This window comes from Sulfurimonas sp. ST-25, assembly GCF_048079205.1.
GTDB lineage: Bacteria > Campylobacterota > Campylobacteria > Campylobacterales > Sulfurimonadaceae > Thiomicrolovo > Thiomicrolovo sulfuroxydans.
In genome coordinates, this window is the sequence record NZ_CP182225.1 from 2414604 (window position 1) to 2471976 (window position 57373).

54 protein-coding genes and 4 tRNA genes (2 of these 58 only partly in view) are annotated in these 57373 nt (G+C 57.5%); 20 read left to right on the forward strand and 38 right to left on the reverse strand.

Annotated elements, in window-relative coordinates; genetic code table 11:
- From ACM66T_RS12500 to ACM66T_RS12535, 8 genes are all read right to left on the reverse strand, one after another.
- On the reverse strand, nt 1-505 hold the 5' portion of the coding sequence (locus ACM66T_RS12500; RefSeq protein ID WP_231019370.1) for a lysophospholipid acyltransferase family protein. The gene continues 212 nt to the left of window position 1, outside the view; the window shows 505 of its 717 coding nt (coding positions 1-505); the start codon lies at nt 503-505; the stop codon falls past the left edge of the window.
- Between the two features lie 72 nt (nt 506-577).
- Nucleotides 578-1081, reverse strand: a complete 504-nt coding sequence (locus ACM66T_RS12505; RefSeq protein WP_231019371.1) for a hypothetical protein — start codon at nt 1079-1081, stop codon at nt 578-580.
- Nucleotides 1082-1093: 12 nt separating this feature from the next.
- Nucleotides 1094-3469 carry a S8 family peptidase gene (locus ACM66T_RS12510; RefSeq protein ID WP_231021245.1) on the reverse strand — a complete coding sequence of 792 codons (2376 nt, stop codon included), beginning with the start codon at nt 3467-3469 and terminating at the stop codon, nt 1094-1096.
- A gap of 332 nt (nt 3470-3801) precedes the next feature.
- On the reverse strand, nt 3802-5022 hold the full coding sequence (locus ACM66T_RS12515; RefSeq protein ID WP_231019372.1) for a cytochrome-c peroxidase: 1221 nt from the start codon (nt 5020-5022) through the stop codon (nt 3802-3804).
- Between the two features lie 340 nt (nt 5023-5362).
- Nucleotides 5363-5451 (reverse strand) — tRNA-Ser (locus ACM66T_RS12520).
- Nucleotides 5452-5474: 23 nt separating this feature from the next.
- Nucleotides 5475-5548: transfer RNA gene (locus ACM66T_RS12525), tRNA-Cys, on the reverse strand.
- A gap of 5 nt (nt 5549-5553) precedes the next feature.
- Nucleotides 5554-5641: transfer RNA gene (locus ACM66T_RS12530), tRNA-Leu, on the reverse strand.
- Nucleotides 5642-5723: 82 nt separating this feature from the next.
- Nucleotides 5724-5798, reverse strand: a tRNA-Gly gene (locus tag ACM66T_RS12535).
- Between the two features lie 126 nt (nt 5799-5924).
- Here ACM66T_RS12535 and ilvD point away from each other — a divergent pair.
- Nucleotides 5925-7613, forward strand: coding sequence for a dihydroxy-acid dehydratase (gene ilvD / locus ACM66T_RS12540; RefSeq protein ID WP_231019373.1), 1689 nt, complete (start codon nt 5925-5927; stop codon nt 7611-7613).
- A gap of 137 nt (nt 7614-7750) precedes the next feature.
- Here ilvD and ACM66T_RS12545 read toward each other — a convergent pair whose 3' ends face one another.
- The 17 genes from ACM66T_RS12545 to ACM66T_RS12625 form a co-directional block, all read right to left on the reverse strand.
- On the reverse strand, nt 7751-9529 hold the full coding sequence (locus ACM66T_RS12545; RefSeq protein WP_349636716.1) for a nucleoside-diphosphate sugar epimerase/dehydratase: 1779 nt from the start codon (nt 9527-9529) through the stop codon (nt 7751-7753).
- Nucleotides 9526-10629, reverse strand: a complete 1104-nt coding sequence (locus tag ACM66T_RS12550) for a DegT/DnrJ/EryC1/StrS family aminotransferase (protein WP_416768627.1) — start codon at nt 10627-10629, stop codon at nt 9526-9528. Before ACM66T_RS12550 ends, ACM66T_RS12545 begins: the two co-directional genes overlap by 4 nt.
- Before the next feature lie 2 nt (nt 10630-10631).
- Complete coding sequence (locus ACM66T_RS12555) at nt 10632-11240, reverse strand: sugar transferase (protein ID WP_231019375.1); 609 nt, start codon at nt 11238-11240, stop codon at nt 10632-10634.
- Entirely contained in the window at nt 11237-13336 is a 2100-nt protein-coding gene (locus ACM66T_RS12560; RefSeq protein ID WP_231019376.1) for an STT3 domain-containing protein, read from the reverse strand. Before ACM66T_RS12560 ends, ACM66T_RS12555 begins: the two co-directional genes overlap by 4 nt.
- Nucleotides 13333-14325 carry a glycosyltransferase family 2 protein gene (locus ACM66T_RS12565; protein WP_231019377.1) on the reverse strand — a complete coding sequence of 331 codons (993 nt, stop codon included), beginning with the start codon at nt 14323-14325 and terminating at the stop codon, nt 13333-13335. The genes ACM66T_RS12560 and ACM66T_RS12565 overlap by 4 nt, the downstream gene beginning before the upstream one ends.
- Before the next feature lie 7 nt (nt 14326-14332).
- Nucleotides 14333-15232, reverse strand: coding sequence for a sulfotransferase (locus ACM66T_RS12570; RefSeq protein WP_231019378.1), 900 nt, complete (start codon nt 15230-15232; stop codon nt 14333-14335).
- Nucleotides 15222-16058: a GNAT family N-acetyltransferase gene (locus ACM66T_RS12575; protein WP_231019379.1), complete on the reverse strand. Its 837-nt coding sequence runs from the start codon at nt 16056-16058 to the stop codon at nt 15222-15224. Before ACM66T_RS12575 ends, ACM66T_RS12570 begins: the two co-directional genes overlap by 11 nt.
- A gap of 48 nt (nt 16059-16106) precedes the next feature.
- Nucleotides 16107-17177: a glycosyltransferase gene (locus ACM66T_RS12580; protein ID WP_231019380.1), complete on the reverse strand. Its 1071-nt coding sequence runs from the start codon at nt 17175-17177 to the stop codon at nt 16107-16109.
- On the reverse strand, nt 17174-18223 hold the full coding sequence (locus tag ACM66T_RS12585; protein ID WP_231019381.1) for a glycosyltransferase: 1050 nt from the start codon (nt 18221-18223) through the stop codon (nt 17174-17176). Before ACM66T_RS12585 ends, ACM66T_RS12580 begins: the two co-directional genes overlap by 4 nt.
- Before the next feature lie 16 nt (nt 18224-18239).
- Nucleotides 18240-18998 carry a glycosyltransferase family 2 protein gene (locus ACM66T_RS12590; RefSeq protein WP_231019382.1) on the reverse strand — a complete coding sequence of 253 codons (759 nt, stop codon included), beginning with the start codon at nt 18996-18998 and terminating at the stop codon, nt 18240-18242.
- Nucleotides 18995-20437 (reverse strand): hypothetical protein, encoded by a 1443-nt coding sequence (locus tag ACM66T_RS12595; RefSeq protein WP_231019384.1) that lies wholly within the window; start codon nt 20435-20437, stop codon nt 18995-18997. The genes ACM66T_RS12590 and ACM66T_RS12595 overlap by 4 nt, the downstream gene beginning before the upstream one ends.
- Nucleotides 20430-21047, reverse strand: a complete 618-nt coding sequence (locus tag ACM66T_RS12600) for an acyltransferase (RefSeq protein ID WP_231019385.1) — start codon at nt 21045-21047, stop codon at nt 20430-20432. The genes ACM66T_RS12595 and ACM66T_RS12600 overlap by 8 nt, the downstream gene beginning before the upstream one ends.
- Nucleotides 21044-22315, reverse strand: coding sequence for a lipopolysaccharide biosynthesis protein (locus ACM66T_RS12605; protein ID WP_231019386.1), 1272 nt, complete (start codon nt 22313-22315; stop codon nt 21044-21046). The genes ACM66T_RS12600 and ACM66T_RS12605 overlap by 4 nt, the downstream gene beginning before the upstream one ends.
- The gene (locus ACM66T_RS12610) at nt 22312-23106 is read right to left on the reverse strand and encodes a hypothetical protein (RefSeq protein WP_231019387.1); all 795 of its coding nucleotides are present in this window, start codon (nt 23104-23106) and stop codon (nt 22312-22314) included. Before ACM66T_RS12610 ends, ACM66T_RS12605 begins: the two co-directional genes overlap by 4 nt.
- Nucleotides 23099-24091, reverse strand: a complete 993-nt coding sequence (locus ACM66T_RS12615; protein ID WP_231019389.1) for a glycosyltransferase family 4 protein — start codon at nt 24089-24091, stop codon at nt 23099-23101. Before ACM66T_RS12615 ends, ACM66T_RS12610 begins: the two co-directional genes overlap by 8 nt.
- Nucleotides 24088-24990 (reverse strand): glycosyltransferase family 2 protein, encoded by a 903-nt coding sequence (locus tag ACM66T_RS12620; protein ID WP_231019390.1) that lies wholly within the window; start codon nt 24988-24990, stop codon nt 24088-24090. The genes ACM66T_RS12615 and ACM66T_RS12620 overlap by 4 nt, the downstream gene beginning before the upstream one ends.
- Nucleotides 24991-25099: 109 nt before the next feature.
- On the reverse strand, nt 25100-25402 hold the full coding sequence (locus ACM66T_RS12625; protein ID WP_231019392.1) for a MarR family EPS-associated transcriptional regulator: 303 nt from the start codon (nt 25400-25402) through the stop codon (nt 25100-25102).
- Nucleotides 25403-25519: 117 nt separating this feature from the next.
- Between ACM66T_RS12625 and asnB the strand changes: the two genes are divergently transcribed.
- Nucleotides 25520-27313: an asparagine synthase (glutamine-hydrolyzing) gene (asnB, locus tag ACM66T_RS12630; RefSeq protein ID WP_231019393.1), complete on the forward strand. Its 1794-nt coding sequence runs from the start codon at nt 25520-25522 to the stop codon at nt 27311-27313.
- 1 nt (nt 27314) lies between these two features.
- Here the strand turns inward: asnB and ACM66T_RS12635 are convergent, their stop codons facing one another.
- From ACM66T_RS12635 to ACM66T_RS12655, 5 genes are all read right to left on the reverse strand, one after another.
- On the reverse strand, nt 27315-28160 hold the full coding sequence (locus tag ACM66T_RS12635) for a hypothetical protein (RefSeq protein ID WP_231019394.1): 846 nt from the start codon (nt 28158-28160) through the stop codon (nt 27315-27317).
- Nucleotides 28157-29116, reverse strand: coding sequence for a hypothetical protein (locus tag ACM66T_RS12640; RefSeq protein WP_231019395.1), 960 nt, complete (start codon nt 29114-29116; stop codon nt 28157-28159). Before ACM66T_RS12640 ends, ACM66T_RS12635 begins: the two co-directional genes overlap by 4 nt.
- A 93-nt stretch (nt 29117-29209) precedes the next feature.
- Nucleotides 29210-29620 carry a CBS domain-containing protein gene (locus ACM66T_RS12645; protein WP_231019396.1) on the reverse strand — a complete coding sequence of 137 codons (411 nt, stop codon included), beginning with the start codon at nt 29618-29620 and terminating at the stop codon, nt 29210-29212.
- Nucleotides 29617-29970 (reverse strand): transcriptional regulator, encoded by a 354-nt coding sequence (locus ACM66T_RS12650; RefSeq protein ID WP_231019397.1) that lies wholly within the window; start codon nt 29968-29970, stop codon nt 29617-29619. Before ACM66T_RS12650 ends, ACM66T_RS12645 begins: the two co-directional genes overlap by 4 nt.
- Nucleotides 29967-31487 (reverse strand): DUF1538 domain-containing protein, encoded by a 1521-nt coding sequence (locus ACM66T_RS12655; protein WP_231019398.1) that lies wholly within the window; start codon nt 31485-31487, stop codon nt 29967-29969. The genes ACM66T_RS12650 and ACM66T_RS12655 overlap by 4 nt, the downstream gene beginning before the upstream one ends.
- 100 nt (nt 31488-31587) lie before the next feature.
- Here ACM66T_RS12655 and arsC point away from each other — a divergent pair, with 100 nt between their 5' ends.
- Nucleotides 31588-31944, forward strand: a complete 357-nt coding sequence (gene arsC, locus ACM66T_RS12660) for an arsenate reductase (glutaredoxin) (protein WP_231019399.1) — start codon at nt 31588-31590, stop codon at nt 31942-31944.
- Nucleotides 31945-31980: 36 nt separating this feature from the next.
- Here arsC and ACM66T_RS12665 read toward each other — a convergent pair whose 3' ends face one another.
- Nucleotides 31981-32217: a YdcH family protein gene (locus ACM66T_RS12665; protein ID WP_231019401.1), complete on the reverse strand. Its 237-nt coding sequence runs from the start codon at nt 32215-32217 to the stop codon at nt 31981-31983.
- 61 nt (nt 32218-32278) lie between these two features.
- Nucleotides 32279-32839, reverse strand: coding sequence for a dCTP deaminase (gene dcd / locus ACM66T_RS12670; RefSeq protein ID WP_231019402.1), 561 nt, complete (start codon nt 32837-32839; stop codon nt 32279-32281).
- A 141-nt stretch (nt 32840-32980) separates the two neighbouring features.
- Here dcd and accB point away from each other — a divergent pair, with 141 nt between their 5' ends.
- The 6 genes from accB (at nt 32981) to ACM66T_RS12700 (ending at nt 39090) form a co-directional block, all read left to right on the forward strand.
- On the forward strand, nt 32981-33433 hold the full coding sequence (accB, locus tag ACM66T_RS12675) for an acetyl-CoA carboxylase biotin carboxyl carrier protein (protein ID WP_231019403.1): 453 nt from the start codon (nt 32981-32983) through the stop codon (nt 33431-33433).
- Nucleotides 33433-34773 carry an acetyl-CoA carboxylase biotin carboxylase subunit gene (locus ACM66T_RS12680; protein WP_231019404.1) on the forward strand — a complete coding sequence of 447 codons (1341 nt, stop codon included), beginning with the start codon at nt 33433-33435 and terminating at the stop codon, nt 34771-34773. Before accB ends, ACM66T_RS12680 begins: the two co-directional genes overlap by 1 nt.
- Nucleotides 34774-35139: 366 nt before the next feature.
- Nucleotides 35140-35634 (forward strand): spore coat U domain-containing protein, encoded by a 495-nt coding sequence (locus ACM66T_RS12685; RefSeq protein ID WP_231019405.1) that lies wholly within the window; start codon nt 35140-35142, stop codon nt 35632-35634.
- 21 nt (nt 35635-35655) lie between these two features.
- Nucleotides 35656-36345, forward strand: a complete 690-nt coding sequence (locus ACM66T_RS12690) for a molecular chaperone (RefSeq protein WP_231019406.1) — start codon at nt 35656-35658, stop codon at nt 36343-36345.
- A gap of 64 nt (nt 36346-36409) precedes the next feature.
- On the forward strand, nt 36410-38623 hold the full coding sequence (locus ACM66T_RS12695; RefSeq protein WP_416768628.1) for a fimbria/pilus outer membrane usher protein: 2214 nt from the start codon (nt 36410-36412) through the stop codon (nt 38621-38623).
- A complete protein-coding gene (locus ACM66T_RS12700) occupies nt 38605-39090 on the forward strand; it encodes a spore coat U domain-containing protein (protein ID WP_231019410.1) in 486 nt (161 codons plus the stop codon). Before ACM66T_RS12695 ends, ACM66T_RS12700 begins: the two co-directional genes overlap by 19 nt.
- 2 nt (nt 39091-39092) lie before the next feature.
- Here ACM66T_RS12700 and ACM66T_RS12705 read toward each other — a convergent pair whose 3' ends face one another.
- Nucleotides 39093-39935 (reverse strand): peptidylprolyl isomerase, encoded by an 843-nt coding sequence (locus ACM66T_RS12705; RefSeq protein WP_231019411.1) that lies wholly within the window; start codon nt 39933-39935, stop codon nt 39093-39095.
- Nucleotides 39936-40138: 203 nt separating this feature from the next.
- Here ACM66T_RS12705 and gltX point away from each other — a divergent pair, with 203 nt between their 5' ends.
- Both gltX and ACM66T_RS12715 read left to right on the forward strand, forming a co-directional pair.
- Complete coding sequence (gene gltX / locus ACM66T_RS12710; RefSeq protein ID WP_231019412.1) at nt 40139-41527, forward strand: glutamate--tRNA ligase; 1389 nt, start codon at nt 40139-40141, stop codon at nt 41525-41527.
- A gap of 11 nt (nt 41528-41538) precedes the next feature.
- Complete coding sequence (locus ACM66T_RS12715; protein ID WP_231019413.1) at nt 41539-42819, forward strand: malic enzyme-like NAD(P)-binding protein; 1281 nt, start codon at nt 41539-41541, stop codon at nt 42817-42819.
- A 3-nt stretch (nt 42820-42822) separates the two neighbouring features.
- On the opposite strand, the gene ACM66T_RS12720 is transcribed toward ACM66T_RS12715, so the two are convergent.
- Genes ACM66T_RS12720 through ACM66T_RS12735 form a run of 4 tightly spaced genes read right to left on the reverse strand, consistent with a single transcriptional unit; the run spans nt 42823 to nt 49758 of the window.
- The gene (locus tag ACM66T_RS12720; protein ID WP_231019414.1) at nt 42823-46014 is read right to left on the reverse strand and encodes an NAD-glutamate dehydrogenase domain-containing protein; all 3192 of its coding nucleotides are present in this window, start codon (nt 46012-46014) and stop codon (nt 42823-42825) included.
- A gap of 1 nt (nt 46015) precedes the next feature.
- Complete coding sequence (locus ACM66T_RS12725) at nt 46016-48130, reverse strand: EAL domain-containing protein (RefSeq protein ID WP_231019415.1); 2115 nt, start codon at nt 48128-48130, stop codon at nt 46016-46018.
- A complete protein-coding gene (locus ACM66T_RS12730; protein ID WP_231019416.1) occupies nt 48127-49053 on the reverse strand; it encodes a cytochrome-c peroxidase in 927 nt (308 codons plus the stop codon). The genes ACM66T_RS12725 and ACM66T_RS12730 overlap by 4 nt, the downstream gene beginning before the upstream one ends.
- Before the next feature lie 51 nt (nt 49054-49104).
- Nucleotides 49105-49758: an MqnA/MqnD/SBP family protein gene (locus ACM66T_RS12735; protein ID WP_231019417.1), complete on the reverse strand. Its 654-nt coding sequence runs from the start codon at nt 49756-49758 to the stop codon at nt 49105-49107.
- A 109-nt stretch (nt 49759-49867) separates the two neighbouring features.
- On the opposite strand from ACM66T_RS12735, the gene ACM66T_RS12740 reads away from it, so the two are divergent.
- From ACM66T_RS12740 to ACM66T_RS12780, 9 genes are all read left to right on the forward strand, one after another.
- Nucleotides 49868-50089 (forward strand): MoaD/ThiS family protein, encoded by a 222-nt coding sequence (locus tag ACM66T_RS12740; RefSeq protein WP_231019418.1) that lies wholly within the window; start codon nt 49868-49870, stop codon nt 50087-50089.
- A gap of 3 nt (nt 50090-50092) precedes the next feature.
- The gene (locus ACM66T_RS12745) at nt 50093-50542 is read left to right on the forward strand and encodes a molybdopterin synthase catalytic subunit (RefSeq protein ID WP_231019420.1); all 450 of its coding nucleotides are present in this window, start codon (nt 50093-50095) and stop codon (nt 50540-50542) included.
- Complete coding sequence (gene glp, locus ACM66T_RS12750) at nt 50539-51753, forward strand: gephyrin-like molybdotransferase Glp (RefSeq protein WP_231019422.1); 1215 nt, start codon at nt 50539-50541, stop codon at nt 51751-51753. Before ACM66T_RS12745 ends, glp begins: the two co-directional genes overlap by 4 nt.
- Before the next feature lie 14 nt (nt 51754-51767).
- The gene (rdgB, locus tag ACM66T_RS12755; protein WP_231019423.1) at nt 51768-52370 is read left to right on the forward strand and encodes an RdgB/HAM1 family non-canonical purine NTP pyrophosphatase; all 603 of its coding nucleotides are present in this window, start codon (nt 51768-51770) and stop codon (nt 52368-52370) included.
- A 50-nt stretch (nt 52371-52420) separates the two neighbouring features.
- A complete protein-coding gene (locus ACM66T_RS12760) occupies nt 52421-53389 on the forward strand; it encodes a KpsF/GutQ family sugar-phosphate isomerase (RefSeq protein WP_416768629.1) in 969 nt (322 codons plus the stop codon).
- On the forward strand, nt 53386-54156 hold the full coding sequence (locus tag ACM66T_RS12765; protein ID WP_416768630.1) for a pseudouridine synthase: 771 nt from the start codon (nt 53386-53388) through the stop codon (nt 54154-54156). The genes ACM66T_RS12760 and ACM66T_RS12765 overlap by 4 nt, the downstream gene beginning before the upstream one ends.
- On the forward strand, nt 54153-54551 hold the full coding sequence (locus tag ACM66T_RS12770) for a secondary thiamine-phosphate synthase enzyme YjbQ (RefSeq protein ID WP_416768631.1): 399 nt from the start codon (nt 54153-54155) through the stop codon (nt 54549-54551). Before ACM66T_RS12765 ends, ACM66T_RS12770 begins: the two co-directional genes overlap by 4 nt.
- 2 nt (nt 54552-54553) lie before the next feature.
- The gene (locus ACM66T_RS12775; protein WP_231019427.1) at nt 54554-55744 is read left to right on the forward strand and encodes a replication-associated recombination protein A; all 1191 of its coding nucleotides are present in this window, start codon (nt 54554-54556) and stop codon (nt 55742-55744) included.
- Nucleotides 55745-55838: 94 nt separating this feature from the next.
- Nucleotides 55839-57173 carry an MFS transporter gene (locus ACM66T_RS12780; protein WP_349636717.1) on the forward strand — a complete coding sequence of 445 codons (1335 nt, stop codon included), beginning with the start codon at nt 55839-55841 and terminating at the stop codon, nt 57171-57173.
- A gap of 84 nt (nt 57174-57257) precedes the next feature.
- On the opposite strand, the gene recJ is transcribed toward ACM66T_RS12780, so the two are convergent.
- On the reverse strand, nt 57258-57373 hold the final stretch of the coding sequence (recJ, locus tag ACM66T_RS12785; protein ID WP_231019428.1) for a single-stranded-DNA-specific exonuclease RecJ. Its footprint extends 1483 nt past the window's final position; the window shows 116 of its 1599 coding nt (coding positions 1484-1599); its start codon lies beyond the right edge, outside the window; the stop codon is at nt 57258-57260.

The window sequence follows — 57373 nt, forward strand, 5'->3', positions numbered from 1 at the left end:
GCTGAAACGGCCCGACTCCCTCGCCGCCGAAACGCTCCCCCTCGGGGAACATAAAGAGATTAAGGTCCGGCGCCACCTGGAAAATATGCTTAATCTTTTTAAAAAAGGCTAGCATCCCCTTCCCCGCTTTGAGGTCGACCGCGATACAGCCGCTGTATTCGAAAAATTTCCCGTAGATCTTGTTGTCGAGCAGCGTCTGCTTGGCGATCCACATCCCCGCCTTCTGCTGCGTAGAGAAGAGGGACTCGATGCTGATAATGTCGAGCAGGCTGCGGTGATTGGCGATATAGAGCACCCGGTTCGCTTCGGGGAGCCCGCCGTGCATCACCGGAACGACGTTGAGGTATTCCAGTACGCTGAGCGAATAGTTCTGGCGCTCCTTCGAGAGGGCGTGATAGCGGTCGTGTTCATCCAGCTGCGTGTCTAGATAGACATGGCGGAAGATGGGGATGAACTTCTTCCCGAGCCAGATCATATAGAGGTATTTGCGGAGGTTTTTAAACATGGCGGGTATTATAGCAGGTAATAACACAGAGAATCCCCCACCGGCCGGGGCATAAAACTGTCTCGCTTAATGTCATCGCAGCAGGATCGGTTTGACCCACTCCGGTTCGGCGTAGTCGACTTCGGAGAGGGTGTTCAAATGGTTGGTCTGCCCAATCAGTTCTCCGGCACCGGCGGGGGCGAAGAGGTAGATCCCCGCCGATGCGTTCACGGTCTGCATCAGTGTCAATCCCTGCGCGGCGGCAAAGGCTTCGGGCTTGACATCTTGATGCAGACGGATCAGTACATTCCCCGTCGCGATAAAGCGGTTGCGTTCGCTCCGGCGCTCTGACGTGTAAAAGACCCGGCGGTACTCGGATCCGGAAGAGGCCGTCTTCGCCGCCACCTCGGCCGGGGCGGCCTTCACGACCCGCTTGGCCGATGCACCGGCAGCGCGTAAGAGCGCCATTTCATCCTCTGCGCGGTAAAAAACCATCGAGGATTTTTTCGTCTGCAGCACCTGTTTGGTCATTGCCGGAACCTCGGCCATTGCCGCAGCCGCCAGCAACCACCCCGCCATGATTATCATACGTACCATCATACTCACCCCTTAATGTCCCCGAATCTGCAGCGACCAGCTTTTAAACGTACCGGTTGTTCCGGCCCGGAGGTCTTTGACGGTCAGCGTCCATGTTCCGGCCGCATCCTCGTCGAGACAGCGGACGGTGGAGAAGCGCCAGTTGGCGTAGGAGCCCTCCAGGTAGTAGGCCCCGCCGTATGCCAGATGGCTCTCCGTCCCCGCCGGTGATATCAGCCAAATATCGAGGTCCCCGGGACGGGCATGGTCAATGGTCACCCAGACGTCGACATGTTCCACGCTCAGCGTCTGTGCCTCGGTAATCGTGGACGTCACGCCGGTGGCGTTCGCATCGGGAATCGCCGTATCCGCGATGTCGTTTGTCAGCTTCGGCAGCACGGTTTCCGTGCCGAGCGACGCAAAACCTTCTGCCTTGGCGACGGCAGCCGCGGCATCCAGCAGCCCGAAGCCGTAATTGTGGTTGATATGCCACCCGGCGCCGTTGGTCGTCCAGTCGCCGTCACCCTGATCGTTTTTTCTGGCTGTCGTTGCAAGGATATAGCGTATATCGCGGTAGGTCAGATCCGGGTTCGCACTGAGCATCAAAGCGACGACCCCGCTGACCATGGGTACGGCTGCCGACGTCCCGTTCATATAGTTGGTGTAGTCACCGTTCTCATTACCCGAAACATCAAAATAGACAGGGAGATTCGTCTTGGGGTCGAGACGGTACGTTTCAACGAAGCCGGTCGATTCAAACCCGTAGTCGTACCCGGTGTAATCCGTCGTCACGATCGCCGCTCCGTTCACGGCATCATACTGCTCGCCGAACTCGCCGCCCGGCGCCGCGAGCAGAACATTCGCGCCGAAATTGGCATAGGAGGAGTAACTGCCGTCCTTATCGGTGGCCGTCACGGTCATGACATAGGGGTTGTTCGCGACGCCAGCATTGTTGGCGTTGCCGATATGCAGCGGGGAGTAATCCGAATTGCTGCGGTCGTTCCCCGCGGCCATGACGTAGACGATCCCCTTCCCGCTGCGCCCCTGCTCCGCCCCTGTCTGCAGACCGTCGATCAGCGTCTGGTCGTTATAGAGGAATTCGGAGGGGTCGCCCCAGCTGTTCGAGGAGATGTCTACCGCTTTGGAGAGCGCTTGGATCAGCGTAACGTCCGTCAGCGGCGACTGCGAGAAAACATTGTACCCCGCCAGCTTGACGAACGGGGCCACCCCTTTGACACCGAGGCTGTTCCACCCCGAAGCGGCGACGAGACCCGCACAGGCCGTCCCGTGCGCAGAGAGGTAGGGGTCCGTAGCGAGCTGGTCCGCATCGGGCGACGGGTCGTTCGAGCCGTCGGACCAGCGGTAGCTCTTCGTCAGGTCGAGGTTCGAGACCAGATCGGGGTGGATCGCTTCAATACCTGTATCGACCACGCCCACATAAATATTGCGGCGGCCCGCATAAGACTCCCAGACCGAAGCAACATTGATGTCGTTCGGTTCCGTCGCATCCAGATGCCACTGATATTGGGCGAGAGGATCTTCATAAGCCCCGGTATCGCTGCTCATGGGGTCGGTTCCGGCAAAAAACTCGCCGTAGTCACCCAGCGCATCCCCGTCGCTGTTCGCGGCTGCCGGGTTCGTACCGACCAGCAGCTCAAAATCATCAAAAAGGGCGTCGTTGTCCGTATCGTGGAAAAGATGGGTCGTTCCCGTAAACAATTCCTGGATCGTTGCCGACGCCACGGCATCCGCATAGGACTGCGCATCAATCAAGAGGGTCAGATCCTCCATTGCACCGCCCGTGGTCAGTTTTGCCGGGTTAAACGCGCTGAGCGCTGTCGACGGGGAGGCAAAAAGAAATCCGGAAAGGCGGGCGAGCACCGACTTGATCTCTGTCTCGTCCGTCAGACCCTCCCGGCGGATCCACTCGGCTGCAATGGTGGTGAAGACGTTCACCCGGACATTGTTGTTAAGCAGATCCGATACCGTCACATAGGCATAGAGGCTTCCCTGGACGGCTTTGACCGCGGCTGCGTCGTACTGTCCATCATCGTTGGGGTCGACATCTTCGCCCCCTTCAGCCTTCACAAGTAGCAACTGCGTCGATGCCAGACCGGGGAGCGAGACCGTAAATTTTCCGACTGTCTGCTCCGCGTACGGCACCAGTGTCTGGTTATCATCCATCAGGTCCGTTGCAGCATCGAACGGTGTCGTGACCGTCTGATACTGCTGCTGCCCCGCCAGGTCGCTGATGGTGACCGTTGCCCCGCCGATGGGGCCAAGGGCGATACTGTTTGCGACCGTCGGTCCTGGATCAACCGGGGTTTCCGGCGTCGAGGAGCCGCCGCCGGAACCGCAGCCGTGAAACATTAATGCCAGCCCGAGAAGCGCTGTCCCTCCGCCTCTCATCACCCGATAAAAACATTTCTGCCTCACGTATCCCCTTTTCGCCATATTCTTCAACTCAATTATACAAGCCTCCCGGCAAACACCGTAACGGCAGCATGCCAGAAGTCAGAATGGTTTTCATGATAGTATATTGTTTTATTTATAATAGCTACTTAATGTATGAATTACAAGGAGTTATCATATGGAGAGGGTAGCGCGCCGTTGATCCGGCACCCCTTGTGTCAGGGTACCGACACTGTTTTGGCGCTGCTGCGGCCGTATGGCGCTGATTGTCTCTTCCGACTTGAAGCCTTCGGCATCAAAAGAGACAGGGTGCGCTTACGGCAGCGGGATCAGGGCTGATAGCCGTCGGAGAGGGTCTTCAGGAAGACGACGATCGCATCCTCCTGTTCCCCCGTCAGGTGAAGATCGCCAAGCTCTTTCGTATTGATATTCTCAGGAACTTCCGGCGCCGGCCAACACCCCTGCGCCAAAGCATCCGCTTCGGTGGTCATAGCGTTTTCGCACCGTGGCAGCACGTCGCGCGTGTTGTAGAAGTGGACGATCGATTTCAGGCTTTTGAAGTAACCGTTGTGGGTATAGGCCTTGACGAAAAGCGCGTCGGGCCGCTTGTCGACGTTGCGCAGCGTCGGCACCTTCTGCTTGCCTTCGTTTGCCGCCGCGAACGCCGCGTAATCCAATCGGGTGGCCAGGAACTCTCCGAGACCACGGTCCGTCCATGCGTAGCCCAGCGGGTTGTACTGTGCGTCTTGGGTGTAAAAAGGATTCTCCGGGTTGCGGGGCACACCGAGATTGTCAAAGGTATAATCGGTCAGGAGCGGCGGCGTGCCGTCCGCCCCTGCGTTCAGCACGTGGCAGTTCGCGCATTTGCCTTTGCCCTTGAAAAGATCAAGCCCTTTGCGCTCCTCCTTTGTCAGCTCGGCCATGCCCTGTAGATAGTAATCATATTTCGACGTGAATGCGTTGACCTCATTCGATGCCTCGTAGGCGGCGATGGAGAGCGCAATGGCGTCAAAGGCGATCTCGACGTTCTCCGGCAGACAGGCACTGACTCCCCATACGGACGTGAAAAGATCGGCATAGAAGCCACTGCAGACCCCTGTCACGACATCATCCGGTGTCGCAAGCGCCTGTTCAAGCGGGTTTAAAAAAGGGCCCTGAGCTTGGTCGGCGGCGGGATTACCCAACTTTTCACCCGTCGCGCGGCCGTTCCAGAAATTGCCGCCTGTGAATACCGCCTGTTTCTGCTGCATGACATAATGCAGGATCGGACTCAGAGTCGCATACGCCGCGCTCGGCGGTTTCCGATTGCCGAAACGCCCGGCGACCGACCCCTCGTAAACCGCTCCGGAGGCGTTGATGCCCGAGAGGGGACCGGTGAAGCCCGTTTCGGGCGCGTGACAGCCGGCACAGGAGAGGTTCCCGTTGTATGAGAGGCTTTGATCGAAATAGATCATTTTGCCCAACGCTTCCTCGGGTGTCAGCGCGCCTGCCGTAAGCGACGCACCCAAACCCACCACTGCCAAACAGGCCACCAGCAATTTACTTTGCATAACACACCTCCTTATGGTTTCAGTGTATTATGCTCGCATCAAAATGAAAAAATAATGAAAAAAATCTTTAAATGTTTTTTAACGTTTTATAAAAGCTCTTTAGAACCCATGCAATACGGCAGACTTGGCGGGTTTTTCATCCGTGTTTTCGGTGTGAGAAACATGCGAGCCCGCGTGTCCAGCCAACGCGCTTACGCAAACCGGTTTCCCGAACGCTTCTGTCAAATGTAGGGATTGAACCGTTGCGTTTTCCCGGTCAAACTGCGGAACGTCAACAGCATGTCGCTTTTAACGGATAAATACTCGTAGAAGAATCGTATTCTGAAGGTTAGTGAAGGGGTGGCGGACAGACAGGGATTCGAACCCTGGGAGGTATGACCCTCGCCGGTTTTCAAGACCGGTGCATTCAACCAGCTCTGCCATCTGTCCATAAATAAAAGTCGGAGTTTTGGTGGAGGCGCCACCCGGACTCGAACCGGGGATCAAGGTTTTGCAAACCCATGCCTTACCACTTGGCTATGGCGCCACCGGTGGTGCCCGGAGCCGGGATCGAACCGGCACGATCGCAATGATCGAGGGATTTTAAGTCCCTTGCGTCTACCAATTTCGCCATCCGGGCTCAAGACACCAAAAAAAACCCCAACTCAAACCTCTGCTTTGAAGTCTAAGAAGTTTCAGTTGGGGTGTTTAAAAATAAAAAATGGAGCGGGAAACGAGGTTCGAACTCGCGACCCCAACCTTGGCAAGGTTGTGCTCTACCACTGAGCTATTCCCGCATCTGTTGTTGTGGACCGAAATTATAGGCAAATCCCTTTCTAATGTCAAGGCTTTTTCGAGCTTTTGCCGAAAACTTCGCTATAATCTCGAAAATTTGCATATTATATATAGAGAAGGACCAATCTATGCGCAGCGATACAGTCAAACGCGGCTTCGACCGCACCCCGCACCGGAGTCTTTTCAGAGCGACCGGCCTCAAAGACGAGGATTTTGACAAACCTTTCATCGGGGTTGCCAACAGCCACATCGACATCATCCCGGGCCACTTCTTCCTGCAGGAGTACGGCCGTATCGTCAAAGAAGCGATCCGCGAAGCGGGTGGGGTCCCGTTCGAGTTCAACACGATCGGTGTCGACGACGGGATCGCCATGGGCCACGACGGAATGCTCTACTCCCTGCCCAGCCGCGAACTGATCGCCGACAGCATCGAAACCGTGATGAACGCCCACAAGCTCGACGCACTGATCTGTATCCCCAACTGCGACAAGATCGTTCCGGGGATGATCATGGGTGCCCTGCGCGTCAATGTTCCGACGGTCTTCGTCTCCGGCGGCCCGATGGCGGCCGGCCACAAAAAAGACGGCACGCCGATCGACCTGGCTACAGCCTTCGAAGCCGTCGGCCAGCACGCCGAAGGCAATATGAGCGACGAGGAGCTCTACGAGATCGAATGCGAAGCCTGTCCGTCGGGTGGTTCGTGCTCGGGGATGTTCACCGCAAACTCCATGAACACCCTTTGCGAAGCGATGGGTATCGCCCTGCCGGGCAACGGTACGGTCCTCGCGATGACGCCGGAGCGGATCGAGATGGTCAAGCAGGCGGCCAAGCGTATCGTCGACATGGCCAAGGCGGATGATCCGAAGTACAACCTCCGCAACGTCCTCAACGAAAAAGCGATCCACAACGCCTTCGTCGTCGATATGGCGATGGGTGGTTCAAGCAACACGGTCCTTCATATGCTCGCCATCGCGAAAGAGGCGGAGGTCGATTTCGACATTACCAAGATCAACGAGATCGCAAAGAACGTTTCACACATCGCGAAGATCTCTCCGTCGCTCGGTACCGTCCACATGGAGGACATCGGCCGCGCGGGCGGGGTCAATGCCGTCATGAAAGAGGTCAGCCGCCGCGGCGGACTGCTGCACCTGGACAACCCGACGGTCACGGGGGAAACGATCGGTGAACGCATCGCCGATGCCGAGATCAAAGATACCGGTGTCATCCACACCAACGAAAACGCCTACTCCCCGGTCGGCGGGCTTTCCATCCTCTTCGGCAACCTTGCCGAAGAGGGCGCTGTCGTCAAAACGGCCGGTATCGCGCCGAGCATGCGCCAGTTCAAAGGAACCGCCGTCTGCTTCAACTCCCAGCAGGAGGCGATTGCCGGCATCATCGGCCACAAGGTCAAGCCGGGCAATGTCGTCGTCATCCGCTACGAAGGTCCCAAAGGGGGTCCGGGCATGCAGGAGATGCTGGCGCCGACGTCGCTCATCATGGGGATGGGCCTCGGCGAGAGCGTCGCCCTCATCACCGACGGCCGCTTCTCGGGGGCGACCCGCGGTGCCTCCATCGGTCACGTCAGCCCCGAAGCGGCCGAGGGCGGCCTCATCGGCCTGATCGAGGACGGCGACGAGATCGAACTCGATGTCGATACGCACCTGCTGCAGCTCAACGTCGCCGGGGAAGAGCTCGAACGCCGCCGTCTGCACTTCAAACCGCATAAGAAAGCCATCAACTCCAAGTGGCTCAAGCGCTACAGCCTGCTCGTCTCCAATGCCTCCAACGGCGCGGTTCTGAAGACGGAACTGGACTAAGCCCAGCCCGGCTTGGAATTTAGTTCCTCGCTTGTATTGCCCTTTAGGGCTTACACGACTCAGGATTTAGTCCTTCGCTTGCGTTGCCTTTTAAGGCTTATACGATTCGCAATTTAGTTGCTCACATGTATTGCCCTTTAGGGCTTATGATCAAACTCCGGCACGATCTTTTTCAACGCCGCGACCTTGTCGCTCGCTGCCAGTAGCGCAGCGATATCCTCTTCCAGTGCTTTGATCGGATAGTCCGTTTTGCCGGCAATGAAGATGGAGCTGTACCGGGTCTTCTCCTCCGTCTCGTCGATCAGCAGCTCTTCGTAGAGTTTTTCGCCCGGGCGCAGGCCGCACAGTTCGATCCGGATCTCATCCTCCCTGCCGTAAAGCCGGATCATCTGCCGGGCCAGATCGATGATCTTCACCGGTTCGCCCATGTCAAGGATAAACAGCTCGCCCCCTTTGGCGATGGCAGCCGCCTGCAGCACCAGCTGACACGCCTCGGGGATCAGCATGAAGTAGCGCGTCATCTCCGGGTCGGTTACCGTCACAGGCCCGCCCGCTTCAATCTGCCGCTTGAACTTCGGGATAACGCTGCCGCTGGACCCCAGCACGTTGCCGAAACGCACGGCGACGATCTCCGTACCGCCGCTCTCGACGTTCCCCGCATAGAGCTCCGTTACCCTTTTGGTCGCCCCCATGACATTGGTCGGGCGCACGGCCTTGTCCGTCGAAACAATGACCACCTTCTCAACGCCCGCGGCAATGCTGGCATCGATAACGTTTTTCGTCCCCAGGACGTTATTGCGCACCGCCGCAGCCTTGTTGGCTTCGCACAGTGGGACATGCTTGTAGGCCGCGGCATGGATGACAATGTCGGCTCCGAAGGCCGCCATCTTCTCCTGCAGCATCCAGTCGTCGGTCACGCTGAACATCTCCAGCGCCGCCGTGGGGATCGCTTCGCCGACCGTATAGAGATTGAACTCGCTGTGGTCGATCAGGGCCAGGGCCGATGCGCCGAAACGGTGGCACTGACGGGCGATCTCACTCCCGATACTGCCTCCCGCACCCGTGATAAACACGCGCTTCCCTTTCACAAAACCGGCAATCACTTCCTTGTCCAGATCCTTCGGATGACGGGCGAGGAGGTCTTCGATGGAGAGATCTTCGAGTTTGTCATACTGTCCTCCCAGCAGCCGCACCCGTTTGACTTCATTTACCCCGGCATCGCTCAGACGCTCGTAGAGCGCCTGAAGCTCATCCTGCGCCAGGTTGCTGGTGACAATCGCCGCGGCGATCCCGCGCTCGTTTATCAGGGATTCAAGTGTCTCCTCGCCGTAAACGCGGATATTGCTGATATAGGTCCCGACGGCACTGCGGTTCTCCGCGGACAGCACAACGACCGCGGAAGGGTAGTACGGGATATCCCCCTCCTGCGCACTTTTGATGATCGAAGCCGTTTTGGGGTTGACGCCGAGCAGCAGCACCGGTTGCTGGTGGGAGGAACGCTCCTGCTCCGTCATCAGCCGTTTGGCGACGCGCAGGACGCCGATAGCGAAGAGGGAGAGAAAAAAGTCGATGATAATGACACTGCGGGGGAAGGGGTCGAAGAGTGCCGGGAAAAGCAGGTAAAAGCCCGTGAAAACCGCATAGGCCGCCACATGGGCCTTGACAATGTTCTTCGCCTCCGCGAAGCCGACGAAACGCCAGACGATAAAGTAGATCCGAAAAAGGAAAAACGCAACGATCTTGAAGCCGACCAGATAGAAATAAACCGTGTCAAAGGATGAAAAGAAGCGCAGCGGAATGTCAAAGTTGAAACGCAGGGCGTAGGCGCCGTACAGCGTTGCGAGAGAAAGCAGCATATCCAGCAGCAGAAAAAAAAGGATCCGCTTGCCGGACGTCGGTCGCAGCAGCCCGCTCACACCACAACCTTCCGGATAATGTCGGAGACCCTGACAACATCCTCCTGCGTCATCTGCGTCCCGCTGGGCAGGCAGAGACCGCGAGAGAACAATTGTTCACTTGTCCCATCCTTCACCGCGGCCGCCCCCGAAAACAGGGGCTGAAGGTGCATCGGCTTCCAGAGGGGACGGCTTTCGATATCCTGGGCTTCCAGCGCCGTTCGAACCCGCTCGGGGTCGGTATGGCTCAGGGTCAGCGTCGTCAACCAGCGGTTTCCCTGGGCATCCGGCAGCTCCGGCATAAAGGTGATCTCGTCAATCTCCCCCAACGCTTCTTTGTACCAGCCGAAGATCCGGCGACGCTGTGTGACACGCTCGGAAAGCACCTCCATCTGCGCCACCCCGATAGCGGCCAGTACATTGCTCATACGGTAGTTGTACCCCAGCTCTTTGTGCTCGTACCAAGGGGTCGGCTCTTTCGCCTGCGTCGCATAGAACATCGCCTTTGCAATCGCCTCTCCACTTTTAGCGACGAGCATCCCCCCGCCGGAGGTGGAGAGGATCTTGTTCCCGTTAAACGAGTAGACGCCGAAGTCGCCCCAGGTTCCCGTATGGACGCCGTCCAGAGTCGCCCCGAGACTCTCGGCGGCGTCCTCGATCACGACGATACCGTGCTGCCGGCAGATCGCCATGATCCGCCGCATCTCCGCGCACTGGCCGTAAAGGTGGGTCACGATCAGGGCCTTCGGCATCTTCGGTGCCTGTGCAATCGCCGTCTCGAGCAGCTCGGGGGAGAGGTTCCAGCTCTTTGCCTCCGCATCGATGAAAAGCGGTGTCGCCTGCTGGTAAAGAATGGCAGCAACGGAACCGATGAAGGTGAACGACGACGCCAAAACGATATCGCCCTCCCCGATACCGCTCACCCGCAGCGCCAGGTGCAGCGCCGCCGTCCCGCTGGAAGTGCCTAGCGCGAACGGCGCCTGCGTATAGTCGCAGATTGCCTGCTCGAACCGTGTCACCATCGGCCCGAGCGGCGCAATGTAGTTACTCTCGAACACTTCGGCGATGTAGCGCTGCTCGTTGCCGGTCATGTGGGGAGGTGAGAGGAAAAGACGTGCCACCGCTATCCTTTAAGGGTCATCCAGATGTATGCCAGATCCTTTTGAAGGGACCACTGCTCGACATAGGCACGGTTGATCCGTACTTTGTCGGGCCAAATCACCATATCATTATAGCGTTGCGGATCCGTCTGTTCGGCCAAGAGGGCCTCCTCGTCCCGGTACTTCAGCGTTGCCGGTCCCGTGATCCCGGGACGGATTCCGAGGATCACCCTGTCCTCCCCCTCGAGCCGGTCGGCATAGCCCGCAACGTCGGGACGAGGGCCTACAAAACTCATGTCGCCGATAAGGATGTTGAACAGTTGGGGCAGTTCGTCAAGCTTGAAACGCCGTAACTGCTTCCCCAGCGGTGTAATCCGGACGTCATTGCGCGTCGTCACCGTCGTATCGACACCGCTGACCGTGCGCATCGTCCGGATCTTGAAGACCGTGAAAGGGTGCCCGTGGCGCCCAATGCGCTGCTGCGTAAAAAGCCCCGACCTCCGGGTATCGATGCCCGCCGCCACGATCAGCAGCAGGATCATCCACCACCCCAGCAGCAACCCCGTCCCCGCCAACAGGATGTCAAAGAGGCGTTTGGCAAAGGCGTCCCGGCGGGAAAGTCCCTGTATCATATCTTCAGGCGGTAGATCTTGGCCCATGGGGAGAGAATGACCGGTTCATAGAGATCGGTATCGTAGTTCTCCAGGACCCCCATCTGGATAAAGAGGGACTGGTACATCTCCTCGTCAAGCACCAGGAATTTGTTCGCGCTGCGCATGAAAATGACGGAAAGCGTCCCGTCGAAATGCAGCAGATTGACCTGCTTGCCCACCGGACCGTTCTCGTGCTCTTCAGTCATGACGAAACGGCGCAGCGGAAGGCTCTGCCGGCCGGCCTGCAGTACGCTCTTTTGCAGGTCAAGACGCAAGCCGTTGCCGAGATCGACAACATTGCCGGACTGTTTGGCATACCCCGTCACGTAGTAGAACGGCATCTTGTACGACTGCCCGCTCTGCAGATCCAGGTTAGAGAACACTTTGATCGTGCTGAAGATATCGAGCATCCGCAGCGGCAGGTAGAGATAGATATCACGGGTCGGTTCGGGCAGCGTCACATCCCCGACACGCAGCTGTTCCAGATACGCCTCGGTATCGACCTGGTCGGGCTGCTTGTTCCTAAAAAGGGTATCGGCGGCAACCCTGTAGCCCGAATCGACATAGGTTTCCACCGCCAGGCGCGACAGCGACGCCGCCTCTTTCGGGGAATCCGTCGTCAACACGCGCGAAACGATATAGTTGTCATGGCTGTGTTTTCCCCCGTCGATCAGGGTGTTCATATTGCTGTAATACCAGATGGGATAGCCGTAGTCCCACCAGGTGATGACGTAATCCCGCTCGCCGCCGATGGCTTTCATCTTGTCCAGAAGCGCTACCTCTTCCTTGGTGAAGACAGTCGGTACTTTATAGCCGATGATATGTTTGATGTTCGGGAAGAGCATCAGTCCCGTCAACAACGCCACCGCAGCCCAGGAAGCTTTATGATTGGGAATATAGGAGGCCAGCACATAAAAAAGGTAGACGGCCCCGAGCGCAGCGACGGGAACCGCATAGACGGTAAAACGCAGACCGCCCCAGAGCGAAAAGACGCCGATGCCGATTAGCGGCAACGCGAGCAGAAAAGGTCTGGAGCGCATCACAAGTAGCAGATAGCCGATCAACGCCGCTATCACGCCCGGGACGGAGCCTGAGATCCGGTCCGCCATCACGCTGAAGGGGATCGTCCCCGCCTCCCTTACAGTCTGGCTGACCTTGTAGAAATGAAGGCCACTCTCTTCCGTCCCGCGGATCAGATAGCCCGAGAGCTTGTGCCAGATGATGGCGAATCCATTCCCAGTAATCAGAAAGACCAAGAGGGTAACTCCTGCGGCAATCACAAGATGGCGCAGGGCAAAATTGCCACGTTTCAAACCCAGATGTACACCCACCAACACGAACAGTTTGATCCACAATGTCAATGGCATCAGGGCGATGGAAATCAGTACAATAGAGTGGTAGGTAAACTTCTCATAGCGGTGAAAGAGCACCATGTAACCAATGTAAAGCAACCCCATAGCGTAGATCAATGAAAGCCCCTGATCATACAGGAAACGATAGAGGGCGATCGAGAGCGCCGCCAGCAGCGCATTGGTAAAGGTCTCTTTTTCGATCGTCGCCATCAGGAAGTAGAGGATAAACATTGGCGCCATCGCCGAAAACATGTCCGTATCGTAGTAGCCGACCATCGTCCGGTTATAATAGCTCCAGGCGATCGAACCGATCAAAGCAGCATAGAATCCCAGCGGTGTAGCATTGTAAAGGCGCCCTATTAAGATGATAGGAATGACGACAAGGCTAGAAATAGCGGCCGGCATGTACAAGAGAACAGTATTGAGATCTACCGGCAGCAGTTTGACCGCCATTGTCGTCAAAAACGTGAGTGCCAGACCGGTCCATTCCAATACGCGGGGGTTTTCCCCATGCATTCCTTCGAGTGCCTGCTGGGCACTGCTGGCAAAGTAGTAGCCGTCATTCGTGTTGATCATCACCTGACCCTGCCAGAAGAAAGCAGGGATATCTGACGCCCACTGCAGCCAAATCATGCGGATCGCGATGCTGAATGTATACGCCGCCAGCATCAGCAGTATAACTGCGCCTGTAGAGAAACGCTCTTCGGTCTGGTAGGTGTTCATAGTGTCATTAGCCTTTTCAAGCGGGTTTTTAGAACGCTGCACGTCCCGGCGAGCTCACCGAGACCGTAACTAAAATGTAAAACGAAAAACGCAGCACATTGGTATAACAGAGTCGTATTATACTTTATCTGCCATGCACGCAGTAAAACGATTCCTGTGTACAGTAATAAAACGGTAACCGAAAGATAGAGCGCTTGTGGAAGCAGAGGGGAGAACAACAGGGGCAGCAACAGTACCAGCACAAAAACGAGCGGCACAAAATGCCGTACGCTTAACGACCCGAAAGTACCCGTCAGGTCGGCCGTAAGAAGGTTCCATTTTCCATTGGCGAAGTTGTTCTTCGCCAATGCCATAAAGGTTTCCCGCGCATAATAGGTACACCGAATATCCGGCACAAGAAAAATCCTGCCGCCGCCGCGTTTGATCCGCTTGTTCAGTTCAATATCCTGATTGCGGGTCAAGCGGGTATCATAAAGCCCGTAGCGGTCGAAAACCTCTTTTTTGAAACAGCCGAATGGGACCGTGTCGACCTCCTGCACCGACCGGACACCGGTACGGAACAGTGCATTCCCGACCCCGAAACGATCCCGCAGAACGTTTTTGATGGCCATGGACTTCGCAGTGGCATGCAGAACGTCCGTCTGCCACAATCCCCCGACGTTATCAGCATCGAGTTTTTGGCTCCAGTGTATCAGTTTGGAGAGGTAATCTGCAGGGTAACTGCTGTGGGCATCCGCACGGACAATAAAATCCCCGCTCGCCCTGCCAATACCCAGGTTCATCGCATACGGCGCGGTTCGGTCCCGGTTTTCAAGAAGCGATATCCAGCTATACGTTGCGGCATACCCGGCAACAATCTCCCCGGTCCGGTCGGTACTCATCCCATCGACGACAAAAAGCTCCAGCTGCGCTTTCGGGTAATCCGATGCGACAAAGGAGTCCAGACACGCGGCGATATAGCGCTCTTCATTGTAGGCGGGGATGATCACGGAGACCCTAGGCATGCTCGCCTCCGATAAGTGCTGCGAGCTTCTGCGTATCCGCATTCAGTTCCGCCGCGACACGGCTCACCTCGAAGGGGGCGATGCTTTTGTGCTGCTGCAGCGCTATGCCCAGTTCCGACGCCTTTTCGGCGATCTGCTTCAAAACCGTGTCGGGCTCCTCGCACAGCGCTTCGTAGGCGATCTGGATCGTGTCGTTCCCGGAGTCGCGTTCAATGATCCTGTGTATCTGCATGATCTGGTCCACAACGCGTGCATGCGGACCGGCATACTCCCGCTCCCGACAGATCGCCGGAACAGTTGATACCATTCCCTGCCCGGAGAGCTTCAGCAGGGAGTAGCTGTTGGAGAGGAGGTCTCTTTTCAGGTGAATGAACAGCACCCTGTCAAAGGTCTGACGTAGCAGTTCCATACTGAAAGCGTGCCCGAGGTAGCCGGTGATATAGGGTCTGCCGGAGACGCGCTCCAGCCGCCCTTTCAGCCGTGAAAGGGCTTCAGGGTCCAGGGAAGCCGCATCCTCCATAAGCCCCTGCCCCATCCAGTGGCTCCAGAACTTCAGCCCCTCCGCTTCGCCGCAGATACCGTCGACAAACCCCATCTTTGAACGGTACGCCGTTTCATAGCCGGCACACACGCTCTGCTGCAGCAGCAACCCCACTGCCGGTGTCGCGTACAGGAGGTTGGTCAGATTGGCAAGATGGCTGTTTTCAAAGGCGGCGGTCAATACCTGGTAGGTCAGGGTCGAACCGCTTCTCGGGGGCGCGACGATACAGACGAGCGGCATCGGCTTCCGCTTCAAAAACGGCAGCACTGCGTCATCCAGAAAACCGAAATGGCGGTACTGGTTCTGAAAAACCCGCCCCAGGCGGACCGCCAGCGAATCTCTACCTTTCAAAACTTCTCCTGATCTCCTCATGCTTCAGGAGCACCCCGATTTTTCCGGCCAAAGGGTGCTTCAGACCGGCAAAGAGTTTCCGGAAAGGGTAGAGCAGCGTCACCGCCAGGTGCACTTTCGGGCTGTAGATGATATTAAGCCTGCAGTAGGCCCTACGGAAGTGGAACTTCTGAATGAAGTACTCCTGAATGTTGGTCTCGTGCGAGATACTCCGCGCCCCGTCGTCGATATAGCGCAGCCCCCGTTCGTTCAGATAGTGGCTGTTCATCGTGAAAAAGAGCGCGTCGCTCGGGTAAAGGCGCAGGTACTCCGGGTCGAACTTCGTTGTCTTGTAGAGGCAGGCTCCCTCCTGGATCTTGTTCATGCTGTAGGCGATCATCCGCCCTTCATCGTTCCAGACCCCCCAGAACTCCCACTGCGGATCCACTTTGAGACCGAGAATACTCTGGGCGAAGAGCACCTCGGACTGCGGCTCAATAAAGGTCTCGTACTTTGCAAAGGCCTTGCTGTAGGCAGCATACCCCTGCGACGCCACTGTTTCCGCATCGGTCTGCCTGATCGTGCAGCGCTTCAGCCCCCGCCGCACATTGTGCCGCGTATTGCCGCTCAAAGCCTCAAGCCTGCTTTCGCCGTCTTTGATCACGTGCCAGAAGGCGGTCTCGTGCGCGCAGTCAAAGTCGCTGACCCAGCGGATGAAATAGGCGCCGGTACGCCGGAGCAGATCCCGGGCTTCGGTGTCGGAGAGTTCGACACGGGTATGGGGGGCCGTATCCGGGATCAGCGTCCCCTGGTAGTCGACCCATGGGATCCCGTTAAGCATGATCATGCCCGCCCCTCTTCCGCATCATCTCGGGTGCACTCGGGATCGGTGGTCTTACGCATAAAGTTCCTTTGCTCTTTTCAGTATATTACCCCACTCAAAAACGTTTCGCCGCAGCAGCAGTTTTTTGGCAATATCCGCACTGTGTTCCACACAGAAATCTGCCGCCGACCGGATCTGCGGCAGACGCTTGGCATCAAACACCAGCATCTCCAGCCCTGCGTCCCGAAGAATGGCCGCATTATCGCCCTGATCGCTGCTGATAAAGATGCGATTGTAATATAAAAAAGTATAGGCGACCCCCGACTGGGTCGCCGATCTGTACGGGAGAATAAAAACAGCATTGCGCCGCATGAGCTGCTGCAGCTCTGTCAGCGTAAGGAAACGATCCTCAACCTTGGCACCGCACCCTATCAGTTTCTCCTTCAAAGGTGCCAGTTTACTGTCCCATTTGCCGTAGACTTCAAAGCCAAAATCGTCAAACTGACCCGATTCGCACATGGTAACAAGGGTATCGACCCCCTTATACGCCTTGACGTTTCCCCAGAAAATGATGCTTCGCTCCAACGGCGCCGGTTCAGGCACCGGGTCATCCGGCAGGAGCGGCAGCAGCCCGTGGTTGAGGCAGTGCGCTTTCGCGGCATCCACCCCGTAGTGCTTCAAAAAGCGCTGCATCGTCGACGGGCTGACGAAAAGCGCACGCCTTGCCGTATTATAGATCAACTTGTAGGGGAAGTACGTTGCCGATGGGCATGCGTGGGGGACATCATTATGAAAGGTGAAAACCAGTTTACGCCTCAGTAGGGCAAACAGAGGGAGCTCCACAGCGGGCAGTACGCTCCAAAAAAAGTGGATGTAGTCGTAGCGGTGCGCCGACAGCAGCAGGGACACGAGCATGCGAAGGTAGTTGTACCCCCCCTGCAGTCTCCCTGTCCGGCTGCCGGAAACGGAAAAAATCTTCAGGGTGATGTTGTCGCGTTCGGCAAGCAGATCCAGATAGAGATCGTTGTACGCCGTGCGGGAGCAGTAGAACGTGACCCGGTACCCTTGTGCCAGCAGGGCATCGATGTAGTAGTAGTCGTATGGCAACGAGAATGAGCCCGTATCGATGATGGCGATCTTCATCGCCGCTCCGCCATGTAGGCAAAAAACGCTTGCCACTCCCGCTGCGCAGCTTCCGTCAATGCCGACCGGACATCCTCAGTCGCTGCCGCAGCATGTTCGACGTCCCGCTCGACCGCCATAATGCGCTCCGCAAATGCTGTGGCGTTACCCGCCGCACCGAGTGCCGCACCGTACGCTTCCAGCCCCTCGGCCCCTTTGTCGGTCGTCATAATGGGCAGTCCCTTCCCGATCGCTTCGATCAGTTTCATTTTGATCCCGCTCCCGCTGACGATGGGAACCATAACGCCCTGCATCTTAGCATAGAACGCGTCCAGATCGGCGATATACCCGTGGCATGAAACCGTATTGCCGTTGACCGTGACGGGCGCAAAACGCTCATTATGCTTGCCGACAAAATGAAAATGCCGCGTGTTTGCATCTAGCTTCGGGAGCACTTCGGTGACAAAAAACCTGTAACCGTCGAGATTGGGCGGCCAGTCGAAGGAGCCGACGCAGATATAGTTCCGACCCGCATCTGTTGCTGCCACGGGGAGGACCGCATCCGTTTCGGGGAAGGGAGGGATCGCAAAGATGGGGCGGCGCGTGTAACGGCGCAGCTGCTTTTTGAGCGTCTCGGAGATGGCGATGACGGCCTCCGCCCGCCGGATCGCCAGGAACTCCCCGGCAGCAAAGATGGCAAAGTTCATCATGGCGTGGAAATTTCTGCGGTTTTTCAGGAAATGCCACCGCAGCGCCGTCTCGAAATTATGCGAGGAGTAGATGCAGCGCACCGGCAGAAAGAGCATCAAAAAGATCAATTTCGGTTCTTCGATGACACAGAGATCGGCATCGGAAAGCTGTTTTCTGAGCCGGAAAAAACGGGCTATCCGTCTGCGTATCCCCTTCACTTTTCCATACGAAAGCAGCTGAGCATCGTAAACGGTGTCGAGCATCCGAAGGTTTTGCATGATCCGTACCTTGCCGCCGCTGCTTTCCGCCGCGGCGAACTCCGAACAGAGCAGATAGGCCTTCGGTTTCGCCCCGCTTTGGTTTCCGATCGCTTTCATTGCCGTACCCCCGCCGTCATTTGATCCTCCCCATCCGGAAGTAGCGGTAGACATTTCTGAAATTCAGGTGCAGCAGGTTGTCATAGAGGTGCTTGCGGAAATAGCGCTTGTACCCGCTCCTGGCCCTTGCCGACTGCCCGATCGATCCGCTTTCATGTTTATGATAGAGCGTCAGCACTTTTTTGACAACTCTCACCCCGTACCCCTTCATAATAATGCGGGTCCACATGTCCCAGTCCTGGCAGCTTGGCAGTGCTTCATCAAAAAGGCCGGCTTCCAGGATCACCTCTTTTCTGACCATGACGGAGGGGGAAGGGATGAAACACTCCTGCAGGATCGCCCGCTTCGGCACCCCCTCAATGGTGCTCCGGTAACGGTAGACCACCCGGCCGGACGCATCAACGGCATCCGTCCAGGTGTAGACAAGCCCTACATGCCCATCACTGCCGGCAAATACCGCCATCTGCTGCTCCAGTTTTTCCGGCAGCCATTCGTCATCGTCATCCACCAGGGCGATCAGATCATATTTCGCAGCCGCAATCCCCCTGTTTCTGGAATATGGCGCCCCCCTGTTGTTTTCGTTTCGCAAAAATGTGAACTCGGGAAAGAGCCCCCTGTATTTCTCGATCACCGATGTGTATTCATCGATATTCGGTGAATGGTCATCGACGACGACAATCTCAAAGGCACCGGTACTCTGCTGCGCAATACTCTCCAGCAGCCGCTGCAGATAGTCCGGCCGCTTGTAGGTCGGAATAACGATGCTTGCTTTCATGGGCACACCTCGATTCTCACGCTGCTTTTTATCCCTTTGGCACTGTATTTGCGCAGTCTACCGGACGCGGAGTATTCATACCCCTCAAACGCCAGTCTCCCAGTGTCCAGCCCCCCCGGCCCGGCATCGTCGAGGCACAGATAGAGATGCCTGAAGCTGAAGAGAGAGAACACTTTCGTGACAACCGTCACACCGTCATCGTCAAACATAAAATCCCGTTTCATGATCCCCAGCGGAGAGAGCAGCCATAAGGTATCGTTTTTGAACAGGGACACGGATCGCCATCTCAGGGACTTTCGCAGAAGAGAGCAAAACGGCAGCGGAATCCCCTCGGGGCCGTAGAGACTCTCCTGGAACTGTTCTCCGCCGTAGCACGGCGTGATATTGCGTCCATAACGCACGATATAGGGCATGGGCTGATCATTCGTCCAGTAGCCGCCAGTTTTTGAAAGCACTGCTTCATACGCCGGCTTGACGACCTTGATGAAATCCCCGTCCCTGTACTCCGAAGTGGTTCTGCATTCGGGGGCGAAGAGCTCCGTCCCCTGCAAAACGGCGTGGGCTTTGGCAAGAAAGAAGCCCAGAAACGGCAGGTAGTCAAAATAGTTGTTATAGGGATACCAGCCGGAGAATGCGGGGTCGTGCATATCGACGACTACCGGAATCGACGTTTCTTGGCCATTGAGCACCAACGGGAAACTGCCGTCTGGGCGCTGGTACTGCTCCAAGTAACCGAGCACTCTTTCCATATCGCCCAGCAGGGTGTCGTCCCCAGTGAAACTGTACGCCAGCGCCAGGATATAGATCAGGGCCCCGTACCCGAAGGACTGGTTCTGTCCGCGCCCGATATAGAGCGTTTCCCCGCTGTGCAGGATGAAGTGGCGGATGAACGCCACTCCTTTTTGAAAGCTGTCCAGAAACAGTCTCTCCCCCGTTTCCCGGGAGATCTCCCCTATCATGGCCATCGAAAAGCAGTGGTACTGGAACGACTTTACACCAGGGTCGTCAAGGATAAGCCCCGAGGGAAGTTGATAGGCTTCGATCTTCTCTGTTGCCTCTTTCAGCGCCGTCGCACTGTCGATGCCGGCAACCAGCCGTGTATTGCTGCGGAGCAGCGTCCAGTTCGTGCAGGGCGTATTTTTAAACCGAAGGGGTTCTAAAAGAGAGCCGATTTCCGCGCTTTCGGACTGTTTCCAGAAATCCAGCAGCGCGTAATCATTGAACTCCCAATGGAATTCCGGGTCGGTTTTATCAAGCTTCTCGTAAGCGGAAACCAGTTTTTTCTCCGTCACCTCATCAAGCACAGAGGTTCTTTGCAGAAGTGCCAGGGCAAATGCCTCCCCGTAGAAAGAGCGGCATTCGAAGCCCTCCCGCTCACGCAGCCACGCCACGATGAAGGCGGCTATCCCTTCGGAGATGCTCCCCAGACGATCAATCACGTTTATCACTTATGACGTTGGCCGGGACACCGCCGATTGTCGTATGTTCCGGGAATGATTTCGTCACAACCGCCCCGGCGGCGACGATACAGTTTTTGCCGAGCTGAACGCCTCCGAGTACCTGACTGTTTCGGCCCATCCAGACGCCTCTGCCGATAGAGATCTCACCGGCTTTTTTATAACGCTGATGCATGATCGGCACTTCGGCATCCTCTGTCCCGTGGTTCCCGCTGTTGATGTGGCAGAAGGGTGCAACGAGGACGAAATCACCTATAACAACTCTGGAAAAAGACTGGATATGGGTAAAGGCATTGATCCGGACCCCGTTGCCGAGGAACAGTCCCTCCCCTTCATGGTGCGACTGCAGATATACATACTCGTCGAACTGGCAGTTATTACCAATGGATATCCTTTGGGGGTTGGATATCCTGACAGAAGACGGGATGCACAGCCTCAGAGCGTGTTTTCCCCAGCGGACATTTTCCCCATACTGCATGAAGCTCTTTTGATAATAGCGCCGTTTGTAACCGTAAAACGCCATCCGGTCGACTACCAGCGAAATCAGGCCTGCAACGCCCCCCCGCATGATGAACTTTTCAAAATAGGTCACTTTGCCCCCCATAAAAGCTTCTTGATAAAATGATTTTCCATGGTTTCAAGATAAACACCCAGCAATAATAACCACACAGAGGCTACCAGAAGATTGGCGACTGCGACCCCCTGTGTCTGAAAATAGGCGGCACTGATGAAGTAGGCCGTCATAGTCACCAGTGCCATCGGCAGCGAGACCTGAATCACCATCTTCTGTATTGATCCGTGAATCGCGATATATGAGACCAGAGGGGACGCAAATGTTTTCACGAGAACCAATCCTCCTACAATACACATCATATAAAAAAAGATTTGATTGTTCTCATACGTACCGGTAACGATATAGAGATAATATTCCCCCAGACCGTAAAAGCCCGCCAGTGTTATAGCACCGATCAACAGCGAGAGACGGAGGAAAGCATTCGATAGCTTTAGCGCATGGGCTTTGTCCCGTGCGTGCGACAGGGCAACACTGTTCTGATACCCGATGATCATCGGCAGTATATTGGCGATATTGGCACTGTTCAGCGCGATATTGTAATCTCCCACCATTGCCAAACTGACGAAGAGCGAAAGGAAAAACGTATCGGATTTGTAGATAAAGCTAGTGACGATCCCGTTGAGGTGCGTCCAAAAGGAGTAGGTAAAAAAGATGTGGCCTATAAACGAAAAATCGGGTTTTTCCACCTCAGGTCTGAATCCGAGTTTGTTGACCGCCAGATAGAACCAGGTCCCGACAAACAGCATGCTGATGATGAGATCCTTCAGTGCCACAAACCATAAATAGGGATACGCAAAGAGTCCGAGAAGAATAAGCAGGCCGAAAACGGAGCGCAGTACACTGATCTTTGTCACGAGTTTCTGATTGAACTTTGAAGCAAAATAGATGGCAAAGGGTGCCGTCAGACTGTCCGCGACGGTAATGAGTGTAATGGACCAGATCGCATACACGAAGCCACTGTTGTCATATATCGATGTCAAGAATGCACTCAAACACAGTGCGACCATAATGATGAAAGCCGATTTCAGAAGATTGAAACCGAAGAAATCCTGCATCACTTTTTGCAGATCCGAATCGAATTTTTTGTGATCGCGCAGAATGATACTTTCCAAAGAGATATTGACGATATTGACAAACGTGAAATATCCCGCAACGATCCCCATGATACCGTAATCATCCCGCGGCAGCATCCGAATAAGAATTATCGAGGAGATAAACTGAATCCCTATCACGACGAACTTTTCTACGCCGGATGAAAGGAGATTTGAAATGATCTGCTTTTTCATTCGATCTCCATTCTGACATGCCACATCAGCCGGCCCGCTTTGGGTACCCTGACCATTGCAAATGCGGCCAGATTCAAAAAGCGCCTGACAAACCTGTTTTTGAACGGTTGCCTTTCGCCGCGGTACCAAAGGGCTTTTTTGAACTGCTTTCGCGCCAGTAACGGTCTGGAAATCCACTGGGGAAGTGGTCTGGTGCCTGCCCAGGCCGTACAGATTTTTATGACCTCTTTATCCCACTTTTCCGGAACCATCCGCACATGAACAACCCATTCGTCCCTGTTGTCTCGGACATAGATGACCGGCGTCATCTTCTCGGGGACCACTTTGTCCAAAACCGAAATGGTGACAGCAAAAGAGCTCCCTTTCAGGAGGACCCGATCGACGGGGTACTGGTAGTATATATTCGTGTCATTATGGAAATACCGCTTACCGCCGATCTCGGCATATTCGATAAACGCCTTTTTAAACCGGAAACGCATAACGAAATCCATAAAGACAGAATCCTCCTGCGTTACAGCCTCTACCCTTCTATCAATGCAGTTCCCGTCGATCCTGTCATCCACGGAGAGGGCCCACAGCCCCTCTTTCATCCGGACCAGCAACTCGGCCCGGTAGTGCGTATCATCGTATGTATAGGTTTCGGACAGTGTTTTCCCCCGCCAGCCAACCCCCTCTTCGAGCGAAAAGAAAGCACTGCTGTCCGCCGTTTCGAATCCCCATGGTTTGATGATGTTCTTGCCGTGGTAGTACAATTCGGAAATAACGTTTTTCCCGATTTTCCAGCTAAGCATTTGCCACCTTTTCGATGGTCTCGAGCCACAGCCGGGCAAAGAGGGCATAGGAGTGATGCGCCTCGACATACTCCCGCGCTTTCTCTGCATACTCGGCATAGTGTGCCTCGATATGCCGGATCTTCTTACTATAGTCATCAGGATCATCGCCTTCGACAACGAATTCAGGGAGCACTTTTTTCAGCTCCACCCCTAAGCCGACACTGCCCATCACCACTGGAAGACCGCAAGCCATCGCTTCCAGCGGCACCAGGCCGATCCCTTCAAAACGACTGGGGAATACCAGCAGCCTATAGCCGTTGTAGAGGGACGGCATTTGCGCATTTGCCCACCCCTTTACCCATCCCAGCAGCTCTGACGGCCGCTGATTTGTCACGCAGTCAATCGAGAGCCCCCGCGCTGCCAACGCTTCTAGCACATCAAACCCCTTGGCGTAATAGTGATAGGAACCTACAAAGAGATAGGGCTTTCTGCCACCCTGTGCCAATGGTCTGAACCGATCCGTATCGACACAGTTGGGTATGACCTGCTGTACTCTGACACCGTCAGACACCAAAATTTGTCTAACAAATTCCGAGACCGTGACAACATACTTCCCTTTGGCGCTTTGGCGCTGGACCCATGCCGCTTTCGTCAGCATAATGTACTGCTTGGTGGTCACGATCTGACGAAGGTAGTCCCTGTAGCCGCGGTAGCACCCGTGAAAGAGATTGATCACATGCGGATGGTCTATTCCCCAACCGAATTCGCCGTTGGCGACCACAAGATCATACTGCTGCGCGATCGGCCCGAACCGTTTGGCCGTAATATACGGCAGACCGATGAGCCGGAGCATCACCCTTTCCCACCCCTTCGCGGCATACCCGTCCGTCGTTATCAGTTCAACGCTGTGGCCTGCTTCCTCGAAAATATCGCTCAGAATACGGTTGACGCTTTCGACACCGCCCGCATAGTCACGATAGGGGGTAATAATGGCTATTTTCATCCGAATACTTTTTGCCAGAGGTGTCGGGATCGTCTCCCCAGTGGGCGTAAAAACAGTATGTAAAACTGTGCCCACGCAAAAAGCAACTTCGCACTGTTTTTGGAGTGACTCAGTGCGAGACGCGGGCGCAACAATTCATAGTACTTGTCATACATGTACGACGTATAGTAGACCTTCCAGTAAAACTGGCGGAACCGGTTCGCGCGCTGACCCCCGGAGGGGACATCACTGCCGTGCAGATGGAAACAGTGTGTATCGTTCGTCACGATGATCTGCGTCCCATGCACAAAAGCATTGATCTGAAAATCCGTCTCTTCCCGGAACCCGTTGCCACGGGCATAAAACGGGTCGTAGCCATAAGATTCAAGCAGTGCTTTTGTCGTCAGAAAGAGTGCATGGGTAAAAGGGACGGCGAAGTCCCCTTCGAGCCGTGCATGGTGATTGAACATAAAGGTGTGCTGATCTAGGTATGGTTTCATTGCAGTCCCGATACCGAAGCGCCGGCCCGCCTCCTGTGCGGTTTCCCCCGGAAGCATGTAGATAATCCGTCCGGATACAATGCCGGCTCCGGGATGCTCATCGAACTTCTGCATCAGTTTTTCGGTGTAGTCGGCTGCCAGAAAAGCATCATCCTCCCCGAAAAGCACATAGTTGTTTGACGCGTTTTCGTAGCCTGTGATGCGTCCTGCCGACGCCCCCCGTCGCGTTTCGTGGCGCAGGTATTTCGTTGTGACATGCTGGTAGGCCTGCGCAAGGGATTTGACGACGTCACCGGTATCATCCTCGCTGCAGTCATCTACAAAAATGATCTCATTCACACCCTGCTGCCCGTAATAGCTCCAGGCCACCTTCTGAAGTGTATAGGCACGGTTCCTGGTGGGGATAACAACAGTAATCATACGCACGCCACCTCTGTGCAGACTGTTTTTTGCGCTGCTGACGCTGCAAAAGAGCACGTCTGTCCGTTCATGCTTCCTCTGCGCGGCGGCAGGCAGTGGCAGGTCTCCGTCATCCCAGCCTCTCCAGTTCGGACATCAGCTCTTCATACTCCCTGCGTTTAATCTCGACAAACAGCTTTGTCAGCCTGAGCTTTTCCGCAATACCCTTTCGTGTCAACAGATACTTGTAGCCCCGTTTATTGTCACTGCACGCGAATCGTTCGGCTTTGATATACCCTTTTTCGATGAGCGCTTTGACAATATAGTTGACTTTGCCGACACTGTAGCCGAGTTCGTCCGCCAGCGACTTCTGATCTTCGACCGACTCGATCTTGCGAAGCACGCCAAGATCCGCTTCCTGCTTTGTTTCCAAAAGAGATCCATTCAAATATTGAATTCAATTTATGAATCATAGCACAATTGAATAAATGCAGTAAAATGCTGCCATGATTTTTTCGAACACCCTGCTCCCGTTACTGGAGGACATCTAATGTGTGCCGTCTTCGGGATTCTCGGCGACTATGCTCCCGCAACGGCCCGCAGGGCTCTCGCTGCTCTGGCACACCGCGGACCGGACTACTGCGGGATCGTCGAGGAAGAAAGGTTCTTCTTTGCCCAGCACCGCCTGAGCATCCGCGACCTGCATGAACGCTCCCACCAGCCGCTGCGGGAGGGGAACGTTCTGCTCAGTTTCAACGGGGAGATCTACAACTACCGTGAAATCGCAGAGACGCTGCAGCTCCGGGCGGCCACGGAAGCCGAAACCGTTCTGGCGGCCTACCTGCACTGGGGGATCGACTGCGTGCACCGCTTCCGCGGCATGTTCGCCCTGGCGATCTACGACGACGGGACCCTCTACCTGCTCCGCGACCGCCTGGGGAAAAAGCCGCTCTTTTTTGCCAAACAGAAAGAGCGATTCGTGTTTGCCTCGGAGATCAAGGGGATCCTCCCGTTCCTGCCCAGCGTCAGAATGAACGACGATGCGATGATGGGTTTTCTCTCCTTCCAGGCGCCTACAGCGCCGCACACCTTCTTCGAAGGCATCGAAAAAATCGCCCCCGGCGAGCTCATAACGGTTGCTAACGGCAGCGTTAGCCGGCGTTCGTATTACTGTTTGCTCGAACATGCCGACCCGGTGGAAGACAGCAGTGCCCGGCAGCGCATCGAGGCACATATGGAAGAGAGCATCGCGATGCGCCTCGATGCCGACGTCCCCGTCGCCGCCCTGCTCAGCGGCGGGATCGACAGTGCCGCCGTCAACGCCTTTGCCAAGAAACTCGGCCGTCCCCTGCAGACCTTCAGCCTGGGCTACGCGGAGCGCTGGAACTACGACGAGAGCGGGAGTGCCGCCGAAACGGCACGCATCCTGGGGCTCAAGAACACGAAGATCACCATCGGCCAGAACGACTTCATCGATGCCATCGACCCGGTGATGGACGCCCTCGACGAGCCCCTGAACGACCCGGCCGCCATCCCGCTCTACCTCCTATTTGGCGCCATCAAAAAAGAGGGCTACCGCGTCGTACTCAGCGGCGAAGGGGGTGATGAACTCTTTCTGGGCTACCGGCAGTATTTCGACTACCTCGATATCGAGCAGCTGGCCTCTCTGCAGCGCAAGGCGTGGCTAAAGAAGTTTTTCCACGGCCACTTTTCCATCAACCGCGAGTGGGAGTGGTACAAGCGCGCCTTTGACGAGACCCTGCTCTTCCGGGGGGCCGGTGAAAAATTCACGGACCTTCAGAAAAACGCCCTGATGCGCCGGAACGTCCGCGACGAGGAGGGGCTGCGTTTTGTACAGCCCGAACGTGACCGTTTCGATGCCAGCCGCTGGACACACCCCGCCCACTGGTACAGCTACCTTGACCTTCGGCAGCTCCAGGCCGAGTACTACCTTGCCAAGCTCGACCGCGTCTCCATGGCCCACGGCATCGAATCCCGTACCCCGATGCTCGACCACCGCCTGGCGGAGACAGTCTTCGGCACGTCGGCGGAACTCAAGATCGGAAACGGGCGGCCAAAGGCGCTGCTCAAACAGATCATGCGCCCGTACCTTGGCGATACAATACTGGAACGAAAAAAGAAAGGGTTCGCCTCGCCCTATATGGAGTACCTGCACGCCTCAGGGAAGATCGACCTCATCACCGAGGTCAACGACCAGACGGGAGTGTTCAAAAAAGAGGTGCTGGAGCGCTACATCGATGCCGCAGTGCACCGCGGCCGCTTCAAACAGCAGGTCTGGAGCCTCTTCGTGCTCTCACACTGGATGAAAAGACACCTGCTCTGACTCAAAAAGCATACTGATACATCAGCGAGGCCTCGGTTACCTCGGTCGTAAAGGTGGCAGGCAGCGTCATGTAGTGCGGACCGTAATCATAGTAATAGTGCATATCGGCATCGCCTTCGCTTCGCCGGTATGAGATCCCGGCTTTGACCATGGAAGCGGCATGCCGGAACAACACGGCATCGGCGCCCAGAAGAACCCCTTTCATCCACCCTTCGCTGAGGGTATAAAACCCTCTTTGCAGATGGTCGTCCCTGTTGTATTGGCGCGCCAGCGATATCCCGCCTCGGAAACGCCACGGCAGTGTGAAGAGGGTTGCATCGAATACGCCGTACAGATTTACCCCTCCTGAATGCTGGGTAAAACGCACGGTCGTACCGCTCAGGACCGTCTGTGTACCGTCCGTATAGTCGATCTGCCGGGTATGTGACCAGCTAAGCCGCCACTGTTCATAGAAAACGTCTATCCCCACCGCGAAGTTCGATGACACGGGGTGAAGGAAATCTGCGTGGAAAGCATAACACCCGTCCAGCGTCGTATCCGACTGCGAAAAAACAGTCCGGTTCCCGTCTTTCCAGTCCGTGTCGTCACCGGTACGTTTTTGAGAAGCGAAAGCAGATGCAAATGAGAAGCGGAGCACGCCGGCTGGCAACTCGAGGGCATATCCCAGTTCCCCGACCGCTGCCGTTGCCGGGAAGCGCAGTCGTGCTTCGAGCCCCAGCGCAGAATCTTTTACCCGGTAAGAGAGTGTGGCATTAACAGCCTTGATCCCGGCAAAGAGTCCGTCACCCGACAGCGGCGCCACCGCCAGGATCATGCCGGCGACTGCACGATGCAACGTCGCCGTCAAAGTGTGACGTTAATGTCCGTACCGTTCTGATCCGTTACCGTGATCGTATCGGTCGCGGTAACATTCACGTTGATATACCCGCCGGCACCGATGAGGCGCATACTGCCGCTCAGCAGGTAGGAATCTTCAAAATAAAATGGATCGTTACAGTTAAGATCGTAGCTCGGATCGATATCGAGGCTTGCGGTCAGATTATTGACATAGATACGGCCGGACTTGTAACAGTAGGTTTCAATCCACGGATAGCTGTAATAATCCTGCGTGAACACCGCCGTCAGGTCATCGTAACGTCCCATTTCGCCCTCAGTACCCCACTCAACGCTGCTCGTCATCGTACCGGCATAATAATCATTGTTATAGTCATATACGCTGTAATCCGTCCGCATTTTACTGCCGGCACTTACAAAGAAGGTATACATATTGTCCGTAATGGTGAAATCGGCAGGGAAAGAGATTTCCATGTAGGTCAATGTCTCGCCGTAATTTGTCCCCCCCATTGCCACGCGCATCTTGCCGTCCATGACATAATTCACATCAAAGGCACAGTTACTGAATGTCACCGTCGCGTCCAAATGCGTCGCGGTATAACTCTCCGTGAATGACATCGTCCCACCGTAGTCACATGTATAGGACTCCTTATAGGTCGCATTCAGCGTTTGCGTGTGATACTCCAGCACCTTGAAAACCGGGCCGTTTTTGTCAAGCATAAAATAAGCAGGGTCAAATCCGGTCGGCTCTACTGCAGAAGCAGAGAAAGGAATAACAATATTACCGATCGAGCCGGAAAAGATCGCGGCGACCGCTTCCGCACCGTTCACTGCCGTTGCATTCGCCTCCGCTACGTTCAGCGTCGGCAGGCTTGTCGTACCGCCGCCCCCGCCGCCGCCACAACCGCTAAGGAACAGTGTTCCTGCCGCAACAACAATCAATCCGCTTTTTCGCAATACATTGAACATACCTGCTCCTTTTATAGTGTCACTTCCGGACAATATAACACCACTTCTCTTCAACAATACTTATTCATTATCGTTATAGACAAGCGCGGCGGACTACATATCGTTTCGCGCTTCCTCCATCAGGACCCGGGCGATATCCGTCATGCTGATCACCCCTGTCAAGCGCCCTTCCCATGTCACGGAGAGATGCTTGATCTTCTGGTTGATCATCAACTGCGCCGCATACCGGATATCGAGGTCCGGCACGATCTGTACCATCGGCTTGCTGGCGACGTCGTAGACGTTGAGCAGGTCCATATCCCCGTCGTTACTGTAAATCGCCTCGAGGATGTTGGAGTAGGTGACGATTCCGTAGGCGTCGTTTTCGCTGGTGCGCTCGACGATGACCGAGCGTACGCTCCGCGTGTCCATCAGGTTGATCAGTTCGCGCACCGACGCATAAGGGGAGATCATCGCAATCTCGTCCGCCGGCGTCATGATATCCCTCACTGTAATCAGTTTCATACCTCTTTCTCCTCTTTGAGTCTGTTGGCAAAGGCTTCAATCTGGTTGCTGGCGATCCCCGCGAGATGTTCGATGGGCAGCGACATGACGATCCCTTTGTTCTCCGTTTCAAGATGCAGTTCATTCTTGAGCGCCTTCATCACTTTGACGGAGGTCCGTTTCTCAAGAACGAAGAGCAGCACACTCTCGGCACGCTCATACGTCAGGCCGAAAAACGTCTTCTTTTCATTCAGGCCCGTACCCTTCCCGGTGAGACTCGTCACCCCGCCGGCACCGTTGGCCTTGGCGATATCGATCGCCTCCTCTTCCAGCGACTGTTCCACGATCGCTACCAATAATGCAAACCTCATTCAAACTCCTCCTTGTGTTGAGTTTTTGTGCGCCCGGCGCTGAGTTCCGTAATCACCCCGTAGGCCATGACGGTGATCATCGGGAAGAGCGACGCAAAGGCGATCAGCCCGAAGCCGTCAATGAGCGGGCTCCGCCCCTCGATGTTCGTCGCCAGGCCCAGGCCCAGCGCCGCGACCAGCGGCACGGTGACCGTTGATGTCGTCACCCCGCCGCTATCATAGGCGATCGGGATGATGTAGCGCGGCGCGAAATAGGTCAGGATGATGACGACGATGTAGCCCGCGATAATGTAATAGTGTATCGGGTCCCCCGCCACGATACGGTACGCCCCCAGAGCAATACCCACGGCCACCCCTGTGGCGACGGCGATCCGCAACACCATCTGCCGGATCTTCCCCGCGGAGATCTCCTCGACCTTGATCGCGATCGCCAGCAGCGCCGGTTCGGCCATGGTCGTCGAAAAGCCGATCAGAAAGGCGAACAGGTAGATCAGCAGCCGGTTATCCTGCTCCGTGAGCTGCAGCGCCATCGTCTCCCCAATGGGAAAGAGCCCCATCTCCAGCCCCACGATAAAAGCATACAGTCCGAGGATAACAAGCACGATACCGAAAACGATGCGGCGCAGGTAGGGCACCTGTTTTTTGATGATGGCGTACTGGAAAAAAAAGATCACGGCGAGGATCGGCATGACATCCTTGATGACATCGAAGAGCTCCAACAGCAGTGCCAGCGCCTGCTGACCTATCGTGCGGCTGTGTTCCACGTGCTCTGACACGCTCTGCGCCACGGCGGCGATCGCCTCGCCGTTGCCGGAGGCGTAGACGACGATCCCGTAGACCTGAACGAAGATCATCGGTGTCAGCGAGGCGAACGCGATCAGCCCGAAACCGTCGATGACCGGGTTCCGTCCGCGGATACTGCTTGCAAGCCCGACGCCGAGCGCCGCGACGAGCGGTACCGTCACCGTCGAGGTCGTCACCCCGCCGCTGTCGTAGGCAAGACCGACGATCTCCGGCGGGACAAAAAAGGTCAGCATCACGACAATGATATAGCCGGTGATGATATAGAAATGGATGGGATGGCCCGTCAGGATGCGGAAGGTGCCCAGGGCGATGGCGAAGCCGACCGAAAAGGCGACGGTCAGCCGCAGTACCAGGGCGTCGATCTTGCCGTTACTGATAACGGCGGCCTTATCCGCGATGGCAATCAACGCCGGTTCGGCAATGGTCGTCGAAAAACCGATCAGAAAGGCGAAGAGCAGCAGCCAGAATGCCGAACCCTTCCGTGCAAACTCCTGCGCGAGGTTCTCGCCGACGGGGAAGATACCGACTTCGAGCCCCTGAATAAAAAGCGCAAGCCCCACGGCGACGATGAAAAGCCCCGTCGCGACGGAGAGAAGATTGTCGGGCATTTGCTGCAGGATAAAGATCTGGAAAAAGGCGATGACGGCGATGATGGGGGCAAGGTCGCCGAAGGAGCCTCTGAGCATGATCCAAAAGAGTCTGAGTTGTTCCATTGGGATATTTTACGCATTTTTGTGATTGATGTCATGGCACGCTTCATGCAAAGGGGGGCAAATCGGAAAAGCGTTACAATTTCGGAAAAAAGGAGTCTGTATGAGTTCGAAAGTGACCATCTGGCACAACCCCCGCTGCGGCAAATCCCGCGATGCGCTGAAACTGTTGGAGGGCGAAGGGATCACCCCGGACATCGTCCGATACCTTGATGACACCCCCAGCGAAGAGGAACTCCGCAGCGTCTTGAAAATGCTCGGCATCGGCGCCCGCGACCTGATGCGCACGAAAGAGGCCGTCTACAAGGAGCTTGGCCTCAAAGAGGTCACCGACGAAGCTGCCCTGATCAAGGCCATGACAGAGCATCCGAAGCTCATAGAACGCCCCGTCGTCATCACGGATGGCAAAGCCGTCATCGGCCGTCCGCCGGAAAAAGTCATTGATTTGGTTAAAGGGTAAGGAAAATCGGCCGCCGGGCGGCCGCCGGGCGTCGTCTTAGAGGTTGTTATCTTTTTTATATTTGATGATCTCGGCGTACGCCTCGTCTTTGAGCAGCAGCTTCTCTTTTTTCAGCTTTTCGATCTCAACGTCGTCCATCGGGATCTGGCCGCTCTCACCCTTTTCAATCAGGTCGTCCAGCTCGTTGTGACGCTCGAAAATTTTCAGAAAATGCGCGTTAGCGCTTCCGTCTTCCTTCATCTTGGTGATGATTTCACGGTATTCGTGCAGCATATGTTGTCCTCGTCTTTTTTAGGACGCTGCTTCCACGTCCCATAAACACCACTATAGCGTATTACTGTAAAATCCGGGGTAAAGTAATCCCCTCCTGGCCCTGGTATTTTCCGCCCTTGTCGCCGTAACTCGTTTCGCACATTTCGTCCCCCTGGAGGAAAAGAACCTGGGCGATCCCCTCGTTGGCATAGATCTTCGCCGGCAGCGGCGTGGTGTTGGAAATCTCGATCGTAATATGGCCTTCGAATTCCGGTTCGAACGGCGTCACGTTGACAATGATCCCGCAGCGCGCGTAGGTGGACTTTCCGAGACAGATCGCCAGCACGTCGCGGGGGATTTTGAAATACTCCACGGTCCGCGCTAGCGCAAAAGAGTTCGGCGGAACGATACAGATATCGCCTTTGAAATCCACGACGTTGGCATCGTCAAAATGTTTCGGGTCGACCACGGTGGAGTTGAGGTTCGTAAAGATCTTGAACTCGTCGCTGACGCGGATGTCATACCCGTAGGAGCTCAGACCGTAACTGACAACGCCCTTGCCTACCTGATCCTCGCAAAAAGGCGTAATCATGGCGTGTTCAAGCGCCTGTTCCCTGATCCAGCTGTCCGCCTTCAGTCCCATAAAAATCCTTCCCTGCCGCGGGGCGTTTCCCGGGCGGCTTAAATTAAGTTGTGCTATTATATCGCATTAAAATTTAGGCGGCCCCGATGCGGAAAACCAAGGGTTTTCACCCATTTCCGGGGCCCCCAGGAGCGTTTTGACATGGATATGAGACAGATCAAGGCATTGATGCAGGAATTTGACGAGAGCGGGCTTTCCAAACTGAAGATCACCAAAGAGGGATTCGAGATGGAACTGGAAAAAGTTATCGGAGCCGTCGCGGCACCGGTCGCCGCCCCTGCACCGGTCGCAGTACCGGCAGCTGCCCCCGCAGCCGCACCGGTCGCTGCTGCGGCGCCGGCCCCTTCTGTCAGCGGTGACGAGATCCTCTCCCCGATGGTCGGTACCTACTATGCAGCACCGTCGCCGGATTCCGCCCCGTTCGTCAAAGTCGGCGACACCGTGAAAAAAGGCCAGGTCATCGCCATCCTCGAAGCGATGAAGATCATGAACGAGCTCGAGGCAGAATTCGACTGTAAGGTCCTTGACGTCCTCGTCTCCGACGGCCAGGCGGTCGAATACGATATGCCGCTCTTCGTGGTAGAGAAGCTCTAATGGCAGAGATCAAGCGTATCCTGGTCGCGAACCGCGGCGAGATCGCCCTGCGTGCCATCCGTACCATCAAAGAAATGGGCAAGGAAGCCGTCGCCGTCTACTCCAAAGGGGACAAAGGTGCCGCCTACCTTGAACTGGCCGACGCCGCCATCTGTATCGGTGAAGCGCCGAGCAGCGCCAGCTATCTGCATATCCCCGCCATCATCTCCGCCGCGGAAGTGAGCGGTTGCGATGCCATCTTCCCCGGCTACGGCTTTCTGAGCGAGAACCAGCACTTCGTCGAGATCTGTGCGCACCACGGCATCAAGTTCATCGGGCCGACGCCGGAAGTCATGGTGCTGATGTCGGACAAGTCCAAAGCCAAAGACGTCATGATCGCCGCGGGCGTCCCGGTCGTCCCGGGCAGCGACGGCGCCATCACCGATATCGACGATGCGAAAAAGCGCGCCCGCGAAGTCGGCTACCCGGTCATCCTCAAAGCCGCCCAGGGCGGCGGCGGACGCGGGATGCGCGTCGTCGAGGATGAGAGCTACCTTGAAAACGCTTTCCTGGCGGCGGAGTCCGAAGCGGTCACTGCGTTCGGCGACGGCACGATCTACATGGAGAAGTTCATCCTGAACCCGCGCCACATCGAGGTGCAGATCATGGCGGACAGCCACGGCAACGTCATCCATGTCGGCGAACGCGACTGCTCCATGCAGCGCCGCCACCAGAAGCTGATCGAGGAGTCCCCGGCCGTCGCCCTGACGCCGGAAGTCCGCGAACGCCTCCATGCCGCTGCCGTCCGCGCCACGGAGTACATCAACTACGAAGGCGCCGGTACATTCGAGTTCCTGCTCGATGCGAACCTGGATTTCTACTTCATGGAGATGAACACCCGTCTGCAAGTCGAGCACACTGTCTCCGAAGAGGTGAGCGGCCTTGACCTCATCGAACTGATGATCCGCGTCGCCGAGGGGGAAACACTCCCCAAACAAGAGGAGATCAAGCTCAAAGGCCATGCGATCGAGTGCCGCATCACGGCAGAAGACCCGGTCAAGTTCCTCCCGAGCCCGGGCAAGATCCAGGAGTGGATCGCCCCGGGCGGTATCGGCGTGCGTATCGACACCCATGCCCACGCGGGCTACATCGTCCCGCCGACCTACGACTCCATGATCGGGAAGCTGATCGTTTACGGCCGTGACCGCGAACATGCGATCAAACGCATGCACCGGGCGCTCAGTGAATTCACCATCAACGGTATCCGCACGACGATCCCTTTCCATATCAAAATGATGGAGAACGACGACTTCATCTCCAACAACTTCGATACGAAGTACCTCGAGAACTACAAGGGGTGACATTGTCACCCCGATACTCCCCTTAAACACCTCACATTTTGCTTTTTTTGGCTCTCTATATATAGAAGCATAGTATCGCCGGCCGTTTACACACCCGACAACCCTCTCGCCTTTCCAACAAATTGCGTAAAAATCGAAAATAATGTGATAGTAATTTCAGGTTCGCAAGGAGAGATTTTCGGAAAACGAATGTAATATAACAGTTTTATCACAACTTTTATGCCGAAAAATAGGAATAAAGCCATAAAAATTAAGCTTATATTTTTTAAAAACATTTTAAAACGAAATAGAATTTTTTTCTGATTAATATTAAAAGTTCTTATATTGTACTATAATCATACTTATATTTCGCATCAGGAAATTTACATGAAAACGAAACCGAGTACATCCCTTCTTAGTTTCTCTGCACTGCTTCTGCTTGCAGGGTCCACCAGTGTTTTGGCCGCTTCTAAAACCAATTCATTTATCGTCTCGGCGAACGTACCCGCTGTGTGCAACTTTAATAGTGTCAACGATCTCAGCTTCGGTGATTACGATCCCAACACAGGAACAGGGCTGAGCGCCGAATCAACTTTCAATATCCGCTGTACAAAAAATACAGACTACACGCTTGCACTGGATGCGGGTGGCAACTCCGACAGAACCATGAGCGGCTCGGCAACCAACACCGACACGTTGGCGTATGAGCTTTATCAGGACGCTGCACACTCACAGGTATGGGATGCGACGAACACTGTCACCGGCACCGCCACCGGGTTCGCATCAGACATCACTCAAACAGTTTATGGCAATATTCCTTCTAGTCAGGATGTCCTGCCGGACAGCTACACCGACACGGTGACCATTACCGTCAGTTACTAAATCATCAAGGAGTGGGCGAGAGTGAGTAGAGCGTTGCTTGCAGCATTGCTGATCGGCTATACCAGCCTGTGGGCAGGCTTCCAGGTCTACCCCATACGGGTTTATCTTGATCCGGAGACGCCGGTGGCAACGGTCAAAGTCACGAACCAATCCGAGGAGAAGCGCTCTTTCGAAGTGGAAACGATGCGCTGGACCCAGGATGCCAACGGCAGCGACCGCTACGACAAAGACGCCTCGCTTCTGGCGGTGCCCCTTCTCTTTACACTGGAGGGGAAGGCATCCCAAACGGTACGCATTACCGATCTCTCGCCCAGCGGGAAAAAAGCGCAATCGGCCTACCGCCTCTTTATCAGCGAACTCCCCGCGAAGCACGCCGAAGAAACGGGGGGGCTGCATATGCTTTTTCGCGTTGCCATCCCCGTCTTTATCACGACCGCCGCTTCGACGGAAACGCTCCTCACCCTTGACACCATCGAGAAATCACCGACAACGTTCAACTGCTGGCTTCGCAACGACTCATCGCATTTTGTCCGAATCAGCAAGCTCTATCTTGTGACAGCAAAAGGGGAGCACGGCGTGCAGGTTGAACCGGCAAAATATCTGCTCCCCGGCAGCAAGGCCTCCTTCAACTTTACGCTCGATCCGGGGTTCACCCCATCAGCGCTGCACATTTTCCTAGAAGACGGGCAGCGGATTGAACTGGCTATCTAGACCGCTTCCACTCCTATTTTTTCACGCGCTTCTGCTGGCCCAGTCCGACTACCACCGGACTATCATGGACATCGAACTCAACGGCGTGTTGCACGGGAACGTCATCCTGTTTCAGTCCACCGAGGGGCTTTGCCTCCCGATGGAGGCCTTCCCGGAGCTCTCAACCCCGTCGCTTCCCCAAAAAAACGTCCGCACGATTGACGGTGTCTCCTGTCTCGCCGTCGATACCCTTGAGGGTGGACATACCCGCCTAGACGAGCTGAGCATGCGTGCCCTTGTGACGCTCCCGACGCAGCTGCTCAAAACGCAGACCCTGTCCGGCGAGCATGAACAGCTTCCGGACGTCATGTCCTCAACGGGGTTCTATACGAACTACAATCTCTTTTATCAGCGCGAACCCGACACCTACAGCTACAGCAGCAGCGCCGACGCCCACCTCTTTTCCCCCTACGGGGTCCTGAGCAGCGGCTACTCCTATTTCGGCAGCGATACGGAGGAGAGAGGGGTACGCCTCGATACGCTTTATGTCCTGGACCTTCCCGAGACCATCCAGTCACTCCGGGTCGGCGACGTCATCGGTGCGCGCACGGAGTGGTCCGGCGGCCTCCGGATAGGCGGGATCCAGTTGGCACGGAACTTTTCAACACGCCCCGACATGCTGACGATGCCGCTGCCAAGCTACACCTCCTCGGCCACCCTCCCCTCCGCTGTCGACGCCTACGTCAACGGGAACAAGATCTTTCAAGAGAACGTCACGCCCGGTCCGTTTGAGATCACGGCCCTTCCGACGATCAACGGCCAGGGGGAGCTGACCGTCGTGCTCAAAGACATTACCGGGGTGCAGCGGAGTATGACCATCCCCTTCTACAGCGACACGAGGCTGCTGCGCAAAGGGCTGAGCGACTACGCCTTCGAAGCCGGATACCTACGCTACAACTACGGTATCAAAGATTTCGACTACCGCGACTTCGTCACCAGCGGAAGCTACCGCTTCGGAATGACGGACCGTCTGACGACGGAGGCGAACGCTCTGACCTTCAACGAACGGGCCGGCCGCATGGGAGCGGGTGCGAGCTATCTGCTCTTTGATGCGTTCACGCTAGACGCCGCGGTCGCCGCGTCGATCGACGAGGGCCAAAAAGGGTATTTGGCCAAAACCGGCATCAGCCGCCGCACGCAGCGCTACTCCTTCTCGGCACAGTCGCAATGGGCGACGGAGGCCTTTCTCCAGCCGGGCATTCTCGGGAATCCGCTCCGACAGCAGACCCTTCTGTTCGCCGGCTACAACACCCCCGCTTTGGGAAGTTTCTCCGCAAGCTATGTCTACCAGAAATACAGCGCCGAGCCCGCGTCGGAAACCGCGTCGCTCAGCTATTCGAAAACCCTCTATCGGCGCCTCTTTTTAAACCTGATGGTGTCGCATACGATCGCGCCCCATGCCGACACCAGCGGACAGCTCCTTTTAAGCCTGCCGCTGGGAGAGCGCACCACCCTCTCCAATACGGACTTCGTCTCCAAGGAGAGTTCGGAGGTCCGGGTAAGTCTGCAGCAGAACCTGCCGACGTCCGATGGGTTTGGCTATACCCTGAGCGCTGCGCGCAACACCGCCTACGAGCATCCGTGGTACGGGGAAGCGCGCGGCAGCTATCAAAACCGCTATGCGCGTTTCGGGGCCGGCGTCGCTTCGGTCAACAACAAAACAGCGTATAGGGCAAGTGCAGAGGGCTCTTTCTCCTACATGGAGGGGCATCTGCATTTCAACCGGTCAACCGACGCGGCATTCGGTGCGGTCAACGTGGGCAGTGTCAAAGGTGTCCGCGTCTATTACCGCAACCTTCTGGTCGGAGAGACCGACGAGGACGGTTACCTCTTCATCCCGTCGCTGCTGCCTTATCAGCGCAACAAAATCACCGTTGACCCCCGAGACATCCCCTTTGATTACAGCCTGGGCAGAAACGAGATCCACCTTACCCCCTATCTGCACAGCGGTGTCAGCTACGCTTTCGACGTCAAAAAAGTGGAGTCGGTCATCCTGCATCTCTTCCGCGCCGGGGGCAAGGCAGTTCCCGTCGGTTCCGAGTGGGTGCTTGACGACGGTGCGACAGGCATCGTCGGCCAGGCGGGTCTGATCTATTTTGAATCGCTTCCGAGGGGGGAGCACACGCTTCGCATCACAAGCGAACAGGAACCCTGCCGGCTGCGCTTCCGTTTTGACGGGGCCCTGCCAAATACGCTACTATCTAATCTTGGAGAATTCACATGCGACGAAGACAACTGAACCCGCTTGGACCCATCATCGCGGCCGCCCTCGTATTGACGACCTCTGCCGCGGCCGCCACCTGTTCCGTGAGCTCGACGGGATTGGCGTTCGGATCGTACAACCCCTTCGACCTCGCCAGCGTCACAACGACCGGGACGATCACGATACAGTGTACGACGCTCAAACTCAACGACCGCGTCCAGGCAACGCTGCTGCTCTCAACGGGCAGCAGCAACAGCTACAGCGCAAGAACGATGCAGAACGACGCCGCGGAGACCCTCGCCTACAATATCTATACGAGCAGTAACTATGCTTTGGTCTGGGGAGATGGAAATAGCGGTACGGAAGTCGTCAGCGACAAATTTTTCGCAAAACTTCTCGCACCCGCCACAAAAAATTACACCATGTACGCGCGCATTCCTGCCGGGCAGGATGCCGGTGTCGGCACGTACCAGGACGTCATTACCGTCACGGTCGAATATTAGCCTCAGGGATTCGGCAGGCGGATAACGGTGATCTCGGCGTTCAGGCGGGCACGGTTGAAATAGTCTTTGAGCGTCTGTTCCCGTGCATCGGCCATCATCTCCTCTTGCACCTGCATCTTCACCGTCTCAAACGGCTGCATGACCGGGAGACTTTTGTTGCGGATATAAAATGAAACGAACCCCCCTTTCGGGTCGGAAAGCATCGGTGTGTACGCGCCGATCTCCGTTTTGATCAGCAGGGCGGCGAGCTGAGGCTCGATCTTGGCATAAGGCAGTGAAGCCTCCTGCATCGTTACCTCGGGAAGCATCAGCATCGGGTTGTCCATCTTGCGCTTCAACGCCCCCTGCGCCGACGCGTGGTAGACCGTGACGTCAAAGGTTTCGGGGTGGGAGAATTTCTCCGAGTGCAGGCGGTAATATTCGCGCATCTCCTCGTCACCCGGCTCCTCCATATTCGCCATTGCGACGGCGCTGTAGAGCTTCTGGGTCAGCATCGACTGTTTGAGCTTCGCTTCGAAAGCACTGCGGCTGAGATGTTCACTCTTCCAGACCGCGTCAAAGAGCTGCGCCGTCGTCATGTTGTTCTGCCCTGCGATCTGCTTGATCCGCTCCTGCAGCTCCGTCTCGCTGACGCTGAGATCACGCTGCGCGATCTCCTGGCTTTCCAGCTTCTCACGGATCAAGGCATCGACGGCCTGTGCCTGCGTCATCCCGCCCTCCTGCATCTTCTGCGTGATGGCGTAGAGGGTGATCGGTTCCTCCTTGACGAGGATGGCGACACCGTCGACCATCCGTGCATATAACGCTACGGTAAAAAGTATGAAAAGCAGTACTGTTTTTTGCAAAGAGATCTCCTGATTGAAAGGCACCATTTTACCCGTTTTTGTTGAATGGACGCTCTTGGGGCTCTGATGTCGCTGCGGATGCCCCCTCTTCCCGCATCGCCCCGGCCGATCGCAAAAAGCCGTGAAAGCCCTCAAGGTTCCACGCTTTTCCTACCTCCAAACCGTAATGAGTTATAATGGCGCCAAAAAAAGGCTTGCTTACCATGGTTGTCACCCGCTTCGCCCCCAGTCCGACCGGATACCTGCATATCGGGGGACTGCGTACCGCACTCTTCTCCTGGCTCTGGGCCCGCCGCAACGGCGGGAAATTCGTTCTGCGCATCGAAGACACCGATCAAAGCCGCAACAACGAGGCTGCGGCCCAGGCGATCGTCGATGCTTTCGAATGGATCGGCCTCGAACATGACGGCGAGATCCTCTACCAGTCCCAGCGTATGGGTGTCTACCAGATGTATATCGAGCAGCTCCTCCAAGAGGGCAAGGCCTACAAATGCTACATGAGCAAAGAGGAACTTGACGCCCTGCGCGAAGCACAGCAAGCACGCAAGGAACGCCCTCGCTATGACGGACGATACCGCGACTTTACCGGCACACCGCCCGAAGGCGTCGATCCCGTCATCCGTATCAAGGCCCCGACGGAAGGGACTATCACCGTCTATGACGGCATCAAGGGCGAGGTTACCTTCAACGTCGACGACATCCTCGACGACTTCATCATCGCCCGCGCCGACGGATCGCCTACCTACAACTTCGTCGTCGCCGTCGACGACGCGCTCATGGGCATCAACGAGGTCATCCGCGGGGACGACCACTTCTCCAACACGCCGAAGCAGCTCATCGTCTACGAAGCCCTGGGCTTCAAAGCCCCCGCCTTCTACCATGTCCCGATGATCCACAACAGCGAAGGCAAGAAACTCTCCAAGCGCGACGGCGCAACGGACGTGATGGAGTACAAACGCCTCGGCTACCGGCCTGAAGCCCTGCTCAACTTCCTTGTGCGCCTTGGGTGGAGCCACGGCGACCAGGAGATCTTCTCTATGGAGGAGATGAAAAAACTCTTCGATCCGAATACGATCAACAAGTCGGCCTCCATCTACAACACCGAGAAACTCGACTGGCTCAACGCCCACTACATCAAGAACCTCGCCAACGATGCGCTGGCCCACGAGCTGCTCCCCTTCGGCGTCGATCTGAAGGCCCATGACAAAAAAGAGATCCTGCTCGACGCGCTCAAAGAGCGCGCCAAGACCCTGGTCGAACTCGCTGAAATGGTCAAAGAGGTCCTGACCGCACCGACGGCCTACGACGAGAAAGCCTTCAAGAAAGCGGTCAAGCCCGACTCGAAAGCCGTCCTGGAAGCCTTTGCCGCCAAAGTCGAAGCCACGTCCGAACTTCACCTCCCGACCGATTACCACGCCCTGATGGAAACGGTCGTTTCCGAGATGGAGATCGGCTTCGGCAAGATCGGGATGCCGCTGCGCCTGGCGCTGATGGGCAAACTCTCCGGCCCCGGTGTCGACACCATCATGGCGTCCATCGGCCGCGAAGAGACGCTCACCCGCATCGCCGGACTGACCGCCCAACTCAACTAAAGGGAGCTACCATGGCCACCCCTCTTACCAACGAAGAGGCCCTCGCCTACCACGCCGAACCCACCCCCGGCAAACTCGCCATCGGCGTGACGAAATCCTTTAAAAGCCAGCACGACCTCTCCCTGGCCTACACGCCCGGGGTCGCCGTCCCCTGTCTCGCCATCGAAAAGAATCCCGAGGATGCCTACCGCTATACGGCCAAGGCGAACCTGATCGGGGTCGTCTCCAACGGTACCGCGGTCCTCGGTCTGGGCGATATCGGCGCGCAGGCCTCCAAGCCTGTCATGGAGGGCAAAGCGGTCCTCTTCAAGAAGTTCAGCGACCTCGACGCCTTCGACATCGAAGTCGATACGAAGGATATCGAGCGCTTCTGCAGCGTCGTCGAGGCGATCGCCCCCACCTTCGGGGGGATCAACCTCGAGGATATCAAGGCGCCTGAGTGCTTTGAGATCGAAAAACGCCTTGCCGCCCGCCTCGACATCCCCGTGATGCACGACGACCAGCACGGGACCGCCGTCATCAGCGCCGCGGGCATCATGAACGCCTGCCGCCTGACGGGACGCGACATCAAAAGCCTGCGTATCGTCATCGTCGGGGCCGGGGCCGCCGCCATCAGCTGCGCCCGCCTCTACCGCTACCTGGGCGTGGAGAACATCATCCTGATCGACTCCAAGGGCGTCGTGCATACGGGACGCAGCGACCTCAATGTCTACAAAACGGAGTTCGCCATCAAAGTCCCCGTCAGCCAAAGCGACGCCTTCGACGGGGCCCACGTCGTCGTCGGCCTTTCGCGCCCGGGCACCTTCACCACCGAAGACGTCATGCGCATGGCCGAAAACCCGGTGGTCTTTACCCTCGCCAACCCTACCCCGGAGATCATGCCGGAGCTGGTCCGCGAGGCCCGTCCCGATGCCATCGTCGCCACCGGGCGCAGCGACTTTCCCAACCAGGTCAACAACGTCCTGGGCTTCCCCTTTATCTTCCGCGGGGCCGTCGACGTACGCGCCAAAGCGATCAATACGGAGATGAAGATCGCCGCCGCCGAGGCCCTGGCGCGCCTGGCCCGCACGGAGGTCCCCGCCTACCTGAACGAACTCTACGGCACCGAACTCGCCTTCGGCCGCGACTACCTCATCCCCAAACCCTTCGACAAACGCCTGATCGTCGAAATCTCCAGCGCCGTCGCCGCGGCGGCGATCCATACGGGCGTCGCCCGCGCGGCAGACTTCGATATCGAGGCCTACCGCAAGGCGCTCGCCGAGCGCATCTGCGTCGACTGCCAGCCCGAATAGGCGCTAGATCACCGAGGTCATCAGCAGATTGACCAGGAGGGTAACGTCCCGGAGCGAAGGCTTCGGATTCGCCTCCAGCGCCGTGATCGACTCGAGGATATCGGCGAACGCTTCCTGGTCGTTGGCCAGGAAATTCTCGAACGCCTCCATCGGCGGTTCGTTGATGCGCTGAAAGGCCAGAATCCGGTTCGTATAGTGGACGGCGATGTACTCCACGAACTGCAGCAGCTGCCGCCGCAGATTGAGATCCCGTTCGTCTTTGAGGTCAAACGCGTTGAGGATATTGATGATCCGCAGAATCGCGAAACGCTCGATGACAAGGTAGAAGAGCGTTGCGACGTCACTGAAAGAGTGTTTGCTCTGCTCTTTGGTAATGATGACCGCGACCGCGAAACGCAGATACTCCAGCACGTCGAAGAAGCGGTTGAAAGTATCGTCCCCTTCGATCAGCATCCGCGGCTGCTTCGGTTTGATCTTCGAGAGCATCTCGAAGAGCTCCTCTTTGTGCTCGATGAAGTGGAGGCTGTCGATCGATTCGACGTCGACGTACTTGACCATCCAGCGCGTGGCAAAATTGAGCACGTGCTCGATCTGGTCCAGCAGGGCGTACTGCTGGCGCACCGGCATCGTATAATCCGAACGGAAGATCGTGTGGCGGATGTCGTTCGCCCCGAAGAGGGCGTTGCAGATCAGGTAGGCGCGGATTTTCATCAGGAAACGCGCCTTCCCCAGCCGCCGGTAATCCCGCACGAAAGAGACGCCCTGGTCGTTGATCACCATATCGGCGATCATCGTCGCGATGATCTGAGGGCGCAGCGGGTGGTGGCGGATCTCCTCTTCATAGGCGCTGACAAAGGCCTTGGGGAAATATTTGTATAAAAAGCGCTGGGCGAACTGCTCATCGATCAGCGGCGTGTCGATGATCAGCTGCTTGATGAAAATCTTCGCGTAGGAGAGCAGCGAGCCGAGGATCGGACGTACGATCCCCCCGTCCTCCGCGGAGAGCACTTCGAAAATATTCTCTTTTTTCGGGATATAGAAGTCGCGGCGGTTGAAGACCGGGTTCTCCTCGGCGATCACGTCGATGGCCTCCTGGAAATCCTCCAGGTACATCCGGCTCAGCTGCTCGTCGCGCGAGATCGTCAGCGCCTGGCGGTAGCAGCTCCAGAGTACGCTGTTCTCCACCTGCTCGCTGTGGCGCCCGAGTACTTCCGCACGGCTCTGCTGGTCCAGCAGTCCTTTTCGGCTCAGCGACTCCAGCAGGATCTTGATATTGACCTCGTGGTCGGAGGTGTCGACCCCGCCGGCGTTGTCGATGCCGTCGAGGTTGATCTTCCCGCCGCCCAGGGCGTATTCGATGCGGGCGCGCTGGGTAAACCCGAGGTTCCCCCCTTCGCAGACGGCGAAACAGCGCAGCTGCGCGGCATTGACCCGCACCGATTCGTTCTGCTTGTCCCCCAGCTCCAGGTCGCTCTCCTCCGAGTGCTTCACGTAGGTACCGACCCCGCCGTTAAAGAGCAGATCGACTTTCATGCACAGCAGCGCCCGGGCCAGCTCCTCCCCGCTCATGTAGCGTGCCTGGGTCTGGAGCATCCGCCGGATCTCGTCGCTGAGCGCGATCGCCTTCTCGCTGCGTTCCCAGACCCCGCCGCCGCTGGAGATCAGCTCCTTCTTGTATGCCCCCCAGCTGCCGTCTTTGGCGGCAAAGAGCCGCTTACGCTCCTCGAACGCCTCCTGCGGCGAGGGGTTGGGGTCGACGAAAATCTCCCGGTGGGAGATCGCGCCGAGCAGTTTGAACGCCCGGGAAAGCAGCACCCCGTTCCCGAAAACATCGCCGTTCATCGACCCGATGCCGACGACGCTGATGGGATCGTTATAGAGGTCGATGCCGCGTTCAAGGAAGAAGCGCTGCGTCGAACGCATCGCCCCTTTGGCCGTGATGCCGATCGCTTTGTGGTCGTATCCGTTGCTCCCTCCGCTGGCAAAGGCGTCCCCGAGCCAGAAACCCCGTTTCAATGCGATGGCATTGGCCGTGTCGCTCATCGCCGCCGTCCCCTTGTCCGCCGCGACGACGAAGTAGCTGTCCTCCCCGTCATAGGCCACGATACGCTCGTCATGCACAGTCTCGCCCTCTTCAACGTTATCGACCAGGTCCAGCAGGTTCTCGATAAAGGCGCTGTAAATATCCGTGAAGAGCACCTTCGTGATCTCGCTGCGCGGCTTGTCAATGACGAAGCCGCCTTTCGCCCCGTCGGGGATAATAATAGCGTTTTTGCCCTCCTGGGTCACCATCAAGGAGCGCACCTCGGTGCGGTAGTCGTCGTAGCGCTCGCTCCAGCGCAGCCCCCCGCGGCTGATCCTGCCCATGCGCAGGTGCAGGCCCCTGAAATCCTTGTGGTAGACGAAGGCTTCGATGCGCGGCTGGATCCCGCGCAGGTGTTCGGCGAACTTCGTCATATCGAGCTTGAACGCGATCGCCTCGCGCTCCAGGTAGTAGTTGGTCCTGCTCATGGCGCCGAGCATCGCGAAAAGCAGTTTAAGGATCCGGTCGTCCATAATGTCGGGGACCGCCTTGATCGCCTCCGCGACGATCCCCTCTATTTCCGTACTTTTCTGGGTCCGCGTTTTGACCTCCGGGTTGAAGCGCGCGGCAAAATAGTGCAGCAGCATGGCCGACAGTTCATCGTGCCGGGTCACCGTATGCAAAATCGTGTCAAAGTTGATCGACGGCACCGCCTGGTTGATGTACTCGATAAAGGCCCGCAGCAGCGTCACCTGGCGCAGGCTCAGGTTCTGCTTGTAGACCAGTGAATAGATCCGGCAGCTGCTGAACGTCCGCCCCAGCAGCGAATCGGTGATGACCGACTCGATATTCGTTTTGGCCCGGGCGAAGGCCTCCGTATCGTCCACCTGAAGATTGAAGCGGCAGATGTGGACCGCCTTTCCGTCCGGTTCGACCGTATAGGTCACTTCATCCACCACCACGAAGGCGAAGTCATGCAGGATCGGCGTAATGTCGGAGAGCAGCAGCTGCTCCCGGGAATAGAGCCGGACGGCGGCCTTCCCTTCGGCAAGCGTGATCTGGGTGACGATGGGCGTCTGCCGCAGCGCCGTCAGCAGCTCCTCACCGATCTCCAGGTCCTGGGGATTTAGCAGCTGCGAACAGACCGCGCCGAGCTGGCTTTCCGGGCTCATATTAACTCCTTGAAATAGATGTCGACTCCTCCGGTGCCGCTGCCGGACGCCCGAAATGGTACCCCTGCCCGTACCCGACTCCCATCCTGCGCAGCACGGCGATGGTCTCCTCGTTCTCGACGAATTCCGCGACGATCTCGAATCCGAGCTGCTTAGCGAAACGGACGATGGTCCTGACGGTACGCTGGGTCATCTCGTCGTCGACGACCTTCGTGATCAGTGAACCGTCGATCTTCAGGATATCGATATCCAGCTCCATCAGGTAGGCAAAGTTGGAGTACCCGATGCCAAAATCGTCGATGGCGATCCGGCAGCCGTAGGCCTTGACCTGCTTGATGAACGTCTTGACCGCTTCAAGGTCGTCAAGCTCTTCGCTCTCCAGCAGTTCGATATCCAGGCGGCCGGCGCGCTCTTTATAGGTCTCCAGCAATGAGAGCAGCATGGAGACCATCTTTTCATCAGCCAGGTCGCGCATCCCGAGGTTGATGGAGAAGCGGGTATCGTACCCCTCCATCGCCTCGAAGACCTTATGGACCATCACTTCGGTGATCCGGCGGTAGTAGGGGGTCTGCATCGCCGTTTCCAAGAAGGCCGCCGGGCCGCTGACGCTGCCGTCGCTCCCCACCATCCGCACCAGGGCTTCATACTTGGCAACCTCGCCGCTTTGCAGCTGCACGATGGGTTGAAACCACGGTACGATGGCATCGCGGTCGAGGGCTCTTTTGAGCTCATGGGCCGTGGCGATGTTCCTGGCTGCCTGTTCTTTAAGGTGCAGCTCCTCCGAGAAAAACAGCACACCCTCGCTGTGGCGTGCTTTGTCGTACTTGAGGATCAGGTCCGCATTCTCCAGCAGCGGCGCTACGCCGTTAACCGCGACGGAAACGGTCAGGTAGACCTCGATATCGTCCACGAAAAAGGTGTAGCCTTCGATGCTTTTTTTCAGCATACGGCCCATCTGCCGCGCGCGATCGGCATCTATTCCCTGGAGCACTACGCCGAATTCATCCCCTCCAAGACGGAAGTAGTAGGGGTGGAACGGCTCCAAAACCGGCTGGCGGATCAGCAGGGCGATCTCCTTGAGAATCGCATTGCCGGCAGCGCTGCCGTAAAAATCGTTGACGTGCTTGAAGCGGTCCAGGTTGAGCAGCAGAAGGTAAGGCGCTTCGAACTGCTCCTGGAGCTGTTCGAAACGGCTGCGGCTGAGCAGCTCGGTCAGCTGGTCATGACTGATCGCATGGCGCAGCTCCCCCTCGAGTTCCCGCAAACGGCGGTTCTCGTTCCCGGCGCGGATCAGCAGGCCCATGACCAGGACCAGGGCCGTCAGGAAGAGCGCTGCCAGAATGACAACGAAACGGTCGAGCATCTCGTAATCCCGTTTCGCCTCGTCAAGGAAGTTCGTCTCCAGCTCCACGATCCGCTGATCGAGGTTGAAGGTCTCGATCCGGTTCACGTTCTGCACAAATCCCGGATAGTTTGCGGCGATGTAATGCACGTGAAGCATGAAACTTCGGATCAGGGCCGCCTGCGCCTTTGACATGCCTGAGAGCTCGCCCAGCGGTTCCACCTCCCGGTTCAGGTCATGCAGGAATGTCGCATCAAAAAGGATCCGGGCCTGGGAGACCTCCGCGATGACGGAGAGGATCCGGGCATAGGTCATGGGATCGTTTTCGAACATCTTCACCTTGTCCGCCGAAAGCGATGTGATGTAGACGAAGGAGTTCTTGATCCCCGCATTGAGCATCATAAAATCGTCGAGCATCGACTCGTACCGGTTCAACGCTTCGCCGAGGCGCACCAGGGAGCGGTGGCTCCGCCTGTAGGCACTGCGCTCAAGAAACGCATTCTTCCGCAGCGCCTCGTATTCATCCTTCAGCGTATTAAGATCGCCCGTGATTTCGTCCTGGTTGGAGTAGGCAAAGAGCGAACTGCGCAGAATCTCGTAATTGAGGCGGTGGTAGTTACGGTCGATCGTATGGAAATGGCCGCGGACCTCCCGGAAGTTGTACTCGACATGGCGCTGCGACAGGTAAAAATAGAGCAGGAGCGAAAACGACCCCACCCCGGCCGCCAGTGCCAGGAAGGGCTTCCAGCCGATCTGCCGGAGCCGTGCGCTCATCGGAGCACTTCCGGACGCTCGCCGGTCAGCGTTTTGAGGAACGCCACGATTGCCCGGACGTCCTTGTCGCTCAATTCGACCCCCAGGTTATGGTAGCTCATCTTCTGGACTGCGTCGGTCAGGGTCTTGGAGGAAGCGTCGTGGAAATAGGGTGCCGTCAGGGCGATGTTGCGCAGGGTCGGGACCTTGTAGACATTCATATGGCGGCGTTTATTCGTCACGGCATGCAGGTCCGGTGCCGCTTCGTCGTGCTCATAGGGGACAAAAAGGCCCATCTTCTGGAAGGAGTTCCCCCCGATGTTGACCCCGTTATGGCAGGTAATGCAGCCGTAAGCCTTGAACCGCTGGTACCCCTCCAGCTCCAGCGGGGAAAGGGTTGTTTCCCCCCGCAAAAAGCGGTCGAAAGGGCTGTCGGGCGTCACCAGCGCCTTTTCAAACTCCACGATCGCCTCGATCGCCTGCTCATAGGTGATCTCTCCTTCGCCGTAAACGGCGGCAAAGGCTTTGACATAATCGGGATCCGCATTGAGGCGCTGCGCAATCATGGTGCTCTGCATCCCCATCTCGACGGGGTTGTGGATCGGGCCACTGGCCTGCTCCATGAGCGACGCCGCGCGACCGTTCCAGAACTGCTTGAAGTTGTAGCGGGCGTTATACACGGTCGGTGACTGGACGCTGCCCGTTTTCCCCCCGACCCCGATGGAGACCGGGCGGGGATCCGCACCGCCGTAATCGAAACTGTGGCAGGTGGCGCAGGCCACCGTCTTGTCGCTGGAGAGCAGGGTATCGCTGAAGAGCTGCCGTCCCAGGGCCGCCTTGGCGTGATCGTACACCACACTCCTGGGCAGAGGCTTAATGGGTTCCTGCCCCATCGCGAGGGACGAAAAGGCCGATAATACGATCGCTGCGAGCCAATATTTCATTAGATCGAGTATAGCATAAGCGCGCCCCGCTTTTTCAAACGGAAAGCGCGATCAGCGCGCCTGCTCGGCGAGGCGCCAGAAAAGGCGGAGGCTGCGGAGGGAACGGTGGTCCATACGGTAGTGGATCCCCTCCAGGTAAGCGAGGATATCCTGCGGCCGGACACCGGTACGCGCGGCAGCGCGTTTGAGCAGGTACTGCGGGATCTTCTGGGGACGGCGGGCAAATGCATCGGCGAGCCGCCGCATCTGTTTTTCGTTCGCCTGGTACGACAACAGTCCGAAAACAAAAGGGAGACCGTAGCGCTTGTGCCACTCTTCGGCCAGGTCCAGCGCCTCGACCCCCTCCAGGTAGGCCCGCAATGCGGGATCGCCGATGATGACCCTCCCCTCAAGCCCCAGTACCCTGGTCAGGGCGTTGGAGGTCTCCGAGGCCGTATCTGTCTGGGGGCTTTCGGAGGGGATCAACAGGACGCTCTGCACGGGGCCGTCGGCGATGATCCCGAGGTTCAGATGTTTTTGCCCCTTGGCCCGGATACTGGAGATGAACGCGGCATCGATCTTGCGCGCCCGGTAGGCACGGTTGATAGCAGAGGGCACGTTCGCCCCGTGACGCAGCATCATCTGCGACTGCGATGAACGCAGGTAACGCTTCATAAAGACGTGAAACGGCAGCAGATTCAGATATTCGATCCGGCCAAAACGCATAGTCCCTCCTGAAATAAAGCTAACAATTATACGGCGCCTCCTCTGAAATAACCCGTCCTCAACTCCGCTTTGTTATAATCACGGACTTGTTTTCATAAGGATTACCACTATGGTTCGTATCGAATTCCTTGGGCCGATCAACAAACCGGCCATCGAAATGGAAGCCGCCACCCTCGCCGACGTCGCCAAGGCCCTGCGCGAGGACGCCGAACTCGCCCCCTGGCTGGAGAACAGCGCCGTCGCCGTCAACGACACCCTCGTTGCCGGCCTCGAGACGCCACTGAAATCCGGGGACAAAGTCTCCCTGCTTCCGCCGGTCTGCGGAGGCTGAGGCGTGCTGGAACTCTTTGACGGGGCACTCGACGTGCCCGCACTGCTGACACGCTGGTACGAAGAGGAGGCGCAGAGCAACTACGGCGCCTACATCCCCTTTGTCGGGACCGTTCGCGACGAGAACGGCATCGAGGGGCTGAGCTTCGACATCTACGAACCTATTCTCAACAGCTGGTTCGATGCCTGGCAGGAAAAAGCCGCCGAACGGGGCGCCGTCGTGAAGATGGCCCACAGCCGCGGCGACGTTCTCCTGCACGAATCCTCCTACATTGCCGCCGTCTTCTCCCCGAAACGCCGCGTCGCGCTGGAGATGATCGAGGCGTTCGTCGAGGATTTCAAAGCCAGCGCCCCCATCTGGAAGTATGACCTCGTAAACGGTGAACGCGTCTACGCCGACGACCGCTCCACGGCGATCAAAGGCAGCGGGCTGCTGGCCGGGGGTGAGTCATGAGTTTCCTCTCCTATACCGAATCCGTCGACCGCCTGCTCTCCCTCGACACCGGCCGCGTCCGCGTCGAGAAGGTCGCCCTGCCCGACGCGCTCGGGCGCATTCTTGCCGAACATATCGTCGCCGACGAGGACTACCCGCGCCACCCGACGGCTTCCATGGACGGCTATGCCATCGTGGCCGCCGACCAGAGTCAAGGGACGATCGCCCTCTCCCGCACCGACAACCCCGCGGGCAGTGACGGCCGCGAAGCCGTCCGCAGCGGCATTGCCCTCAAGACTTTCACGGGCGCCAAGATGCCCGAGGGTGCCGACACCCTCATCCCCATCGAGAACGTCACGGTCGACAACGGCGCCATCCGTATCGATACCCCCGTGCGCGAAGGGTTCAGCGTCCGTCCCGTCGGCGAGAGCTACTTTGAAGGCGAGATCCTCATCCCCGCCGGCACGGCCATCGGCTATGCCGAGATCGGGGTGATGGCGGGACTGAACCGCGTCATGATCCCCGTCGCCCGCCGCCCCCGCGTCGGCGTCCTCTCCACCGGCAGCGAGATCCTCGACCTGGGCGAACGCGAACGCACCGATTCGCAGATCCGCAGCTCCAACAACTATACCCTCGCCGCCCTCGCCCAGAGCGCCGGCGCGGAAGTCGTTCAGCTCGGTACCGCCGAGGATGACCGGCAGAACATTACGGCCGCCTTCGAGAACGCGCTCGCGTGCAGCGACATCGTCGTCAGTACGGGCGGGGTCAGCGTCGGTGACTACGACTTCGTCAAGGACGTCGTTCCGGCCCTGGGCGCCACCGTTATCTTCAAAGGGGTACGGATGAAACCGGGGCAGCACGTCATGGTCGCCCAGCGCGGCAACCAGTTTATCCTGGCCCTGCCCGGCTTCGCATACTCTTCGACGGTCACCTTCATTCTCTATGCCCTGCCGCTCATCCGCAGGATGCTCGGGCGCGACCCCGGCCACGCCGTCGTCGAGGCGACCCTGGCCGAGCCTTTCAACAAGCGCTCAAACAAAAGCGAATTCACGACCTGCAACCTCCGCCTGAGCGACGGGCGCTACCTCGTCGATTTCGAAGAGAAAAAGGCCGCCTCCTCCGCGGTGCTGACCAATATGCTGGACAACGCCGCCCTGATGATCACCGACGAGAGCGACGGCCCGCTGGACGCGGGAACCGTCGTGCGCGTCATCCGGCTCGACCGGTTGTAACGATGGGAGAGAAGATGCAGCTCGTACTTGCCACCTCCAACAAGGGGAAGATCCGTGAGATCGCCCAGCTCTGCGACAGCTTCGAGGTCGTCGCCTTCAGCGACCTCGTCGACCTCGGCGAGATTGTCGAGGACGGCGACACCTTCGCCGCCAACGCGCTGATCAAGGCGCGCACCGTCTATAACGCCCTGAACGACCCCGACGCCATCGTCCTCTCCGACGACAGCGGCATCAGCGTCGCAGCCCTGGACAACGCCCCGGGCATCTACAGCGCCCGCTATGCCGGCAAAGGCGCGACGGACAAGGACAACCTCAACAAGCTCGTCGAGGCCCTCAAGGCCAAAGGCCTCACCGAGTCCCCCGCCTTCTACACCGCCGCCATCAGCATCGTCTGCCGCGAAGGCGAATACACCGTCCACGGCTGGATGCACGGGAAAGTCATCGACACCCCCCGCGGCGACGGCGGCTTCGGCTACGACCCGATGTTCATCCCCCAGGGTTACGAACAGACCCTCGGCGAACTGGACGGCGAGATCAAGAAGCGCATCTCCCACCGCTCCAAGGCACTCGGCCTCGCCAAGGTCGTCCTAGCCACCATCCGCAAGGCGCGCCACTAGCGCCTGCCTAAACATCCCAGCCTTAACGACATTTCAGTTATAATCTCTCTATGAAACAAAACTATATTCCCGTAGCACGCGAGGTGCTCGCAATCGAGGCCGACACCCTGAAAACGGCCTCGGAAGCCCTTGATGAGAGCATCAACCTCGCCGTCGACCTTATCCTCGGAACCCGCGGCAAACTGATCGTGACGGGGGTAGGTAAATCGGGCCTGATCGGCGCCAAGATCGCCGCCACGATGGCCTCGACGGGAACCCCGAGCTTCTTCCTCCACCCCACCGAAGCCCTGCACGGCGACCTGGGGATGATCGGCAAGGAGGATGCCGTCCTTGCCATCAGCTACAGCGGCGAAAGCGAGGAGCTCAGCTCCATCCTGCCGCACATCAAGCGGTTCGACATTCCGCTCATCGGCCTGACGCGCAGCGCCGCATCGACGCTGGGGCGCTACAGCGACGTGCTCGTGCCCATCCGCGTCGAACGCGAAGCCTGCCCCCTCGGCGTCGCCCCGACGAGTTCGACGACCCTGACCCTCGCCGTCGGCGACGCCCTGGCCGTCTGCCTGATGAAAGCCCAGGACTTCCAAAAAGAGGATTTCGCCTCCTTCCACCCCGGCGGCAGTCTCGGCCGGAAACTCTTCGTCAAGGTCGCGGACGTCATGCGCAAGGAGCAGCTGCCCGTCACCGACGAGAACACCCCGCTCAAAGAGGCCATCGTCACGATGAGCGAGGGGCGTCTGGGCGCCGTGCTGCTGACCGGCAGCGAGGGCACGCTGCGCGGTCTGCTGACCGACGGGGACCTCCGCCGCGCCCTGATGCGCCCCGGCTTTGACATCAATGCGGCGGCAAAAACCTATGCCACCCCCGAACCGCGGACTGTCAGAGAGAGCGAAATGCTCGCCAGCGATGCCCTGGTGCTGATGGAAGAGAAGAAGATCCAGCTGCTCATCGTCACCGATGCGGCCGGCCACATCCACGGCGTGCTTCACCTGCACGACCTCGTCGAAAAGGGGATCGCATGACGCGCCTTAACAAATTTATCTCCCACCACTCCACCTATTCCCGCCGCGAGGCCGACCGTGCCATCCAGGATGGGTATGTCCGCATCAACGGCGAGATCGTCACCAACCCGGCCACCCAGGTCGACGAAAAGAACGACGAGGTCTATATCAGCGGGAAAAAAGTCAGTACCGTCGAGAAGATGACCGTCATCGTCTACAACAAGCCCCGCGGTGAACTCGTCACCAAAAAAGACCCCCAGGGGCGCCGTACCATCTACGACACCCTGGAGAAACCTTATAAACACTTCATTCCCGTCGGGCGGCTTGACTACGCCACCGAAGGGCTGCTGCTGCTGACCGACAGCCCCCGTGTCGCTTCCGTGCTGATGCACTCCGCGCTGGAGCGGGTCTACAAGGTCAAGATCAAAGGGCCCGTGACCGAAGCGATGGAGGAGGCGATGCGGGAAGGGATGCACCTTGACGACGCCTCGGCAGGTGCGCACGCCAAAAACGATATCGAGGCGATGACCTTCGCGCCTTTCTACGCCTACCAGGTCCAGAAGAACCGCCACGACTACTCCATCCTCAAGATCGCCATCGGCGAGGGGAAAAACCGCGAGATCCGCCGCTTCTTCGCCCACTTCGGCGCCGAAGTCGCCGACCTGAAGCGACTGGCCTACGGCGGGATCGAACTCAACAACCTGCCGACAGGGAAAACCCGCTTCCTTTCGCGCAGCGAGTATGCCAGCCTGCGCGACTTCATCAAAGAAGAGGAGAAGAAACAGTGAAAACATTGACACTCACCACCAAAAGCAAAACGGAGATCACCGACATCACCGACGACGTCAGGGAAGCCGTCATCACTTCGGGGGTCAAAGAGGGCATCTGTGTCATCTTTACCCCGCACACGACGACAGGTATTCTGCTCTCCGAGAACGTCGACCCGCGGCTGCAGCGCGACCTGCTGGGATCGCTCGCGCGGATCGCCCCCGACAATGTCCGCTACGCCCACGGCGGCGGCAATGCGGCGGCGCATATCAAGTCCGCGCGTACCGGCGTCAGCATCACCATTCCCGTCGTCGGCGGCCGCCCGCTGCTGGGCGAATGGCAGGGCGTGCTCTTCGCCGAATTCGACGGTCCGCGCGAGGCGCGCGAAGTCATGATCAAGATCATCGCCGGCTAGGAATGGACTTCACCGCGCTGCTCCGCCCCGACTCCTTCGACGCCCTGCTGGGACAGCCGCACCTGAGCGCCCCCGACGCGCCGCTGCGGACCCTCTGCGAAAAAAACGCGCTGGGCCACACCTTCTTTTACGGCCCCCCCGGTACGGGGAAGACCTCGATCGCCCGCATCATCGCCAAGGTGATGGACCTCCCCTTTTATGAATTCAACGCGACCTCGCTGAAGATCGAGCAGCTGCGCAAGATCTTCGACCAGTACAAAAACGCGCTGACAAGACCGCTCCTCTTCATCGACGAGGTGCACCGCCTGGCCAAGAACCAGCAGGAGGTTCTGCTGCCCGTTATGGAGACTAACAGCGTGTTAGTCATCGGTGCGTCCACGGAAAACCCCTACTTCTCGCTGACGGCGGCGATGCGCTCGCGCTCGATGCTGTTTGAGCTGAAACCCGTGGACGAAACGGCGATGGGAACGATTCTGGAGAAGGCGGTGGTACAGTCGGAGTGTACGATCGACGAGGCGGCCCGCGACTACCTGATCCGCACCAGCGGCGGAGATGCCCGGGCGATGCTGAAACTGCTGGAGTTCGCCCTGGCGATCCGCAACGATGTCGACCGCGACCTTCTGCAGAGCCTGCGCCCGGCCGCCCAGAGCCGGGGCAGCGCCGAAGCGACGGAGCACTACGACCTCGCCTCGGCGCTGATCAAGTCGATCCGCGGTTCCGACCCCGATGCGGCCGTCTACTACCTCGCACGCCTTATCGAGGGGGGCGAACCGCCCGAGTTCATCGCCCGCCGCCTCGTCATCCTTGCCAGCGAGGACGTCGGCAACGCCAACCCCCAGGCATTGACGCTCTGCACCTCCGCGATGACCTCTGTCAAACAGATTGGCTACCCCGAAGCGCGGATCATCCTTGCCCAGGCCGTCATCTACCTTTGCGCCTCCCCCAAGTCCAACAGCGCCTACAATGCGATCAACACGGCGCAGCAGGCGATCAGGGACGGCGTCCTGCTTGATCCCCCGCCGACGATCAAACAGTTCAACGAACACTACCGGTACCCCCATGACTACGGCGGCTGGGTCGCGCAGGAGTATCTCACAGAACCGCTGCACTTTGTCGATTTCAAGCCCATCGGCTATGAGCAGAAAATGGGGGAGTGGCTGCGCAAAATCCGCGGGGATGACGCACCAGCTTAAACGAACAATAAACCCCCCTGTTGTACCTAAAGTAAACACACGCCCTAAGTATTTCTTCTTATAATGTTGGGATTTTTCCTTCCAAGGATGCTTGATGAAAACCATCATGAAGAAAACCCTCCCCCTGAGCATGATCATCGGCCTGCGCTTTTTCGGGCTTTTTATTGTCCTCTCCGTCCTGTCGCAATACGCCCTGGAGCTGCCGGGCGGCACCCCCTTCCTCGCCGGGGTTGCCCTGGGGGGGTACGCCCTGACCCAGGCTTTTTTACAGGTCCCGTTCGGGGCGATGAGCGACAAGTTCGGCCGTAAAAAGACGATCCTTGTCGGGCTGCTCATCTTCGCCGCCGGTTCCGTGATCGCCGCATCGGCGGAGAACGTCTATTGGCTCCTGCTCGGCCGCTTCTTGCAGGGTGCCGGCGCCATCGGTTCCGTCGTCACCGCGATGATCGCCGACCAGGTCCGCGAGGACGAACGCGCCCACGCCATGGCCGTGATGGGGATGGTCATCGCCATGAGCTTCGCCGCCTCCATGATCATCGGGCCGCTCGTCGCCGGGGTCTGGTCCGTCTCCGCGCTCTTCTGGCTGACCGCGATCCTCTCCATCACCGCCCTCGTCATCCTCTTCACCGCCGTGCCGGAACCGCCGCAGATCGTCCACCACTATAGCGAGGACGAGGCGCAGATCAAGCATGTCTTCAAGGACAAAGAGCTGGTACGCATGTACATCACCTTCCTCTTCCACAGCTCGACGATGGCCATCGCTTTCTTCCTGATTCCGATCATCATGAAACAGCAGTTCGGCATGGGCACGATGGAGTTCTGGAAGGTTTACCTCCCCGCCGTTATTTTCGGGATCCTCGCGATGGGGCCGGCGGCCGTCTTCGGCGAGAAATACGCCAAGGGCAAGCAGATCTTCCTCATTTCCATCGGCTTCATCATCGCCGCGTTCGCGCTGATGGGCTTCACAACCTCCTTCTGGGCCTTCGCCGTCGGCGCCGTCTTCTTCTTCATCGGCTTCAACATGTTCGAGCCCCTCTTGCAAAGCTTTGTCAGCAAATTCGCCAAGGTACATCAGAAGGGTGCGGCCCTCGGCGTCGCCAATACCTTTGCCTACGTCGGCATCTTTATCGGCGGGGCGCTGGGCGGGGCCCTCTACCAGCACTTCTCCAAAGAGGGGGTCGCGATCTTCGTCATGAGCGCATCGGTGCTCTGGTTCCTCTGGATCCTCGGCATGCGCAACCCGGGGCTGCGCGCGACACTCTTCCTCGATTTCGAATCCTATGACAAAGCCAAAGTGCCGTCACTCAAAGGGATGGAGGGGATCTCCGACTTTTACGTCAACGAAACCGAAAGCCTCATTATCATCAAGTACGATGCCGAACTCCTCAACGAAGAGGGGCTCAAAACCCATATGCTCAAAGCGGCCTGACGCCGCTCGGGCTCCTCACTGCACACCTGCAAAAATCCTCAGAAAAAACGCGTAAGAAAAAAGTACCGCTAAATCGGCTGATGCCTAGCCGTAGAGGCGTTCAAGCATCATCTGGATGGAGACCCGTCCGCCCCATTCGTTTCGGGCCAGGGTATAGCTGCAGGTGAGACGGCCGCTCTCGGGCCGCTCCAGCTTTCGCC

Excerpts from the sequence above, each read along its gene's own strand:
- accB (WP_231019403.1), top strand. The coding sequence starts at position 32,981 with ATGGATATGAGACAGATCAAGGCATTGATGCAGGAATTTGACGAGAGC.
- arsC (WP_231019399.1), top strand. The coding sequence starts at position 31,588 with ATGAGTTCGAAAGTGACCATCTGGCACAACCCCCGCTGCGGCAAATCC.
- ACM66T_RS12505 (WP_231019371.1), bottom strand. The coding sequence starts at position 1,081 with ATGGTACGTATGATAATCATGGCGGGGTGGTTGCTGGCGGCTGCGGCA.
- ACM66T_RS12740 (WP_231019418.1), top strand. The coding sequence starts at position 49,868 with ATGGTTCGTATCGAATTCCTTGGGCCGATCAACAAACCGGCCATCGAA.
- ACM66T_RS12700 (WP_231019410.1), top strand. The coding sequence starts at position 38,605 with ATGCGACGAAGACAACTGAACCCGCTTGGACCCATCATCGCGGCCGCC.
- ACM66T_RS12605 (WP_231019386.1), bottom strand. The coding sequence starts at position 22,315 with ATGAAAAAGCAGATCATTTCAAATCTCCTTTCATCCGGCGTAGAAAAG.
- ACM66T_RS12585 (WP_231019381.1), bottom strand. The coding sequence starts at position 18,223 with ATGAAAGCGATCGGAAACCAAAGCGGGGCGAAACCGAAGGCCTATCTG.
- ACM66T_RS12580 (WP_231019380.1), bottom strand. The coding sequence starts at position 17,177 with ATGAAGATCGCCATCATCGATACGGGCTCATTCTCGTTGCCATACGAC.
- glp (WP_231019422.1), top strand. The coding sequence starts at position 50,539 with ATGAGTTTCCTCTCCTATACCGAATCCGTCGACCGCCTGCTCTCCCTC.
- ACM66T_RS12620 (WP_231019390.1), bottom strand. The coding sequence starts at position 24,990 with ATGATTACTGTTGTTATCCCCACCAGGAACCGTGCCTATACACTTCAG.
- ACM66T_RS12730 (WP_231019416.1), bottom strand. The coding sequence starts at position 49,053 with ATGAAATATTGGCTCGCAGCGATCGTATTATCGGCCTTTTCGTCCCTC.
- ACM66T_RS12640 (WP_231019395.1), bottom strand. The coding sequence starts at position 29,116 with ATGTTCAATGTATTGCGAAAAAGCGGATTGATTGTTGTTGCGGCAGGA.
- dcd (WP_231019402.1), bottom strand. The coding sequence starts at position 32,839 with ATGGGACTGAAGGCGGACAGCTGGATCAGGGAACAGGCGCTTGAACAC.
- ACM66T_RS12510 (WP_231021245.1), bottom strand. The coding sequence starts at position 3,469 with ATGAGAGGCGGAGGGACAGCGCTTCTCGGGCTGGCATTAATGTTTCAC.
- ACM66T_RS12555 (WP_231019375.1), bottom strand. The coding sequence starts at position 11,240 with ATGATACAGGGACTTTCCCGCCGGGACGCCTTTGCCAAACGCCTCTTT.
- ilvD (WP_231019373.1), top strand. The coding sequence starts at position 5,925 with ATGCGCAGCGATACAGTCAAACGCGGCTTCGACCGCACCCCGCACCGG.
- ACM66T_RS12765 (WP_416768630.1), top strand. The coding sequence starts at position 53,386 with ATGACGCGCCTTAACAAATTTATCTCCCACCACTCCACCTATTCCCGC.
- ACM66T_RS12645 (WP_231019396.1), bottom strand. The coding sequence starts at position 29,620 with ATGAAACTGATTACAGTGAGGGATATCATGACGCCGGCGGACGAGATT.
- ACM66T_RS12650 (WP_231019397.1), bottom strand. The coding sequence starts at position 29,970 with ATGAGGTTTGCATTATTGGTAGCGATCGTGGAACAGTCGCTGGAAGAG.
- ACM66T_RS12590 (WP_231019382.1), bottom strand. The coding sequence starts at position 18,998 with ATGAAAGCAAGCATCGTTATTCCGACCTACAAGCGGCCGGACTATCTG.
- ACM66T_RS12775 (WP_231019427.1), top strand. The coding sequence starts at position 54,554 with ATGGACTTCACCGCGCTGCTCCGCCCCGACTCCTTCGACGCCCTGCTG.
- ACM66T_RS12735 (WP_231019417.1), bottom strand. The coding sequence starts at position 49,758 with ATGCGTTTTGGCCGGATCGAATATCTGAATCTGCTGCCGTTTCACGTC.
- ACM66T_RS12695 (WP_416768628.1), top strand. The coding sequence starts at position 36,410 with ATGGACATCGAACTCAACGGCGTGTTGCACGGGAACGTCATCCTGTTT.
- ACM66T_RS12685 (WP_231019405.1), top strand. The coding sequence starts at position 35,140 with ATGAAAACGAAACCGAGTACATCCCTTCTTAGTTTCTCTGCACTGCTT.
- rdgB (WP_231019423.1), top strand. The coding sequence starts at position 51,768 with ATGCAGCTCGTACTTGCCACCTCCAACAAGGGGAAGATCCGTGAGATC.
- ACM66T_RS12680 (WP_231019404.1), top strand. The coding sequence starts at position 33,433 with ATGGCAGAGATCAAGCGTATCCTGGTCGCGAACCGCGGCGAGATCGCC.
- ACM66T_RS12665 (WP_231019401.1), bottom strand. The coding sequence starts at position 32,217 with ATGCTGCACGAATACCGTGAAATCATCACCAAGATGAAGGAAGACGGA.
- ACM66T_RS12515 (WP_231019372.1), bottom strand. The coding sequence starts at position 5,022 with ATGCAAAGTAAATTGCTGGTGGCCTGTTTGGCAGTGGTGGGTTTGGGT.
- ACM66T_RS12655 (WP_231019398.1), bottom strand. The coding sequence starts at position 31,487 with ATGGAACAACTCAGACTCTTTTGGATCATGCTCAGAGGCTCCTTCGGC.
- gltX (WP_231019412.1), top strand. The coding sequence starts at position 40,139 with ATGGTTGTCACCCGCTTCGCCCCCAGTCCGACCGGATACCTGCATATC.
- ACM66T_RS12615 (WP_231019389.1), bottom strand. The coding sequence starts at position 24,091 with ATGAAAATAGCCATTATTACCCCCTATCGTGACTATGCGGGCGGTGTC.
- ACM66T_RS12720 (WP_231019414.1), bottom strand. The coding sequence starts at position 46,014 with ATGAGCCCGGAAAGCCAGCTCGGCGCGGTCTGTTCGCAGCTGCTAAAT.
- ACM66T_RS12560 (WP_231019376.1), bottom strand. The coding sequence starts at position 13,336 with ATGAACACCTACCAGACCGAAGAGCGTTTCTCTACAGGCGCAGTTATA.
- asnB (WP_231019393.1), top strand. The coding sequence starts at position 25,520 with ATGTGTGCCGTCTTCGGGATTCTCGGCGACTATGCTCCCGCAACGGCC.
- ACM66T_RS12780 (WP_349636717.1), top strand. The coding sequence starts at position 55,839 with ATGAAAACCATCATGAAGAAAACCCTCCCCCTGAGCATGATCATCGGC.
- ACM66T_RS12575 (WP_231019379.1), bottom strand. The coding sequence starts at position 16,058 with ATGATCATGCTTAACGGGATCCCATGGGTCGACTACCAGGGGACGCTG.
- ACM66T_RS12610 (WP_231019387.1), bottom strand. The coding sequence starts at position 23,106 with ATGCTTAGCTGGAAAATCGGGAAAAACGTTATTTCCGAATTGTACTAC.
- ACM66T_RS12715 (WP_231019413.1), top strand. The coding sequence starts at position 41,539 with ATGGCCACCCCTCTTACCAACGAAGAGGCCCTCGCCTACCACGCCGAA.
- ACM66T_RS12725 (WP_231019415.1), bottom strand. The coding sequence starts at position 48,130 with ATGAGCGCACGGCTCCGGCAGATCGGCTGGAAGCCCTTCCTGGCACTG.
- ACM66T_RS12760 (WP_416768629.1), top strand. The coding sequence starts at position 52,421 with ATGAAACAAAACTATATTCCCGTAGCACGCGAGGTGCTCGCAATCGAG.